Genomic DNA, 55333 nt, shown 5'->3' on the forward strand with positions numbered 1-55333 from the left:
CGCAAGAAGGGTCACCCATGGCGGTCGACCCGCCACCATGGAAGGCCTTTCCCCTATTGCCCCCACTCCATCGCTCCCTAGAATCCCCGGAGGCCGTGGCCTGGAGGCATGCCAGGGCGCGGCCGCAGGCTCTGTTCCCGTCATTTCAGGAAGACACGACATGCCCCACGGTGCGCGCGCCCAGGCGCTGGCCGATTGGCTTCTGACCACCGATCCGCGCCAGCGCATCCGCCTTGCGATGGCCGGATTCGCCGCGCTGCTGATGCTGTGCTGCGCCGCCATCGTGAACCTGATGGCCCTGGCCGGCCTAGCGCGCCAGGACTGGGTGGGCTGGTGGACACTGATCACTCTCTCAGGCCTGGCCCTGCAGCTGGCGGCCATCCGCAGCGGCTGGTCGCTGCGGCTGCGGGACCCGTCACTCACCCAGGTCCAGATCCGCTATGCGTTGGCGTGCAACGCCGCGGGCTACGCCATCCTGGGCGAGGCGCGGGGCATCACGCCCGTGATCCTTTCGCTGGTGCTGATGTTCGGCATCTTCGGCATGTCGCCGCGCCAGCTGGCGGCCAACATGCTCTTCGCGCTGGGGGTGTTCGCCGCCGCCTTCGTCGCCGTGGCCTGGATGGATGAGCCCGGCCGCAAACCCGCGCTGGAGCTGGCCTACGCCGCCATGATCGTGCTGGTGCTCATCGGCAGCACCTTCATCGCGATCCGGCTGCAGCGCATCCGCAGGCGCCTGACGCGGCAGAAACAGGCGCTCACCGGCGCGCTCGCGCAGATCGGCCACCTGGCCACGCACGACGAGCTGACCGGCCTGGTCAACCGCCGCCGCATGACCGAGCTCATGGCCGTCGAGCAGTTGCGCTGCGCGCGCAATGAACGCCCCTTGATCCTGGCGCTGCTCGACCTGGACCATTTCAAGCACATCAATGACAACCACGGACACGCCATGGGCGACCAGGTGCTGCGGGCCTTCGCCGCCACCGTCCAGGCGACCCTGCGCAGCACGGACGTGCTGGCCCGCTGGGGCGGGGAAGAGTTCGTGCTGATGCTCTACGACACCGATCCTGCCTGCGCGGCGCCCTTGCTCGAACGCGTGCGCCTGGCGGTGCAGGCGCTGGAGACACGCGCTACGGAGCGGGTCCTGCGGGCCACGGTCTCCATCGGCCTGGCCATCGGGGAGCCCGGCGAAACGGTGGAACGCATCCTGGAACGCGCGGACGAGGCGCTCTATCTGGCCAAGGCCCACGGCCGCAACCGCGTGGTGGTGCATGGCGCCGCGCTGGAGACCGCCTCCGCGCAGGACGCCGGGCACGGCACCTGGCCGGAAATCTAGGGCGCTCAGCGCAGGCGCGGCGGCGCCTGCAATTGCTCGGGCGTGGTGAACCAGGCGCTGCTCTCCCCCATGCGCGCGCGCGCCTGGGCAAGTTCATGGCGGGCCACGCTGCGCAAGTGCACCTCGTCAGGGCCGTCCATCAGGTGCAGCGCCCGCCCCCACGACCAGAACTGCGCCAGCGGCGTGTCGGGCGACAGGCCCATGGCGCCGAACACCTGCATGGCACGGTCGACCACCCGGGTCTGCAGCCGCGCCGCCACGACCTTGATGGCCGCCACCTGGGCGCGCGTGCGCGCCACGTCCACCGCGTCGCCCTGGTCCAGCAGCCAGGCCGTCTGCAGCACCAGCAGGCGCGCCTGGTCGATCTCGATGCGCGACTCCGCCAGCCAATCCTGCACGTTGGCATGGTCCGCCAGGTAGCGTCCGAAGGTCTGGCGCTCCAGCGCGCGCTCGGCCGCCAGGGCCAGCGCCAGTTCGCACTGCCCGATGGTGCGCATGCAGTGGTGCACGCGCCCTGGCCCCAGGCGGGCCTGCGCCATGGCGAAGCCGTCGCCCCAGCCGCCCAGCAGATGGTGAGCGGGCACGCGCACACCCTGGAGCAGGATCTCGCAGTGGCCCTCGGGCGCATGGTGGTGCAGCACGGCGATGTTGCGCAGCACCTGCACGCCCGGCGCGTCGAGCGGCACCAGCACCATGCTGTGCTGGCGGTGCACGCCGCCGCTTTCTTCCCCGGCGTTGCGGCACATGACGATCAGCAGCCGGCAGCGCGGATGCGCCGCGCCGGTGATGAACCACTTGCGGCCGCTGAGCACGAGCGCGTCGCCCTCGCGCCGCACCGTGGTCTGCAGGTTGGTCGGGTCGGACGAGGCCACGTCGGGCTCGGACATGGCGAAGGCCGAGCGGATGCGGCCGTCGAGCAGCGGCTCCAGCCACTGGCTGCGCTGGGCATCGCTGGCGAAACGGTGCAGCAGCTCGATGTTGCCGGTGTCGGGCGCGCTGCAGTTGAAGACCTCGGCCGCCCAGGGCAGCCGGCCCATGGACTCGGCCAGCGGCGCGTATTCGAGGTTGCTCAGGCGGGTGCCGGGCTCGCCATCACGCAGGCCGGGCAGGAACAGGTTCCACAGGCCTTCTTCGCGCGCCAGGGCCTTCAGGTCCTCCAGGAATGGCGGCGGGTAGACGCCGTCCTGCACCGAGCGGTGCCAAGCGGCGTTGTGGGGCAGCAGGTAGCGCTGCAGGAAGGCATCCAGGCGCTGACGCAACTCCAGGGCCCTGGGGGAATGAGCGAAGTCCATGCCGCATTGTGGAAGAGCGGCAGGACGCCTGTCACAACGCAGGTGACAGCGCGGCTGCGGACCTCGGGCTGGTAGTGGCAAGGCTCAGCACCACGGCCAGCAGCAGTGCCGCCACCACGTTGTGCGCCAGGGCCACGCCCAAGGGCAGGCCGCCCAGCACCAGCCCCGCGCCCAGCGCCACCTGCAGGGCCAGCAGGCCGAGCACGGCGGCAGCGGCGGCTTGGCGCCCGCTGCGCCAGGCTGCGGCGGCTAGCGGCAGCAGCAGCAGCGCCACCAGCAGACCGCCCGCGCGGTGCAGCGCATGCACCCCCGCACCCGCGGGATTGCCGGGCTGGGCCGCGCCGGTCTGGGGTTCGTGCCAGGGGTCGAGCGTCTGCCAGGAGGCGGCGCTGGTATCGCATCCACCCAGCTGCGGGCAACTCAAGCCGGCATACCCGGCGCTGACCATGCCTCCCAGCGCCACATTGAGCACCAGCGCTGCAGCGCCCAGCCAGGCCCAGCGCGCCACGCCAGAGCCCGCATCGCGCCCCCGGCCCTCGGGCGCCCGGCCGGCCGCCAGCGCCATGCACACGCTGAGGGAGAACATCGCAAAACCGCCCAGCAGGTTGCCCAGGGTGACCGCCGGGATGCGCGCATTGGCCGTCCACCGCCCCAGCACCGCAAGGAACAGCGCCAGGAACAAGAGCCCCAGGGCCATGCGCCCCAGGGGCCAGAGCGCGGGGCGCGACCCCAGTGCCGTCATCACCATCACCAGGACCAACAGCAGCGCGCTCGACGCGATCACGCGGTGCGCGAGGCGGGCCGCCGCCGTGGCGGTATCGGCCTCCTGTGCCGCCGCGCCCTGCTGTTGCGCGCGCAGTTCCTGCCCATAGCACTGCGGCCAGGGCTCGCAACCCAGCCCGGCCTTGGACAGCCGGATGAAGGCGCTCAGGCTGGTGATGACCAGCACCATCACGGCGCACAGCCAAGCCATGCGGCGCAGCAGTTCCAGGCGCCGGCGGGAGGAAGGAAGGGTGGGATTAGCCGCTTCATCGGACATGCGCAAGGTTTCCTGTGGATTTTGTTGTCGAAAAAATACAGCTTACAAAACTGACACGCCACCCGATAGACAGACCATCCGCTCTGGCAAAAGATGCATGTCGTGTACTGGAAATCACGTTTCGCAGCACATTCTTACGTCTTGTTTCTGGCGCGGCTAACTATTCATCCGCCATGAACTATTGATTCAAATCATGCTTTTCTTGACGTTTCAGATCAAGAATGTAAGGTACTTTCAGGTTTACCAAGGAGAAGACATGAACCACCATGAAGATGAGAATGAGAAAGTTCCGCTCATGCAACAGCTGTTGGACAACCCGTTCCTGCTGCTGTTCCTGGGTGTGATGATCCCCATGATTGTGTACAACCTGTGGGGCGTCATCGACATCCTGACCATCCCAGCTGCCAAGTAAAGGAGCCTTACCCATGAGCGCAATTCTTCCCCCCTCAGAGCGGCTGTGGTGGAAACACCCGCTAGACCGCCTCGAAGCCGTCTGGATCGGCATCGCCTTCATCTGGTGCATGGTCATGTTCTTCATGATGGTGCTGTGGCATATCTACGGCAAGCAGAACCTCTCGACCGAGACCTACAAGACCACCCCCGACAAGTTCACGGCCGCGACGCAGGCCATGGTGGACAAGCACACCGTCCGCACCGAAACCGACGAGAAGGTGCCGGTCGTGGCGCCCCCGGAAGGCTCCGACATCTACCTGATCGGCCGTCTGTGGAACTGGTGGCCCATCCTTGAACTGGAAAAGGGCAAGACCTACAAGCTGCATCTGACCTCCATGGACTACAACCATGGCTTCTCCCTGCAGCCCACCAACATCAACATCCAAGTGGTGCCGGGCTACGAGCACGTGATCAAGCTCACGCCGAACGAATCGGGCACCTTCTCCATCGTCTGCAACGAGTACTGCGGCATCAACCACCACGCGATGGTGGGCCGCATCTACGTGAAGTGATAGGGCGGAGGAACTGACATGACTACTGCTACGACTTACCGCACCTGCCCGCGCTCGGGCCTGCAATTCGAGGCCCAGGCCGAGAAACTGATGATCGCCAACGCCTTCGTCGCCGTGGTGGCGCTGCTGGTGGGCGGTCTGCTGGCCATCGGCGTGGTGCTCACGCGCTGGCCCGCCGTTCACTGGCTCGCCGCCGACACCTTCTACATGGTGCTCACGGCCCACGGCATCGACATGCTGATCTTCTGGATCATCTTCTTCGAAGTCGCCGTTCTGTACTTCGCCTCGTCCACGCTCTTGCGATGCCGCATCGCGACACCCAAGATCGCCTGGCTGGCCTTCGTGCTGATGGTCGTCGGCGCCGTGATGAACAACGTCTCGGTGTTCCAGGGCGGCTCCAGCGTGATGATGACCTCGTATGTGCCCATGATGGCGCACTGGTCGTTCTACCTGGGCCTGATCCTGTTCGCCGTCGGCGCGCTGATCGCCTGCTTCGTGTTCTTCGGCACGCTGGTCGTCGCCAAGCGCGAGAAGACCTTTGAAGGCTCGGTGCCCCTGGTGACCTTCGGTGCCACCACGGCCGCCATCATCGCCGTGTTCACCATCAGCTCCGGCGCCATCATCCTGATCCCGACCTTCCTGATGGCCATCGGCCTCATCAGCGAAGTCGATCCGCTGGTCTACCGCACCATCTGGTGGGCCTTCGGTCACTCGTCGCAACAGATCAACGTGGCAGCCCACATCTCGATCTGGTACGCCGTGGCCGCCATCGCCTTTGGCGCCAAGCCCATGTCCGAGCGCGTCAGCCGTGGCGCCTTCCTGCTGTACATCCTGTTCCTGCAGCTCGCCAGCGCCCACCACCTGCTTGCCGACCCCGGCATCAGCACCGAGTGGAAAGTGGTGAACACCAGCTACTTCATGTACTTCGCCGTGCTGGCCTCGATGATCCACGCCCTGTCGATTCCTGGCGCCATGGAAGTGGCCCAGCGCGCCCGCGGCTACGACAAGGGCCTGTTCGAGTGGCTGCGCAAGGCACCCTGGAGCAACCCCGTGTTCTCCGGCGTGTTCATCTCCCTGGTGGGCTTCGGCTTCCTGGGCGGCATCACCGGCGTGATGATGGGTACCGAACAGCTGAACCTGCTGATCCACAACACCATTTACGTTCCTGGCCACTTCCACGCCACCGTGGTGGTCGGCACGACGCTGACGTTCATGTCGCTGACGTACTTCCTGATCCCCGTGCTGTTCCGTCGCGAGATGATCAACCCGGGCCTGGCCAGGATTCAGCCCTACCTGTTCGGCTTCTCGATGTACTTCTTCTGCCTCGTGATGATGGGCGCCGGCACGCTGGGCGTTTCCCGCCGTCACTGGGACATGGCCTTCAGCGGCGCGGCCCTGGCCTATGAGTGGCCCGGCGCGGCCTACCTGATGATGGGTCTGGTTGGCATCGGCGGCCTGGTGGCCATCGTCGGCGGCGCGATCTACATCTACATCACCGTCGGCTCCCTCCTGTGGGGCAAGAAGCTCGACACCGGCACCGTGAGCGCCAAGTTCACCCCGCTGATGCGCGCCGCCCCCACCGCTGCTGCACAGACCTACGGTTCCGCAGGTTTCGTGGCCCCTGGCACCTTCGTGCTGGCCATGTTCTTCCTCGTGACCTTCGTGCTCTACTACTTCGTGAACTGGAAGTACCTCGGCCAGCTCTGGAGTCTCAGCTAAGCGGATACTGCGCCATGCACACCACCACGCTCAAGCCCGCCGGGCGCAGTGCAGCGCAGTTGACGCGCGACGTCATCTCGCTGTTCAAGCTGCGCATTGGCGTGCTGATCATGATTACCGCGCTCGTGGGCATGGCGGTCTCGCCCGGCCCCTCGCCCAGCATGGCACAGGTCCTCGTGCTGGCGCTGTCGGTGCTCATCGCGTCGGCGAGCGCGGGTGCGTTCAACCAGTATGTCGAGCATGAAAGCGACCGCCTGATGGCGCGCACGCGCGGTCGCGCGTTCGCCACCGGTGCGCTGCCCCACCACCCTGCCTGGCTGGCCCTCATGGCCGTGCTGCTGGCGGGCGCGGTGGCGGCGGCGTGGCTGGTGCTCAACGGGATGGCCGCGCTGTACGTCTTCCTGGGCGCCTTCTTCTACGGGGTGGTCTACACCCTGTGGCTGAAGCGCCGCAGCACGATGAACATCGTCATTGGCGGCCTGGCGGGCAGCTTCGCCGTGCTCGCGGGTGCGGCCGCCATCGACCCACAGCTCGGCCCCCTGCCCATGCTGCTGGCCCTCGTTCTGTTCCTCTGGACGCCACCCCACTTCTGGAGCCTGGCGATCGCCAACCGTGCCGATTACGCACAGGCGGGCGTTCCCATGCTGCCGGTCGTTGTCGGTCCCGAGCGCGCCGCGCGCACCGTGCTGTTCAGCACGGTGGCGCTGTTCGTGGCCTCGCTGCTGCCCATCGGCTTCGGCGCAGGTCCGGTCTATGCCGTTGGCGCTCTTGCCGGCGGCCTGCATTTCGTTCACAAATCCTGGCTGCTGGCGCGCGATACGAACCGCGCCACCGCCATGGGTTCCTTCTTCGCATCGCTGGTGCAGTTGAGCGTCCTGCTGGTCGCCGCCTGCATCGACGGCTTCATGCGATAACTCCCAGCGGCAGGAATTCCCCATGCACGCCACAGTTCTTCTTCGCGGATACCTCGCGGTGGTGCTGTGCCTTGCCATGGGCCTGCTGCTGCCCCTTTCTTCCCAGGCCGCGTCGTCTCCCGACATGGGCCTGGACCGCGAGCAGGCCCTGCGCCTCAGCCAGGAAGCGATCGGCCGCAAAGTCGGCGACCACACCCTGCTCGACCGCGAGGGCCGGCCCGTGCGCCTGTCCTCCTACCGCGGCAAGCCGCTGCTGGTGAGCTTCATCTACACGGGCTGCTTCCAGGTCTGCCCCACCACCACGCGCTCGCTGCAGGAAACCGTGCAAGGCCTGCAGAAGGTCTTCGGCACCAACCAGTTCAATGTGGTGAGCATCGGCTTCAACCAGCCCGATGATTCGCCCGTGGCCCTCAAGGCATTCGCCGCCCAGTACCAGATCAACCAGCCCAGCTGGGAATTCCTGAGCCCGTCCATGAGCACCATCGGTGCCATCGCGAAGGATTTCGGCTTCGTCTACGCCCCCACCCCGGCAGGCTTCGACCATGTGCTCCAGGTTTCGCTGCTCGATGCCGACGGCCGCATCGTGCGCCAGATCTACGGCGAGAGCATCATGCCCGCCGAGATCGGCGAACCGATCAAGCTGCTGCTCAGCGGCGCCCCGGTGGAGCCCGCCACCATGCTGGACGACGTGATGGACCGCGTGCGCATCCTGTGCACCGTCTACGACCCCAAGACCGGCTCCTACCGCGTGGACTACACTCTGCCCATCCAGATTGCGGGCGGCGTGACCTTCTTCATCCTCATGCTGGTGTTTTTCTTCAACGAATGGCGCTCGAACCGACCTGGCGCCCGCACGAAAGGGGCGCGCCGCGTCTGACGCCCGTCGTTCAATGTCGCCTTCTGGTTCAGGCTTCGTCCGCGAAGACCTTCCCGCTCAGCAGTCCACCTCCCCGGTTCCCCGCATTGCCGATGCCTACCGCGCCATCGAGCATGCCTTCGATGCGCCCTTCGGCGGCGCGCTGAACCCGCTCAAGCACCTGGGCGCACTAGGGTTCCTGCTGTTCTGGCTCCTGGTGACCACCGGGGTCGTGCTCTACGCCATCCTCGACACCTCGGCCGCGGGCGCCTACCCGTCCATCAACGACCTGGCACAGGTCCCCTGGATGCTGGGCACGGCCCTGCGCGGACTGCACCGCTACGCGGCCGACGGCTTCGTCATCGTCATGTTCGCGCACCTCGCGCGCGAATGGGTGCTCGGCCGCTACAAGGGGTTCCGCGCCGTGCCCTGGCTGACCGGCATCCCCCTGATCGCGCTGGCCTTTGTCTGCGGCATTGGCGGCTTCTGGCTCAACTGGGACCAGCTGGGCCAGTTTTCCGCGATCGCCACGGCGGAGTGGCTCGACGCGCTGCCTTTCCTCGCATCGCCCCTGGCGCGCAATTTCCTCGGCGACGCCAACCTGAACCGCCTGTTCACGCTGTTCGTCTTCGTCCATCTGGGCGTACCCCTGCTGATGGTGTTCGGGCTGTGGTTCCACATCCAGCGCATCAGCCGTGCCCGCGTCTTCCCGCCCCGCGCCATGGCGCTGGCCACGACGGCCACCCTGCTGTTGCTGGCGCTCGTGCTTCCCGTGCGCAGCCAGGGGCCCGCCAATCTGGCCACGGTGCCCCAGAACCTGCAACTCGACTGGATACTGCTCTTCATCCATCCGCTGACGGATGCCACATCCCCCATGGCGATGTGGGCCCTGCTCGTGGCGGCATTCGCCGCGCTGCTGGCACTGCCACTGCTGCCCGCGCGCGCGCAGCCCGTGGCCGTGGTCGACCCGGGCAACTGCAGCGGCTGCCGGCGCTGCTTCGACGACTGCCCCTACTCCGCCGTCACCATGGTGCCGCACACCAACGGGCGGCGCGGCGTGGAGCTGGCGGTCGTTGATGCCGACCTGTGCGCGAGCTGCGGCATCTGTGTCGGCGCCTGCCCCTCCTCCACGCCCTTCCGCAGCACGGAAAGGCTGGTCACAGGGATCGACATGCCGCAATCGCCCATACACGACCTGCGCGAGCGCTTGCTGCAAGGCCTGGCTGCCCTGCCCGGCCCGCGCCGCTACGTGGTCTTCGGCTGTGACCACGGCGCGCGCGCCGCATCCACGGCCGCACCCGACGTGCTGCATTTCAGCCTGGTGTGCGCGGGCATGCTGCCGCCCTCCTTCATCGAATACGCGCTGCGCGGCGGCGCCGATGGCGTGCTGGTCAGCGGCTGCCGCGCTGGCGGCTGCGAATTCCGGCTGGGCCAGCGCTGGACAGAGCAGCGCCTGAACGGCACGCGCGAACCCCATCTGCGCGCCTCGGTGCCCCGCGACCGCTGGCATGTCGCCTGGGCCGACCGTGGCGACGAAGCCGCGCTCGCCGCCGCATTGGATCAATTACGCGCCCGCGCTGGCGCCCCCGAATCAAACTTGCCCTTGGAGAGCACCCCATGACCCGAGCCTTCACCTGGACCGGCCAAGCCCTGCTGTACGGCCTTTTCGCACTGGCGATCGGCATCTTTTCGCGCTGGCCCCTGTACCACCCCCTGGAGCCAGACCGCGCGCTGGTCAAGGTGAGCTTCGTCCACCATGGCGTGCGCATCGCGGACTGCCGGCCCTACACCAAGGAAGAGCTGGCCAAGCTGGCCCCCAACATGCGCGCGCCGATGAAGTGCGAGCGCGAGCGCTCGCCGGTGCATATCGAACTCGATATCGACGGCAAGACGGTGTTCCAACGCACCGCCCCCCCCTCGGGCCTGTCCCGCGATGGGGCGTCCACCGTTTACCACAGCGTGGACGTTCCGGCAGGCGAGCACCGCATCACCGTGCGCATGAGGGACAACAAGACCGTCGAGGGTTTCACGCACCAGCATGACTCCACCATCACGCTCAAGCCCGCCCAGGTGCTGGTGATCGACTTCAACGCCGAAGAGGGAGGGATCATCCTGTCATGACCGCCATGCCCACGCACACCTTTGGCCACGGCAGCGGCAGTCCGCCACTGCCCGCCGTGCAATCACAGGCCGAATACGATCTGGCGGTCCCGCAGGACGCCCGCCGCACGCTCGCGCGTGGCTGGCTCTGGCTGGGCCTGCTCGCCTTGATCGGCTCCGGGCTGTTCTCCATCCTGCTGGTTTTCTCGCGGACACCAGGCATCAACAAGCTGCTGCCCGCAGCCGACTTCTTCCATATCTCGCTGGTGCTGCACGTGGACCTGTCGGTGCTGGTGTGGTTCGTCGCCCTGGGCGGACTGCTCTGGAGCATCAACGGATCGCAGCGTGCCACCGGCTGGGGCTGGCTGGCGCTGTGGGTCACGGCCGCCGGGACGGCCGCCATGTCCCTGGCCCCCTTCCTCGATCCCGGTGCGCCGGTCATGGCCAACTACATCCCGGTGCTGTCCTCGCCCTTGTTCCTCGGCGGCCTGGTCGTTTTCGGCGTGGGCGTGGCGGTGCTGGTGCTGCGCAGCCTGCTGTCGGCGCCCCGGCTGGGGTTCGGCTTTGGCGGCCAGGGCGCGTTGTCGTTCGGCCTGAACGCTGCCGCCGTGGCCACGGCCGTGGCCCTGCTCTCGTTTGCCTGGTCCACCGCGGTCGTGCCGCTGAGCCTCGACGGCAAGGCCTACTATGAAATCCTGTTCTGGGGCGGCGGCCACGCGCTGCAGTTCACCTGGACGCTGCTCATGCTGGTGGGATGGCTCTGGCTGGCGCATGCCTGCGGCGCCCACGTGCCGCTGAGTCCGCGCGTGACGCTGGCGATGTTCGGCCTGGCCCTGGCCGGTGTGTTCGTCACCCCCTATGCCTACCTGGCCCATGACGTGGCCTCGGTCGAACACCGCAACCTGCTGACCTGGGCCATGCGCGTGGGCGGCGGCCCCGCCATCGTCCCCGTGGGGCTGGCCGTGGTCTTCGCGCTGGCCCGCCAGCGCCTGGCGAACGACGCCATGCGCCCGCTGCGCGCGGCGCTGCTGTCCTCCGTGCTGCTGTTCGCGGCCGGCGGCGTGATCGGCGTCTTCATCAACGGCAGCAATGTGCGCATTCCCGCGCATTACCACGGCTGCATCGTCGGCGTGACGCTGGCCCTGATGGGCGTGGTCTACAAGGTGCTGCCAGCCCTGGGCTACGCCACGCCCCAGGGACGCCTGGCCACCTGGCAACCCTGGCTTTACGGCGCAGGCCAGCTGATGCACATCATCGGCCTGGTCTGGTCGGGCGGCTACGGCGTGCAACGCAAGGTGGCCGGCGCCGAGCAGGTGCTGCGCAGCACCGCCGAAGTGGCCGGCATGGGCCTCATGGGCCTGGGCGGCCTGATTGCCATCATCGGCGGACTGCTGTTCGTCGTCGTGGTGATCCAGGCCATTCGCAACACGCCCGCATCCGCGGGCCAATCACGGACGACACAACGATGAAACAACTCCAGGCATTGCTGCAGTGGCTGTTCCTGCGTGCCGAGGGACTGTTCAACTCGGCGTTCGGCGACCGCATCAACCCCCTCTACCACCTCGGTGCCATCACCTTCTTCCTGTTCTGGGTGGTCGGCGCGAGCGGCCTCTATATCTACGCCTTCTTCGAGACCGGCGTTTCCGTGGCCTATCCCTCGGTGATGTCGCTGACCCATGACCAGTGGTTCGCGGGCGGCATCATGCGCAGCATCCACCGCTACGCCTCCGACGCCATGGTGCTGACCATGATGCTGCACATGCTGCGCTACTTCGCGTTCAACCTGTACCACGGCTTCCGCTGGTTCTCGTGGGTGACCGGCGTGCTGCTGATCTGGATGGTCTATGCCTCCGGCATCAACGGCTACATGCTGCCGTGGGACCAGCTTGCGCAGTACGTCACCGTGGCCAGCTTCGAGTGGCTCGACTGGCTGCCGAGCTTCGGCGGCACGCTGATGCGCAATTTCGTCTACTCGAACCACGTCGGCGACCGTTTCTTCACGCTGCTGTCGTTCATGCACCTGGGTATCCCGCTGGTGCTGCTGATGGTGATGTGGATCCACGTGCAGCGCGTGCCCAAGGCGCGTACCACGCCGCCCCGCCCCATCGCGGTGGGCCTGCTGGCGTCCATGTTCGTGCTGTCGCTGGTGCTGCCGGTGGACAGCCAGGGCGGCGCGGCCAACCTGGCCGTCGCGGTCACCAACGTGAAGCTCGACTGGTTCTACCTCGCCGTCTTCCCGCTGCTCAACGAATGGTCCATGGGCAAGGTCTGGGCGCTCGTGGTGGGCGGCACCGTGGTCGTCGCCCTGCTGCCCTGGTGGCCGCCGAAGTTCCGCCGGGGCGAGAAGCGCAAGCACCTGGTCGTGGCGCACGGTGCCCAGGGCGCCAGCGCCGAATTCAAGGTGCGCGCAGACGAGACCATCCTCGACGCGGGCCTGCGCGAAGGCCTGGCCCTGCCCTATGAATGCCGCAACGGTGGCTGCGGCCTGTGCCTGTGCAGCGTGGAGCACGGCAGCGTCGATCACCGCCCCTACCAGCGCAGCGCCCTGCCCGACGCCCTCAAGGCGCAGGGCAAGGCCCTGATGTGCTGCGCCGTGCCGCGCGGCGATGTGGTCATCGAGGTGGACGGCTTCGTCCCCAGCGAAACCGCCACCATCGCCACGGTGCACAGCGGCACGGTGGCGGGCCTGGAACGCCTAGCCGAGGACGTGATGCGCGTGCTCATCGACCTGCCCGAGGGCCAGGCGCTCGATTTCGAGGCCGGCCAGTACATCGACATCCTGCTCGACGACGGCCAGCGCCGCGCCTTCTCGTTCGCCAACGCGCCGCACACGCGCGACCAGATCGAGCTGCATGTGCGCCTGATCCCCGGCGGCCGCTTCACCACCCATGTGTTCGAGGGCATGAAGGTCGGCGACACCCTGCGCTTCGAGGGCCCGCGCGGCAGCTTCACGCTGCGCGACAGCATGCACCCCATTCTGTTCGTGGCCGGCGCCACCGGCTTCGCGCCCATCAAGAGCATCGTCGAAGACGCCTTCCAGCGCGGCGTGCAGCGGCCCATGCGCCTGTACTGGGGCGTGCGCCAGCGCAAGGACCTCTACATGCTGGAGCTGTGCGAGCAGTGGCAGCAGAAACACCCGAACTTCACCGTGGTGCCCGTGGTGTCCGAGCCCTCCGAGGGCGACGGCTGGACCGGCCGCACGGGCCTGGTGCACGAGGCCATGCTGAAGGACTTCGCCGACCTCAGTGGCCACGAGGTTTACCTCTGCGGCTCGGTGAAGATGGTGGAGACCGCCGTGCCGGCCTTCCTGGCCCAGGGCCTGGGCGAGGACGCCTGCTTCTCCGACGCCTTCCTGATGGCCGCCCCGGCCCCGGCGCAGCAGTAAACGGGCTCCACGAAAAAGCGCCCGGCACCGTCAAGGTGCCGGGCGCTTTTTTATTTCCTCGTCAGAGGCCGAGGGACTCGTACAGCGCGTCCATGCGCGCCGTCACATCGGCATCCATGGTGATGGTGCGGCCCCATTCGCGCTGCGTCTCGCCGGGCCATTTGTTCGTGGCGTCCAGCCCCATCTTGCTGCCCAGGCCGCTCACGGGCGAGGCAAAGTCGAGGTAGTCGATGGGCGTGTGCTCAATGAACATGGTGTCGCGCTGCGGGTCCATGCGCGTGGTCATGGCCCAGATGACTTCCTTCCAGTCGCGCACGTCCACATCCTCGTCCACCACCACGATGAACTTGGTGTACATGAACTGGCGCAGGTGGCTCCACACGCCCATCATCACGCGCCGCGCGTGGCCGGGGTAGGCCTTCTTGATGCGCACCAGCGCCATGCGGTAGCTGCAGCCCTCGGGCGGCAGGTAGAAATCCACGATTTCCGGGAACTGGCGCTGCAGCAGCGGGATGAACAGCTCGTTCAGCGCCACGCCCAGCACGGCGGGCTCGTCGGGCGGCTTGCCGGTGTAGGTGGAGTGGTAGATGGCGTCCTTGCGCAGCGTGATGCGGTCCACCGTGAACACCGGAAACTCGGCCTGCTCGTTGTAGTAGCCCGTGTGGTCGCCATAGGGCCCTTCGAGCGCGTGCTCCCAGCCGCTGGCGTGCGTGGCGTCGGGCTGGATGTGCCCTTCGAGCACGATCTCGGCGCTGGCCGGCACGCGGAGCTGCACGCCCAGAGCGGGCGCCACCTCGGTGCGCGCGCCGCGCAGCAGGCCGGCGAACTGGTATTCCGACAGGCTGTCGGGCACGGGCGTCACGGCGCCGAGGATGGTTGCGGGGTCGGCCCCGAGCGCCACCGCCACCGGGTAGGGCTGGCCGGGATTGGCGGCGCAGTGGTCGCGGAAATCGAGCGCGCCGCCCCGGTGCGCGAGCCAGCGCATGATGAGCTTGTTGCGCCCCAGCACCTGCTGGCGGTAGATGCCCAGGTTCTGCCGCGCCTTGTGCGGCCCCTGGGTGATGACCAGGCCCCAGGTGACCAGCGGCGCCACGTCGCCCGGCCAGCAGTGCTGGATGGGCAGGCGCCCCAGGTCCACGTCGGCACCTTCCCACACCACCTCCTGGCACGGCGGGCTGCTGCGCTCCTTGGGCGCCATGTTCCACAGCGTCTTGAGCAGGCTGCCCATGCCCACCATCTCCTTGAAACCCTTGGGCGCCTCGGGCTCCTTGAGCGAGGCCAGCAGCTCGCCGAACGGCCGCAGCCCGGCGATGCTTTCCACCCCCATGGCTCGCGCCACGCGCTCGGGCGTGCCGAACAGGTTGCCGAGCACCGGCATGCTGTGGCCCGTGGGGTTCTCGAACAGGATGGCGGGGCCGCCCGCGCGCAGCACCCGGTCGCACAGCGCCGTCATCTCCAGGTGGGGCGAAACGCTCTCGCGCACCCGGCGCAGCTCGCCGCGCTGTTCGAGCTGCTGGAGGAAATCGCGCAGATCGTTGTAATGCATGGAATATAAGAGAAATTGGGCTCTAGCGCCCTATGGTACTGCGCTGTAAGCTATCTATTTGATAGCAAAAACCATTCACCCGCCCGGCGCCAGCCCTTCCCAGCGGGCCGCCAGCGGATGCTTCACCTCCAGCAGGTCGAGCACGCGCGCCACGCCGTGGTCCACGATGTCGGCCACGCTCTGCGGCCGCAGGTAGAAGGCCGGCACGGGCGGGCAGACGATGGCGCCCATCTCGGTGACGCTGACCATGTTGCGCAGGTGCCCCAGGTGCAGCGGCGTTTCGCGCGCCAGCAGCACCAGGCGGCGGCGCTCCTTGAGCACCACGTCGGCCGCGCGCGTGAGCAGGTTGTCCGACAGGCCGTGCGCCACGGCCGCCAGCGTGCGCATGGAGCACGGGGCGATCACCATGCCCGCGCTCTGGAACGAACCGCTGGCGATGGTGGCGCCGATGTTGCGCGCGTCGTGCACGGTGTGCGCCAGCGCCTCGACGGCGGCCGGCTCCATGCCGGTTTCGTGGCGCAGATTGCGCCAGCCGGCGTCGGACACGACCAGGTGCGTTTCGATGCCCGCGCAGCCTTGCAGCACCTGCAGCAGGCGCACGCCGTACACCGCGCCGCTGGCCCCGGAGATGCCAACGACGATGCGGCGCGCTTCAGGCATGGGAGGGGACCGCCAGGGGGTGTTCCTGCAGGTCGGTCTCGATGCGCGCGAGCACCTCGGCGGCCTCCTGGGGATCGAAATCCTGGTGGTTGCGCTTCTTCACCCCGTATTCGTGCAACTGGTAGTGCCGTTCGGGGGTGATGCCATGGCGCGCCAGCGAGCTTTGGACGCACACCAGCGGGCAGCCATCGAGCGCGATGATGGGCCGCCCCGACTGTGCCAGCCGGACCAGCTTGGGCACATCGCCCCCAACGCCGGCGATGCACGACATTTCGGCGACACCCTTGCGGTCCATGCGCACGGCCACGTGGTTGGCCAGCTGCGCTGCGCTGGAGCAGCCCGAGCAGGAATAGACCAGCGGCAGGGGGTCGGCGGGCGCGCTCATGGCTGCGTCCCCGGCGTGGCCCCCATGCCGGGGCGCAGCGCGGACAGGCGGGCCAGTACCTGGCGCGGGGTCCATTGCTGCAGGTCGAGCACGGGCAGTTCCAGCGCGTCGAGCGTGTTCTTCACCACCAGGCCGAGTTCGGTGTCGCCTTCCATGACCAGGCGGCGGTTGAAGAACAGCGTGTCCGGGTCCTGCTGGCGCTGGGCCAGCAGCAGGAAGTCGTGCGCGCTGGCGCTGATGCAGAGGTCGGTTTCGGCATGGCGCGCGCGCGGCGCGAAGGCGCCGCCGGTCCAGGTGAAGTCGAAGGTGACGCGCGCGTCGCGCACATGGATGCGCAGGCGCTTGTTCAGCAGCATCTCGCCCACGTCGCGCGGCAACTGGCGCGCGACGCCCAGGTTGAGCGCCGTGACCAGCAGCAGGGAGCCGGGGAAGGCCGGCAGGCGCGACGTCAGCGCGGCCAGGGGGGAAGGCAGGGTGAAGGGCGCGGGGGGAGTGTGGTTCATGGCGTTCCTGTGGGCATGGTGCTGCCGGCGCGGGGGCCGGCAGGGGCCGTGGTTTCTCGATTGGACAGCGTTGAAGGCCTCCTGGCAAGTCCCACGGCCAGCGTGGGGCCTGCGGGCCCGGATCAGGCCGTGGCCAGGGCCTGCGACTCCACCAGGTCCAGGCCGGGCTGGCCGTGCCAGTAGCCGTTGCAACTTTGCTCGGGCATGAGGGGCTGCAACCGTGCGCGGGCCTCGCGCGGGTCCAGGGAGCCTTTGCGCACGGCATCGAACAAGGCCACGATCTCGCCCGTGTGCTGGGCCTGCGGGCTGATGCGCGCCACGGCCACGCCCATGGCCTGCATGCGCGGCAGCTCGTCGATGAGGTTGTGCACGCGGGCCGACTGCGTCTGGATGCCGTTGAGCACGAGGAATTCCTCGCTCTCGCGCGTCTTGAGCATCAGGCCATCGGGGTGGTCCAGACAACTGAACTGGCAATCGTCCTTGGGCAGGTTGCGCTGGCGCGCGGTGAAGCAGCGCGCCGAAAAAGCCAGCGCCATGCGTCCATAGGCGAACACCTCGGTCTGCAGGTTCTGCGGGCCGTTCTGGATCAGGGCGGTGAGGTCCTGGTGCTTCATCTCCAGCGGCGCCACCCAGCGCGTGGCGCCCAGCGAGGCAAGCCACTGCAGCGCGGGCTGGTTGTAGATGTTCAGGTGCAGGCCGCCCACGAAGGGGCGCTTGGCCGAGGCCATGCGCTGCACGGCGCCCATGTCATTGGCCTCCACAAGGTAGTCCGTATTGTTCGTCACCTTGTGCATGGTGCTCACTTCCACGCCCGATTCGAGCAGCACCTGCGTGGACAGCACGGCCTCCTTGCCGGATGCGCGCATCAGCTCGGCGATGTCGAGCCAGTCCTGCAGGCGCAGCTCCTTGCGGCGCGAGCAGACGGTCTCGCCGAGGTAGACGATGTCCACCGGGGAGGCCGCGATGGCCTGGTAGAAGTCGAAATAGGTCTGGCGCGACCAGTAGTACTGCGGCGCACCCAAAGAGAGCTTGATCATGTTCTTCATTTCCAGGGGCGGTGGTAGGCGCCCAGGGTGTGCTGCTGGCCTTCGGCGACCTGGTCGAGGCTGGCCATCCAGGCGGTCTTGGGGGCGTAGCGCAGCGGGTCGGCCAGGCAGTTGTCGATGGCGTCGCGCCAGACCTTGGTGACCTGGGCCACGTAGGCGGGGCTGCGCTGGCGGCCCTCGATCTTGACGGCGCGCACGCCCATTTTCATGAGTTTTGGCAGCAGTTCGAGCGTGTTGAGGCTGGTGGGCTCCTCGATGGCGTAGTAGTTCTCGTCCTCGCCCACGTCGAAGCGGCCCTTGCACAGCGTGGGGTAGCCGGCGTTCTCTCCGGGGGCGTAACGGTCGATCAGCACGCCACCCAGGCGCGATTCCAGCCCCTTGGGGGTTTCCTGCCAGCGCACCGACTTGGCGGGCGAGCACACGCCGTGGGTGTTGGGCGACTCGCCCGTCACATAGGACGAGAGCGCGCAGCGGCCCTCGACCATCACGCACAGGCTGCCGAAGCCGAACACCTCGATCTCGACCGGCGTGGCGTCGATCACGCGCTGCACCTGCTCGGTGGACAGCACGCGCGGCAGCACCGCGCGCACGATGCCGAACTGCTCGCGGTAGAAGTTGATGGCGTCGGCGCTGGTGGCCGAGCCCTGCACCGACAGGTGCAGGCGCAGCTTCGGGTGGTGCTGCGCGCCGTACTGCATCAGGCCTGGGTCGGCCAGGATGACCGCGTCCATGCCCAGGTCCACGGCCTTGTCCATGGCCGCGCGCCAGGGCGCGGGGTTGGCGGCCTGCGGATAGGTGTTGAGCGCCATGAACACCTTGCAGCCGCGCTCGTGCGCATACTGGATGCCATTGGCGATGGCCGCCTCGTCGAAATTGAGGCCGGCGAAGTTGCGCGCGTTGGTCGCGTCGCGCAGGCCCAGGTAGACGCAGCTGGCGCCGTTGTCCACGGCAGCCTTGAGCGCGGGCAGGCTGCCTGCGGGGCAGACCAGTTCAAAGGGTGCGGCAGCGCTGTCAGGCACCGCCGCATCGGGCGTGGGGGTCAGGGTTTGCATGCGGTGTGGGGGAGTTCTGACGCGGGCGCACAGACGGGCGCCATCGCAAGCGCGCAACGATACGCCTCGCGAAATACCCATGTCCTGACATTTATCAAGATCGCTGGCAATGCCAGACACCCTGAATCGGGCATGGTTTTTCATGCGAAGCCCTGCCCGCCAGGCGCCCAAAACCCCCGACAATGCGTGCACATACCATGAACAAGAACCTGTGGCTGCTCGCCCTGTGCCAAGGGCTTTTCCTGACCAACAACGTGGTCTTCATCGCCATCAACGGGCTCGTCGGCCTGCAGCTGGCGCCGCAAGGGTGGATGGCCACGCTGCCCGTCATGGGCTACGTGGTGGGCGGCGCCCTGTCCACGCCGCTGGTGGCGCGCAGCCAGGCCCGCTGGGGGCGCAAGGCCTCGTTCCAGATCGGCCTGGCCGTGGCCGCGCTCTCGGCCGCGCTGTGCGCGGGGGCCGCGTTCGCGGGCAGCTTCTGGCTGCTGTGCGCCGCCACCGTGGTGGCGGGCTACTACAGCGCCAACGGCCAGCTCTACCGCTTCGCCGCCGCCGAGCTGGCCGCGCCGGCCTTCCGCGAGAAGGCGGTGTCGCTGGTGCTGGCCGGCGGCCTGCTGGGCGCCGTGGCCGGCCCCAACCTGGCCAGCGCCACGCGCACGCTGCTGGCCGTGCCCTTCGCGGGCGCCTACGTGGCGCTGGTGGGCGTGGCCCTGCTGTCCATGGCGCTGATGGCCTTGATCCGCTTCGCGCCAGCCCCCGCCACCAGCCCGGGCGCGGGCACGCCGCCTGCGGGCCGGCCCCTGCGCGCGCTGCTGCGCGAGCCGGCCTTCGCCGTCGCGGCGCTGGGCGCGGCCCTGGGCTATGGCGTGATGAACCTGCTGATGGCGGCCACGCCGCTGGCCATGCAGGTGTGCGGCTACAGCTTCGACGACGCCGCGCTGGTGCTCGAATGGCATGTGATCGGCATGTTCGCGCCCGGCTTCTTCACCGGCCACCTGATCAAGCGCCTGGGCGTACTGCCCGTCATGGGCGCGGGCGTGCTGCTCAACCTGGCCTGCGTGGCCGTGGCGCTGGCGGGCGTGGACCTGCACCACTTCGGCGTGGCGCTGTTCCTGCTCGGCGTGGGCTGGAACTTCCTGTTCACCGGCAGCACCACGCTGGCCCTGCAGGCCTACCGCCCCGAGGAAAAGGACCGCGCGCAGGCAGCCATCAACTTCTGCGTTTTCGCCACCATGGCGCTGACCTCCTTCGCCTCGGGCGCGCTGGTGACCACGCAGGGCTGGGCGCTGCTCAACTGGGGCTCGCTCGCGCCCATCGCCGCCCTGGGCATGGCGCTGGCCTGGCTGGGCCTGCGGCGGCGCGCGGCTGCCGCCGCATAGCGCCATCCCGGATTGGCAGGCGCGGGCAAAACCACCCACAATGCGCCCACCATGCCAACGCTTCCGACCCACGATTTCGAGGCGGCCTGCCGTGCCGTGCTGGCCTTCCTGCACCAGCGGCTCGGCTTCGGCCTGTGGATGGTCACGCGCACCGAGGGCGACGACTGGATCGTGCTGCAGGCCGAGGACCATGGCTACGGCGTGGCGCCCGGCACGGTGCTGCGCTGGGCCGACTCCTTCTGCCTGGAAATGGTCCGGGGCCACGGCCCGCGTGTCGCCCCGGACGCGCAGGCCGTCCCGGCCTACCGGGACGCCCCCATCAACCTGCAGATTCCCATCCAGGCTTACGTGGGCGTGCCGCTCGTCCAGGCCGACGGAAGCCTGTTCGGCACGCTGTGCGGCATCGATCCGGCGCGCCAGCCCGCGGCGCTGGCGCAGGAACAGAGCCTGATCGAGCTGCTGGGCACCCTGCTCAGCAGCGTGCTCCAGGCCGAATTGCGGCTGGCCCAAGAGGCGCGCCGCAGCGAACGCCTGGCGCTGGAGGCCAACACCGACGCCCAGACCCAGCTGGCCAACCGGCGCGCCTGGGACGAGCACCTGGCCCGGGAGGAGGACCGCTGCCGCCGTTACGGCCACCCGGCCGCGGTGCTGGTGATCGACCTCGACGGGCTCAAGCAGGTCAACGACAGCGCCGGCCATGCCGCGGGCGACGCCCTGATCGCGCAGGCCGCCCTGGCGCTGCGCAAGGCGGCGCGGGAGTCCGACATCGTGGCCCGCCTCGGGGGCGACGAGTTCGGCATCCTGGCCGTGGAATGCGACCCCGCGGGAGCCCAGGCACTGCTGGAGCGCACCCGCCAGATCCTGGCGGAGCATCTGGTCCCGGCCAGCGTGGGTCTGGCCAGCCGCACGCCCGGCAGCGGGCTGCCGGGGGCCTGGAAGAGCGCCGACGCGCGGATGTACGCCGCGAAGAGCCCCTGACCGGCCGGACGCTACTGAATCAATAGCTGCCAGCGCTTGTATTCATTGGTCTAGTGGCCAAAAATACCTAAAACCATCAGCGCCGGGCTGGCACATGGTGGTCCAGCCAGCGCTGCAGCACCTCGAACACGGGCGTGGCGTCCTGCTCGTTGAACAGCTCGTGGTACAGGCCCTCGAAGCAGCGCGACTGCACCACGCTGTCGGGCGCCGCTGCGGCGAAGGCGCGGCTGCCGGCCGGGTTGACCAGCCGGTCCTCGCCGGCCCACATCAGCAGCGTGGGCAGGCGCCAGTGCGCGGCGCGCGCCACGGTGGCCGGGCCGCCCTCGGCGATGAAGCGCGCCAGGCGCGCGCTGATGCGGTCATGGCACAGCGGGTCTTTCTGGTAGGCCGCCACCACGGCCGGGTCGTGCGAGAGGTAGCGCGCATCCAGCCCGTTGCCCACGCGCAGGTTGGGCAGCAGGCGCGGCAGGGTGGCCAGCAGGAGCTTCTGCACCGCGCCCAGGCCCGGGTCGAACGCGGGCGACGAGAGCACCAGCGCATCAACCACGCCCAGGTGCATGGCGACGAAGCGCGCCGCCAGCAGCCCGCCCATGCTGTGGCCCAGCAGCACCAGCGGCAGGCCCTTGGGCGTGTGCACGCGGGCGCTCTCCACCATGTCGGCCAGGTCGTCGAGCAGCCGCATGTCGTGGTTGAGCCCGCCGCGCGGACCGGCCGAGCGGCCATGGCCATAGTGGTCGTAGGCACGCACCGCGAAACCCCAGTCGTTGAGGCGCTGCGCCACATGGTGGTAGCGGCCCGCGTATTCACCCAGGCCGTGCACCAGCAGCACGGTGCCGCGCGGAGGGCGGCGCTCGTCCAGCGGCCAGTGGTAGGCGGCGAGGTTCTCGCCATCGCTGGCGGTGAAGGTGGTCAGTGCGAAGTCGGCGGAATGGGACATGGCATCAGGCGGAGGGCAGGCTGGCGATGATGTGCGCCACGGCGGCGGTGAGCTTCTTGGCGTAGGGCACGTGCAGGAATTCGTTGGGGCCGTGGGCGTTGCTCTTGGGGCCGAGCACGCCGCAGACCATCATCTGCGCCTTCGGGAAGCCCTGGCTCAGCATGCCCATCAGTGGAATGGTGCCACCCTGGCCGATGAAGCCACAGGGCGCGCCGAAATGCGCCTGGCTGGCGGCATCGAGCGCCTGGGCGAACCAGGGCGCGGTATCGGGCGCGTTCCAGCCGTTGGCGCCGCTGGCGCTCTCCCAGGTCACCTTGGCCTGGTAGGGGGCGTTGTCTTCGAGCAGCGCCTTCATCTCCTGCACGCAAGCAGCGGCGTCCACCAGCGGCGGCAGGCGCAGGCTGAGCTTGAAGGCGGTGTAGGGGCGCAGCACGTTGCCGGCGTCCTGCAGGGCCGGGAAGCCCTCGGCGCCGGTCACGCTGAGCGTGGGCTCCCAGGTGCGCTTGAGCAGGGCCTGCACCGGGTCGGTGGTGGTGGGCAGGGCGACGATGGTGGAGCCGCCGCAGTCGTGGTGCGCCCAGGGGAAGCGCCGGTAGATTTCCTCGCCCAGGATGGCGGCCGTGGCGCGCGCCTGCGCCAGCCGTTCGGCCGGCACTTCGCAGTGGAAGCTGGCAGGCAGCAGGCGGCCGGTGGCTGAATCCTCCAGCCGGTCGAGCACCTGGCGCATGATGCGGAAGGACGAGGGCACCAGGCCCGAGGCGTCGCCCGAGTGGATGCCCTCGGTGAGGATCTCCACCTTCAGTGTGCCGCTGGCCATGCCGCGCAGGCTGGTGGTGAGCCAGAGCTGGTCGTAATTGCCCGCGCCCGAATCGAGGCACACGACGAGCGCCACCTCGCCCAGACGGGTTTTCAGCGCGTCGATGTAGGGCAGCAGGTCGCGCGAGCCGCTTTCCTCGCTGGTCTCGATCAGGCCGACGATGCGCGGGTGCGGCACGCCCTGGCGCTGCAGCTCCTGTACGGCGGCGATGCTGGCGTACACGGCATAGCCGTCATCGGCGCCGCCCCGGCCGTAGAGCTTGCCGTCCTCCATCTTGGGCGTCCAGGGGCCGAGGTCGGCGCGCCAGCCGGAAAACTCGGGCTGCTTGTCCAGGTGGCCGTACATCAGCACCGTCTGCGGGCTGGCAGGGCGGGTGGCGGCAATCTCGAAGAACAGCACCGGCGTGCGCCCCGGCAGGCGCACCACCTCGGCGGTGAGCCCGGCCACCTGCTGGGCCAGCACCCAGTCAGCGGCGTTGCGCACCACGGTGTCGAGCAGGCCCGCGCCCTCCCAGCCGGGCTCGAACATCGGCGACTTGGCGGGAATGCGGATGTAGTCGGTGAGCTGGGGCACGATGCGCTCGTCCCACACCTGGCTCAGGCGGTCCAGCGCCTGCGCGGGCTGCAGGACATGGGAAGGAATGGGGGCGTTCATCGGCGGGCTCCTCGCGTGGCATCGAAACCCGCATTGCATCACAAGCGCGGAGGCGCCGCCACGGCGCCGCGCGCAAGCGCTTCAGCGATACCAGAGCAAGGTGCCGGAGCGAAGCGGCACAGGGGGTCGTTTCACTTCAGTGTGTGGAAGGGAAGGTCTCGGGGCCCTGCGCGGCCAGGCCCGCGCGCGTCGGGCGCTCCAGCGCGGGCGCCAACTCCACGCGGTTGCGGCCGCCCTGCTTGGCGCGGTAGAGGGCGCTGTCGGCGGCGTGGATGAGCTGGTCCCAGCTGTCGCCCGGCTCCATCCGGCCACCGAACACGCCGATGCTGACGGTGACCGCCAGGCGGTGCGCCCCCCAGTGGCAGGACGCGGCCTGCACCGCTTCGCGCAACTGCTCCGCCAGCCGCCGCGCGCCCTGCGCCGAGGTATCGACCAGCACCACGAGGAACTCCTCGCCGCCGTAGCGGCCCACGATGTCCTGCGCACGGATGCGGCTGCGGATCACATCCGCCACGTTGCGCAGCACCCGGTCGCCCGCCAGGTGGCCGTGCGTGTCGTTGACATGCTTGAAGAAATCGATGTCCACCATCATCACAGCCAGCGGCTCGCGGGTGCGGATGGCACGGCCCACGTCACGGTCCAGCGCGGCGATGATGGACCGGCGGTTGGCCACGCCCGTGAGTTCGTCCAGCGCCGCCAGGCGGCGGTTGACCTCGTCGGCGCGGTCCTTGGACATGAAGACGAAACCGAACGAGGCGACCAGCAGTACCACGAACAGGAGCATGAAGGACAGCCCCGCGATGCCTCCCGGCTGCAGCAGGCCCTGGCCGGTGGGCATGCCCGCCGCGCCCCAGGCGGCACGCGCCAGCAGCACCACGAACCCCAGGCCCAGGCCCGCCATCACCATCAGCGCGCCCCGGCTGCCCGCGGCGCGGCGCCGCTCGAACAGCACCCCGACGACAGCGCCCATCTGCAGCGCCATGACGGCATTGGCCCACAGGATGCGCGCCCCGAAATCCTGCAGGTTCAGCGCGAGCACGCAGGTCAGCACGGCCGGCGGCGCCAGCAGCAGGTGCCAGCGCAAGGGCCGGTGCTGGAAGCGCAGCACGGCGGCATGCAGGCAGGACAGGGTGGCCGATGCCAGCGCATTGCCCAGCAGGATGGACACGGCATCGGGGATCAGGCCGCGCAGCACCAGCAGCACATAGGCCAGGGCGTTGAGGCACAGGCCCACCCCCCACAGGCCCATCCCGTCCCGGTGGCCGCCACCGGCGACCGTGACCATGCTTCCGGCCATCACCACCGACGCGATGGTGATCATCATCAACAGGGTTGGAATGTCGGCAACCATGGCGAAGGCAGGGGCAGTGGATGTGCTCCCAGGATACCCCATGGTCCCGGCAGCGCCGGGCCCATCAGAACCTGTTCAAGATCTTTTCATGGGGCACGTTGCCCCGCAAAGGCCGTGGCCGCGAGGCGCAAATCAGCCCGCCAGGCGGCGCATCAAGCCCTTGGCGGCCGGCGCCGCCACCCGCCCGGCCTCGGGCGCGCCCGGCAGCTCCGGCGCCGCATGGGCCGCCACGCCGTCGCCGCCGAGCTTGAACACCTGCACCGCGCCCACCAGGCGCTGGGCCTGGTCGCGCAGGCTTTGCGCGGCGGCGGCGGACTGCTCCACCAGGGCGGCGTTCTGCTGCGTCATCTGGTCGAGCTGGTTCACGGCCTGGTTCACCTGGCCGATGCCGTCGGACTGCTCGGACGAGGCCGCCGTGATCTCGCCGATGATGTCGCCCACCCGGTGCACCGAGCCGACGATCTCGTCCATGGTGGTGCCGGCGTTCTGCACCAGGCGCGCGCCGGCCTCCACCTTCTCGACCGAGGCACCGATGAGCTGCTTGATCTCGCGCGCCGCCTCGGCGCTGCGCCCGGCCAGGCTGCGCACCTCGCTGGCCACCACGGCGAAGCCCCGGCCCTGCTCGCCCGCGCGCGCCGCTTCCACGGCGGCGTTGAGCGCCAGGATGTTGGTCTGGAAGGCGATGCCGTCGATCACGCCGATGATGTCGGCGATGCGGCGCGAACTCTGGTTGATGTCGCCCATGGTGGTCACCACCTCGCCCACCACCCGGCCGCCGCGCGCCGCCACCTCGGCGGCCGAGCCGGCGAGCTGGTTGGCCTGGCGCGCCGCGTCGGCCGACTGGCGCACCGTGGCGGTGAGCTGCTCCATGCTCTGCGCGGTTTCGGCCAGGCTGCTGGCGGTCTGCTCGGTGCGGCCGGACAGGTCCTGGTTGCCGCTGGCGATCTCGGCGCTGGCGGTGGTGATGCTGTCCACCGCCGTGCGCACCTGTTGCAGCATTTGCAGATAACGCTGGCGCATGGCCTCGACCTCGTGCACCAGCGCGCCGATTTCGTCGCGCTGCGTGGTGTGGAAGGCCTGCGTCAGGTCGCCCTGGGCCACCAGGGTGATGGCGTGGGTGAGGTGGCGCAGCGGCTCGCTCACGCTGCGGCGCAGCATCACGAAGATGCCGGCGGCCAGCAGGGCCACGGCCACGGCCATCATGCCCCACACGGCCAGCATCACCTTGAACTGGCTGGCCAGGGCCTCGCTGTCGGGCACCTCGGCCACCACCCACCAGCCATCGGCCTGGGTCTTGCGCACCAGGGCCCAGGGGTCGGAGCTCGCACCGCCGAGCACGCTGGCGGCATCGCGCACGAAGCCGTCGGGCGCGGCAGCCAGGGCCTCGAAGAAGGCACGCGACTGCGGATAGGCCTCCAGCACCTTCTTGCCGCGCGCCGTGGGATGGGCCACGAACACGGCCTGGTCCAGCCCCCCGTGCGGATCGATCACATAGGCACCGCCGCTTTCGAAGAACTTGGTCTGCGCCACCTGCTTCTCGAACATGCCCTCGAACACGCTGATGTCGCTGCCGATGAACAGCAGGGCCACCACCTTGCCCGAGGCATCCTTGGAAGGCAGGTAGTAGCCCATGTAGGGCTTGCCCGCCACCACCAGGCGGCCCACGTGCGGCTCGCCCTTGCGCGCCTTCTCCAGCGCGGCGCCGGCCTCCAGCAGGGTGCCGAACGGGCGCTTGCCTTCCGCATCCTTGACCGAGGTGGTGACGCGCACGAAATCATTGCCCTTGCGCGCGAACACGGCGGCGATGCCGCCGGTTTCGAGGGCGAACTTGTCGACCGAGCTGGTGTCCTCGTTGACCAGGGCGCCATAGCTGCGCAGCTCGCCCGTACCCTCGTCGAGCTGCATGGTGGCCTCGAAGTAGCGCTGGAAGCCCTTCATGGCGAGCTGCACCAGCTCGCGGTTGGTGGCGTCGGCCGCGTCGAGCGACTGCGCCACGCTCTGCGCCGTGTCGCCCACGCTGCGCGCCACCTGGGAGCGGGTGCTGCTGGCCGTGAGCGCGGAAATCGCCAGGCCCACGAGCACCAGCACCAGGGCCACCAGGGCGATGGCCAGAAGGGTGACACGGCGCGCGACCGATCGGTTGTTGGCAGCGGATGCGGTCATGGGGAATCTCCTGACGTCAAAAAACCATACGGAGGCTTCCGTAACGTCAATCACTCTAAGCCAGTTCCCCTGTTACATCGATTCACGAATTCCCTTACGCAGTCTCGCGTATCAAGTCCCGGCCGCGAGCGCCCGATCGCGCCAGCCCAGGCCGGCCGTGGTGCCCGCCGCGGGCCGGTATTCGCAACCGATCCAGCCGGTGTAGCCCAGCGCGTCAATGACCCCGAAGAGATAGGGGTAATGGAGTTCGCCCCGGTCGGGCTCGTGGCGCTCGGGCACGCCGGCGATCTGCAGGTGCGCCACGCGGCCCGTGGGCAGGTACTGGCGCAGCTTGGCGGCCACGTCGCCCTCGACGATCTGGCAGTGGTACAGGTCCATCTGCACCTTCAGGTGGGGCGAGCCGACGGCGTCGAGCAGCGCGTGCGCCTCGTCCTGGCGGTTGAGCACATAGCCGGGCATGTCGCGCGGGTTGATGGGCTCGATGAGCACCTCGCGCCCGTGGCGTCCGGCCTGCTCGGCGGCCCAGCGCAGGCTGTCCACGTAGCCCGCGCGCAGCGCGGCGCGCTCGGCCCCCTCGAGGACGCAGCCCGCCATGAGGTGGATGCGCGGGCAGTCCAGCGCCTCGGCGTAGCGCAGGGCTTCCAGCACGCCAGCGCGGAACTCGGCCTCGCGCCCGGGCAGCGCGGCCGTGCCGCGCGCGCCCTGCTCCCAGGCGCCCGCCATGGTGGCCCGTTCCAGGCCGCCGGGCGGCGCATTGAACAGCACCTGGCGCAGGCCGTTGCCACGCAGCCGGGCGGCCAGCTCGGCGGGCTCGAAGGCGTAGGGAAACAGGTATTCCACCGCCGTGAAGCCATCGCGCGCGGCGGCGGCGAAGCGCTCCAGGAACGGCAGCTCGGTGTACATCAGGCTCAGATTGGCGGCGAACTGGGGCATGGCGTGGAGCGCGCGCGGCGCGGGCAGGGAAAGCAGAAAATATATCAAAATAGCCTGCAGCGCTTTACCAATAAGCGCCATAAGCTATTATTTCAATAGCAAATCATTCCCGGAAGAAACCGCATGCGCATCGGAGAACTGGCCCACCGCACCGGCACCACCCCCAAGGCCCTGCGCCTGTACGAGGCGCGCGGCCTGCTCGGCGCGGTGGCGCGCGCGGGCAGCTACCGCCAGTACGGCGAGGCCGACGTGGCGCGCGTGCAACTCATCCGCCAGGCGCTGGCGCTGGGCTTCCGGCTCGCCGATCTGGACGGCCTGGACACATTGCACACGGCCGAGGGCTGGGCGCGCATGGCGGCACTGGTGGCCCGGCGCCGCGCCGCCGTGGCCCGCGAGCGCGAGCGCCTGCGGGCGCTGGAGCGCCAGCTCGCCGCGTTGGAGGCCGAGCTGCACGCCTGCGATACCCGGGCCGCGCCAGCCACGCCGCTGTCCTGCGCGGCGGCCTGAAGACCTGTCCACGATCCGCTCATGGGGCGCGTGCCCCTGGGAGCCGGCCCCGGCGGCCTTGAATTTATTCCCCGTGGCCTCCCCATCCGGTCCACAATCCGGCCATGACCGCTGCCCAGCTTGTTCGTGTGGACCCGCACGATGTGCAGGTGGGGCTGCCCACGCGCGTGGACATCTTCGACGAAGAGGGCCAGTTGCTGCTGGGGCGCGGCTCCACCGTGTGCCGCGAAGACAGCGTGGAGCGCCTGCAGGAAGCCGGGTTCAAGCTCGCGGCCACGCCCCAGGGCAGGAGCCCGCGCCGGATCGAGCCGGTCTTCCAGCGCATGGCCGCGCTCGCGGACACCGTGACGCAAATGGAAAGCACGCTGGCGGCAGGCCAGGGGCTGCCGTCGTTCCCCTTCAAGGTCCAGAGGCTGGCCCAGACCGTCATCGGCTGCTGCGACGAAGACTTCAACGCCGCGCTGGCGCAGGCCTACCTGGACCACCACCATCCCTACTCCGTGCTGCACCATGTCCTGGTCGCCATCGTGGTCAGCGTGCTGTCCCGGCTGCGGGGCTGGAGCGATGCCGACCGCGTCTCCCTGTCGGCGGCGGCGTTGTCGCACGACATCGGTGCCCTGGCCCTGCGGCAGGCGCTGGGGCAGGCGGCCTCGCTGGACGAGGAGCAGCGCCAGGTGGTGCGGGAGCACCCGGACCAGGGCGTGCGCATGCTGGGCGCGCTGGGCGTGCGCGACGCGCTGTGGCTGCAGGCGGTGCAGGACCACCATGAACACATCGATGGCAGTGGATACCCGCGCGGCATCTTCCTGGGCCGGCACACCGCGGGCGCCCTGATGGCGGTGGCCGACGGCTTCGCCGCCATGGTGCGCCCCCGCCCCTACCGGGACCGCAAGCTGGGCATGGCCATCCTGGACGACCTGCGCCTGCATGCCGGCACCTGGTACGACCCCTCGCAAGTGGAAGCGGTCGCCACCAGCTTCGGTCCCTGCCACGCCGGCAGCATCGTGCGCCTGGCCAATGGCGACATGGCGGTGGTGACCCGCCACCTGCCCGACCGCCCCGGGCAGCCCGAACTGATGCTGATCGCCGCCAACGGCGACCAGCCTATGGAAAAACCCTGCGCGATCGACAGCACCGACCCCGATTGCGCCATCGCATCCGCGCTGCATCCCGAGATCAGCCTGCGCTTTCGCAGCATGGTCAACAAATCCTGGGGCAGCCAGGGCGCTTGACTCTGCCCCGCGGGGCAAGGTGACGATGGCCTCCATCGCAACCTTCCCGAGGAGTTCACGTGGCGCAACGCATCCTGGTCATCCTGGGCCATCCGTCCGCCGGCAGCCTGTGCGCGGGGCTGGCGCAGTCCTACATCGAAGGCGCGCGCGCCGCCGGGGCCGAGGTGCGGCTGCTCGCGCTCGGGCAGCTCGCGTTCGATCCGCTGCTGCACGCGGGCTACCAGGGCGAGCAGCCGCTGGAACCCGCCCTGCGGGATGCCCAGGCGCAGATCACCTGGGCCGGACACCTGGTCTGGGTCTATCCCACCTGGTGGGGCGCCATGCCGGCGCTGCTCAAGGGCTTCATCGACCGGGTGTTCCTGCCCGGCTTCGCCTTCAAGTACCGCCCGGGCTCGTCCCTCTGGGACAAGCTGCTGGCGGGCCGTTCGGCCGAACTGCTGGTGACCATGGACTCGCCGCCCTGGTACTACCGCTGGGTGCAGCACATGCCGGGCCACCGCCAGATGCGCAAGACCATCCTGGAGTTCAGCGGTATCCGGCCCGTGCGCGTGCACGGCTTCGGGCCGGTGCGCGGCGCCGACAGCGCGCGCCGCGCGCGCTGGCTGGCGCAGGCCCGCGCGCAGGGGCTGCGCCAGGGGAGATGAGCAGTGCCCAGGTCAGCGCATCTGGAACAGCTCCTGGTGGAACTGCTCCGCGGGCAGCCCCAGCGCCAGCAGATCCCGCCGCAACGCCTGACCGAAGGCCGCCGGGCCGCAGAACCAGACGTCCGCCTCGCGCCACCGAGGCACGGCGGCGGCGATGCGCCGGGCATCGAGCAGGCCGTCGCGCGCATCCCACAGCACATGCAGGCGCACCCCGGCGGCCCGGGCGTCGCGCTCCAGCAAAGCGATGGCATGGGCGTCGTAGTCCGCCGTGGCATGGAACAGGTCGATGGTCTTGCCATCGGGCGCTTGCGCCAGCGCCTTCATGCGCGCGACGAACGGCGCGATGCCGATGCCGCCGCCCACCCAGATCTGGCGCTCGCGCGCGCCCTCGAACGTGAACTGCCCATAAGGCCCTTCCACCTGCACCACGCTGCCCACGCGCAGGCGGCGTTCCAGGGTGCGCGTGTAGTCGCCCAGTGCCTTGACGAGGAAGCCGATGCGACCGTCCCCAGCCCAGGGCGTGGCAATGGTGAAGGGGTGCGCCCCCTCTTCGGGGTGGAAGGTGACGAAGGCGAACTGGCCCGCCTGGTGCCCGGCCCAGCGGCCCTTGATGTCGATCGCCAGTTCCAGCGTGTGCACCGCCTCGTGCCGGGTGATGGCCGCCACCTCGCCCACGGCCTTGCGTCCGGCCGCCACGCGGCGCAGCAGCACCCGCACCGCCGCGATGCCGCCGGCCAGCACCAGCAGGGCCAGAGGCAGCCCCAGCACACCGGCCCAGTAATCCACGCGCAGCAGCACCAGCGCATGCCAGGCCAGGGCCAGGAAGGCGGCGGCCAGCAGGCGGTGCACCTTGAAGAAGTAGCGGTACGGGAAGGTGCGCACCAGCGCCAGCAGCATCATCAGCACGGCCAGGTAGAACGCCCACTCGCCCACCACCACCGCCATGCCACGCTGGCCGCGCAGCGCCTGCTGCAGCCATTCGAGCGCGGGCAGATCGGTGCGCAGCAGGCTGGTGGACACCGCCTGGCGCCGGACCCAGCCCAGGCCCACCAACTGCGAAGGCACCACGGCCAGCAGCCAGTGCGCAAGGGACGCCCCGAGCGCCGTGATGCCCAGCCACTTGTGCAGCCGGTACATCTTGTCGAGGCCGCCCAGCCAGGGCTCGAACACCACCGGGCGCACCGCCAGCACCAGGGCCAGCGCCATGACGCCGATGGCCAGCACGCCGGTGTACTGCAGCAGCACGGCGCGCCAGGCGAACACATGGGTCAGCGCCGTGGCATCGGTCGGTTCGCTCAGCCACCAGGCCGCGCTGAGCAGGAGAAGGAAGGACCAGTAGACCTGGCGGATGGTTCGCATGGCGGGGGCACGGGAGCCGATGGAGCGATGGTAGCCCCGCGCCCTCCCCGCCCGGGGAATCAGCCGACCACTTCGGTGGGGATGGCCGGACCGATCTTGAACACGCCGCTCACGCGCGCGCAGGGCACGCCATCGGCGCGCACCAGGCCCTGGGCGAACACCAGCGAGCGCGTCACGCGCAGCGGCTCGGCCTCGCCCTCGACCCAGCAGCCCAGCGGGGCCGGCGCGAGGTAGTCGATCTGCAGGCTGACAGTGGGCAGGAAGCGCTGGCCCACCTCGGTGCTCTTGCGGTGCACCGACAGCGGCAGCAGCATGTCGCAGAAGCTGGCCATCATGCCGCCGTGCAGGTTGTTCATGGGGTTGATGTGGCGCCGCTCGACCCGGAAGCCGAACTTCACCACGCCCCCCTGGTGCAGCAGGTACAGCGGACCGTTGTTCTGCATGTAGGGGCCGCCGGCCTCGATGGGCTCGAAACCCGGGGGAATCAGGGAAGAGGTGTCGGTCATTGCGTCTCGCGCTCCACGTCGTGCTGGAAACTGGCGGACCGGAGGGTGGCCGGGTCCACCATCCAGGCGCCGTAGACCTGCTGGAAATCCGCCACGATGGCGGCCAGTGGCAGGTCGTCGAAGGTGCCCCGCTCGCGCACGTACTCCATGTGGCGGTTGCCGGCACGGTCGAACGGGTGGTAGATCGAATCGGCGCGGCCATCGAAGTCGAGCGGCAGCAGGCCGAAGCGCTCGCACAGTTCGACGTTGAAGGCCGGCGTGGCCTTGACCCAGCGGCCGTCGATCCACAGGTCGGCATAGCCATGCCAGATGAACAGGTCGGTCTGCATGGTCTGGCGCATGCGCTCGGTGCTCAGGTGGTTGCGCACATCGGCGAAGCCCAGGCGGGCCGGAATGCCGGCGGCGCGGCACACCGCCGCCAGCAGCACGGCCTTGGGCACGCACCAGCCGTGGCCGCAGGCCAGCACGGTGCTGGCGCGCATGCCTTCGGGCGTGAGGTCGATGCGGTAGGGGTCGTAACGGAAGCCGTCGCGCACCGCCAGCGTCAGCGCCACGGCGCGCTCGCGCGCATCGCCGCCACGCGCATGCTGGCGCGCGAAGGCAGCGACGTCGGGATGGTCGCTGTCGATCAGTGCCGTGGCGGCAAGCGTGGCGGGACGGGGCTGGTCGGTCATGGGCGTAGTGTGGTGCGGTGGTGCAGCGGAGGCTGTCGCGAGGGCGGCAGCGCACGGGCATGCGGCCTTTTGTACACGATCGGCCAGCCCGCCTGGCCGTGGCGCGCCTCCACGGAAGCCGCATGACGCGCGCGCGGGCAGCGTCCTGCCGGGCGCTTGCGCCTGGCACAACGGCGCCGCCGCCGATCCACCAAAAAGCGGTACATGCCACAGCTTCATGCCGACTTCGCGGCGCCCGCGACGGGTTCATGCTTGGCACAGGGCTTGTGCCATGCAGCGAGCCTCGGCGTTTCCAGCGGTCTTCGCGGCGGCGCCCCCAGCCATGCATCCACCACCTTTCCGGAGCCTGGGGCTCCCATGGGAGAGAGCCATGCGTTACAGCGAATCCGAAATCAACCGCGCCCTGACCCGCCTGTTCCGCTGGGGCTATTCCGCCCTCTCGCGCCGGGAGCGCGACATCGTGGACCAGCTCTCGGTCGTCTGCTGACCCGGCCGGGCGCCCCGCTCACTGGCCCCGGATGAGGCGCACCGCCTCGGGCAGCGAATGCACCTGGGGCAGGAAATGGTCGATGGTGGCGCCCAGCACCACGGCGCACAGCACGGCGCCCAGCAGCGGCTTCCAGGTCAGACGCACGGCGGCGCCGAGCCAGCCCTCGCGCTCCACGCCCATGGCGGCGCGCGCCGTGGCCACCGAGAACGCCAGTTCCACCGCCACGGCCAGCAGCGCGTCCCAGCCGAAGAACAGCAGGGCCAGCGAGCCGGCGCCGAACAGCACGGCCGTGCCGATGAGGAAGATGGCGACGATAGGCACGACGACCACGGCGCCCTCGTCGGACCCGGCCACGGCGTCGATCGCGCCGCCCGCCACGTCACCCGCGACATCGCCCAGCACGCTGCTGCCGCCCGAGGACGCGCTGCTGGCCGCGTTGGACAGGCTGGTCGCCAGCCCGTCGGTGAACTCACCCGAGGCCCCGCCGCCGCCGAAGTCGCCACCCCCCGTGCGCGGCAGCGGGATGCGCGCGCCACCACCGCCGGACGAACCGCCACCGGGCCAGTCGATGTCGGGCAGATCGAAGTCCACCTCGCGCCGGCCCACCAGCCACGCGGCCCAGGCGCGCAGCACCAGCAGGTAGCCGGCGTAGCCCACGGCCAGCGTGACAAGGTAGCGCAGCGTGAGCGACTCCACGCCCAGCCGCATCTGCAGGTGCGAGGCGCCCCACATGAGCAGCAGCGTGACGCTGCCGATGCACAGCCCGTGCAGGCGCAGGCTGTAGCGCTGGCGCAGCGTGCGCTCGATGTCCTGGTGCGGCATGCGCACCGCGCGCCAGGTCGAGGCGCTCTTGCCGCCCGGGCGCCGGGCCGCCATCAGTCGGCCACCACGGGTACGCGCTGGGCCAGCGCGCACATGAGTTCATAGCCCACGGTGCCAGCGGCCTGGGCCACCTCGTCGATGGGCAGCACGGCGCCGTTGCCGGCGCGTCCCCACAGGGTTACCTCGCTGCCGAAGCCCACGTCCATGCCGGCCTGGCGCAGCGGTGTCAGGTCCACCGTGACCATGTCCATGCTCACGCGGCCCACCAGGCGGGTGCGCACGCCGTTCACCAGCACCGGCGTGCCGGTGTCGCAGTGGCGCGGGTAGCCGTCGGCGTAGCCGCAGGCCGCCACGCCGATGCTCATGGGCCCCTCGGCCGTGAAGCGCGAGCCGTAGCCCACGGTGTCGCCGGCCTGCAGTTCCTGCACGGCCAGCAGGCGGGTGGACAGCGTCATGGTGGGCTGCACGTCCCAATGGGCGCCGTCGTGCTCCGGGTAATCGGGCGCGCTGCCGTACAGCACGATGCCCGCGCGCACCCAGTCGGCGCGCACCTGGGCGTCCTGCGCATGGCGCAGCGTGGCGGCACTGTTGCTCACGCTGCGCTCGCCCGGCAGGTCCTCGGTGGCGGCGGCGAACGCGGCCATCTGGTGCGCGATGCCGCGCGGGCCGTCGGCGTCGGAGAAATGCGTCATGAACGAGATCTCGTCCACCTGCGGCAGGGCCGAGAGGCGCGCCCAGGCGCTGCGGTAGCGCTGCGGCGTGAAGCCCAGGCGGTTCATGCCCGAGTTCATCTTGAGGAAGACGCGGTGCGGCACCTGCGTCTTGTGCGCGGCCAGCCAGTCGATCTGCTCGTCGCAGTGCACCGCGTGCCACAGGCCCAGGCGCGAGCACAGTTCCAGGTCGCGCGGCTCGAACACGCCCTCCAGCAGCAGGATGGGGCCGCGCCAGCCCAGGTGGCGCACGCGCTCGGCCTCCTGCAGGTCCAGCAGGGCGAAGCCGTCGGCGCCGCGCAGGCCCTCGAACACACGCTCGATGCCATGGCCATAGGCATTGGCCTTGACCACGGCCCAGGCGCGCGCGTCCGGCGCGGCGCGGCGCACGCGCCCCAGGTTGTGTTGCAGTGCAGCAGTGTGGATGGTGGCTTGGATGGGGCGTGGCATGGGGGTAGATACCGGGGGACGAGGCCCGGATTCTGGCACCGGGCACCTGTAACCGCATGATATAACCGCCCATCTTTAGCCCCGGGCCTCCACATTTCACAGGGCATCAGCACGGCTGATGCCACCCCTGCCATCCGATGAAGCGCGGTTTCTACACCATCATGTCGGCGCAGTTCTTCAGCTCGCTGGCCGACAACGCACTCTTCGTGGCGGCCGTGGAACTGCTGCGCACCGACGGCTCCCCCGAGTGGCAACGCGCCGCGCTGGTGCCCATGTTCGCCCTGTTCTACGTGGTGCTGGCGCCCTTCGTGGGCGCCTTCGCCGACGCGCTGCCCAAGGGCAAGGTGATGTTCGTCAGCAACGCCATCAAGGTGGTGGGCTGCCTGATGATGCTGTTCGGCTCGCACCCGCTGATCGCCTATGCCGTGGTCGGCCTGGGCGCGGCGGCCTACTCGCCCGCCAAGTACGGCATCCTCACCGAGCTGCTGCCGGCCTCGCAGCTGGTCCGGGCCAACGGCTGGATCGAGGGGCTGACGATCGCCTCCATCATCCTGGGCGTGCTGCTGGGCGGCCAGCTCGTGGGCACGAACCTCTCGGGCCTGCTGCTGGCCATCGACCTGCCCGCCATCGACACGGGCGTGGACACCGCCGCCGAGGCGGCCATCGCCGCGCTGATCCTGGTCTACGCCCTGGCCGCCTGGTTCAACACACGCATCCCGCACACCGGCGTGGAGATGCGGCCCATGCCGCGCAACCCGCTGGCGCTGCTGCCCGACTTCTGGTCCTGCAACAGCCGCCTGTGGCGCGACAAGCTGGGCCAGATCTCGCTGTCCACCACCACGCTGTTCTGGGGCGCGGGCGGCAACCTCAAGTTCATCGTGCTGGCCTGGGCCGCCGTGGCGCTGGAATACAACACCACCCAGGCCTCGGCGCTGACCGGCGTGGTCGCCATCGGCACGGCCGTGGGCGCCGTGGTGGCCTCGCTGCGCATGCGCCTGGACATGGCCACCAAGGTCATTCCGCTGGGCATCGGCATGGGGCTGCTGCTGATCCTGATGGTGTTCATCGACAACATCTGGGTCGCCATCCCCTTCCTCATCCTGCTGGGCGGCCTGGGCGGCTTCCTGGTGGTGCCCATGAACGCGCTGCTGCAGCACCGGGGCCACAACCTCATGGGCGCGGGCCGCTCCATCGCCGTGCAGAACTTCAACGAACAGGCCTGCATCCTGGGGCTGGGCGCGTTCTACAGCCTTTCGTTGAAGCTGGGCCTGTCGGTGTTCGGCGCCATCATCGCCTTCGGCCTCGCGGTGGCGGGCATGATGTGGCTGATCCGACGCTGGCACTGCCACAACTGCACCAGCCACGCCGAAGAGCTGGAGCATCTGCTGCACATCGCGCGGCAGGACACGCACCACTAAGAGCCTGTTCAAAGTCTTTTCATGGAGCCCGCAAAGGCTTTGAACAGACTCTATAACTCATTTTTTGATAGCTGCTGGCGCTTGCCCATCAAGCGCTAACGCCTCATTTCATGCATAAACCCCTGCCCGTGCTGGCCCTGCTGTTCAACGCCTTTGTCTGGGGCGTCTCGTGGTGGCCGTTCCGCGTGCTGCACGAGGCCGGCCTGCACCCGCTGTGGGCCACGGCGCTGATGTACGCGCTGGCCCTGTGCCTGCTGCGGGCGCTGCGCCCGGGCATCTGGCGCACGGTGCGCGAGCACCCGGGGCTGTGGCTGCTGGCGCTGGCCTCGGGGCTCACCAACGTGGGCTTCAACTGGGCCGTGACGGTGGGCGACGTGGTGCGCGTGGTGCTGCTGTTCTACCTCATGCCCGCCTGGTCGGTGCTGCTGGCCTGGCGCCTGCTGGGCGAGGTGCCCACGCCGCTGGCGCTGCTGCGCCTGGCGCTGGCCTTCGGCGGCGTGGCGCTCGTGGTGCTGCCACCGGGCATGCCGCTGGCGCGGCTGGCCGAAGGCCTGTCGGGCGCCGACCTGCTGGCCCTGGGCGGCGGCTTCGCGTTCGCGCTGACCAATGTCACGCTGCGGCGCCTGCGCGGCGCGCCCGACGAGGCGCGCATGGCCGCCATGTTCGGCGGTGGCGCCGCCCTGGCGGCGCTGACCGCCGTGCTCGGCATGGCGGCGGGCAGCATCGCGCCACCGCCCACCGCGATCGGCATCTGGATGCTCGTTGCGCTGGGGCTCACGGGCGCCTTCCTGCTCAGCAACCTGGCGCTGCAGTTCGGCGCGGCGCGCCTGGCCGCCGGCACCACGGCGCTGGTGATGCTGACCGAGGTGGTGTTCGCCAGCGTCTCGTCGTGGTGGCTGGACGCCGCGCAGCTTGCTCCGCGCACGCTGGCGGGCGGCGCGCTCATCATGCTGGCGGCGGTGCTGGCCATCCTGCCGCACCGCCAGGGACGCGGCGCGGCGCACTGATCAGCCGCCGAGCACGGCCTCGTAGACCGCGAGGTCGTGGGCGGAAAAACAGCAGAAGATGACCTCGCGCAACGGCGTATCGGCAGCGAGCGCGTCGCGCACCGTGGCCACGGCCACGCGCGCGGCCGGCTCGAAGGGGTAGCCATAGACCCCGGTGCTGATGCAGGGAAAGGCCAGCGTGGCCGCGCCGTGCGCCACGGCCAGCGCGATGCTGCGGCGGTAGCAGGAGGCCAGCAGGGCGGGCTCGCCATGGCCTCCGCCGCGCCACACCGGGCCCACGGTGTGGATGACATGCCGCGCCGGCAGGCCGAAGCCCGGCGTGATCTTGGCGTCGCCGGTGGCGCAGCCGCCCAGCAGGCGGCAGGCCGCGAGCAGTTCCGGCCCGGCGGCGCGGTGGATGGCGCCATCGACCCCGCCGCCGCCCAGCAGCGTGGTGTTGGCGGCGTTGACGATGGTATCGACCGGCAGTTGCGTGATGTCGGCCTGCAGTGCGCGCAAGAGGGGGGTCATGACAGGGGCTCCCGTGCGGTCCATGGCAGCGCGCACGGTAGCACGGCGGAACCGCTACGATGCGGTTTTACCCCGGCGGAGCATTCCATGAGCAGCGTCTACGACTTCGAAGCCCAGCGGATCGATGGCACCCTGGTGCCCCTGCGCCAGTACGAAGGCCAGGTGCTGCTGATCGTCAACACCGCGAGCGCCTGCGGCTTCACGCCGCAGTTCGGCGGCCTGGAGGCGCTGCACCAGCAGTACGGCGGCCAGGGCCTGGTGGTGCTGGGCTTTCCGTGCAACCAGTTCGGCCAGCAGGACCCCGGCAGCAATGGCGAGATCGCCAGCTTCTGCCAGCTCAACTACGGCGTGAGCTTTCCGATGATGGCCAAGATCGACGTCAACGGCCAGGACGCCAGCCCGCTCTACCGCTGGCTCGTGGCCGAGGCGCCCGGCCTGCTGGGCAGCAAGGCCATCAAGTGGAACTTCACCAAGTTCCTCGTCGGCAAGGACGGCCAGGTGATCCGCCGCTACGCGCCACAGGACGAGCCGAAGAAGCTGGCCCGCGACATCGAGGCCGCGCTGGCGGCCTGAGAGGCTGAGCGTCTATGGCCTCCGCCCCCCTTTTCTCCTTCACGCTTTCCCACCGCCCATGATCATCAACTGCGTCGCCTACGACAACGGCCGCAAGCTCGCCGACATTCCCGTGGACGACATCAGCGACTGGCTGCGGCGCCCGGACTGCTTTGTCTGGGTCGCCCTGCGCGACCCCTCGGCCGAGGAGCTGGCGCAGATGCAGCAGGAATTCGGCCTGCACGAACTGGCCGTGGAGGATGCGCGCAAGGGCCACCAGCGGCCCAAGATCGAGGAATACGGCGACACGCTCTTCGTCGTGCTGCACCTGCTCGAACCGGGCGAGGACACGGTGCAGGTGGGCGAAGTGGCGATCTTCGTCGGCCACAACTTCGTGCTGTCGGTGCGCACGCGCAGCAACCAGGGCTTCCTGGGCGTGCGCGAGCGCTGCGAGCGCGAGCCGCTGCTGCTGCGCCATGGCGCGGGCTTCGTGCTCTATGCGCTGATGGACGCCGTGGTGGACCGCTACTTCCCGCTGCTCGACGCGTTCGAGAGCGAGCTGGACGAGATCGAGGGCCAGATCTTCGAGCGCGGCGCGGCGCGCGGCAACATCGAGCGGCTGTACGCGCTCAAGCGCCGTACCTCGTTGCTGCGCCACGCCGCCGGCCCGCTGCTGGAGGTGGCGGGCAAGCTGCACGGCGGGCGCGTGCCCGAGGTCTGCACCGGCGCGCAGGAATACTTCCGCGACGTGCACGACCACCTGGCGCGCATACAGGGCGGCATCGACGCGGTGCGCGACACCATCGGCACGGCCATCCAGGTCAACCTGTCCATGGTGACCATCGAGGAATCGGAAACCACCAAGCGCCTGGCGGCCTGGGCGGCGATCTTCGCCGTTTCCACGGCGCTGGCGGGCATCTGGGGCATGAACTTCGAGCACATGCCCGAGCTGAAATGGGCCTTCGGCTACCCCATGGCGCTGGCGGTGATCTTCAGCGCCGGGGCCGTGCTCTACTGGCGCTTCCGCAAGACGGGCTGGCTGTAGGCCTCAAGCCAAAAACGACTCAATCCTTCTGCCACAAAGCGCCAACAGCTCTCTTTTCAGGAGCAAAAACCCGCGCTCACACGCCAGGCGCGGCCACCGCCCGGCGCTGGCGCGCGCCCGCGAGGGTGCGCGTGACGGTGCGCGGGTCCATGCCGTACATGTCGGCGAACGCCTCCAGGCTCTGGCCGCTGGCCTCGAAGGCGCGCAGCAGGGCCTCGTCGCGCGCGCTGCGCTCGGCCAGCTCGGCGAAGGCCTCGTCGAGCAGCGCATTGGCGGCCTCGTCGCGCGTGCGCACGCGCTCGGCGTATTCCTCGCGCGTGAGGCCGCTGGCCTCGAAGTTGCGCACGATGCGCGCGCGCAGCTTGGCCGCCAGATCGTCCGGGCCACGGCCCTGGCGGCGGCGGTAGGTCTCCAGCAGCGCATGGTGCACATGCTCGGGCGCCATGGGCTCGACGGGCTGGCCCTGCAGGTCGTGGCGCTGCAGCCCGGCGGCCACGCATTGCAGATAGCGCGTGGAGCGGGTGTGGATGCCCAGCGCGGCCTTGAGCGCCTCGCGCTCGAAGGCCTCGGGGTGGGCGGCCAGCAGATCCTGGAAGATGCCGCGCTTGAGCGGCAGGAAGGTGGCGCCAAAGAGCTGGGGGTACAGCTCGGCGAGCTTCTCCAGCGCGGGCGGCACCGGGCGCTGGGCACGGCGCTGCGGTGCCTGCGCGGGCGCGGCGGCATCGGCGCTCTTGCGGGCTCGGCCGCCCCGGCGGGGCCGCCCGGAGCGGGGCTGCGCCACGGGAGCGTCGGCCTGCGGCGCGGCGGGCGCCGGGGTCGTGGAAAGGGGGGTGGCAGCGTCGGCGCCGGGCACGGAATCGGTCATGGAATAGGGAAAGCGATCGGGATCAACCCCGGATCATGCCAGCCTTGGGCGCCACCCCGCCACGGGGGTGGCTTTGGCAGGGCGGCAGGCGCTCAATCGGCCAGCGCCTCGTCGAGCACCTGCACCCAATGGCGCACGGGGGTCTGCGTGCCGCTTTGCAGGTGCGTGATGCAGCCGATATTGGCCGAGGTGATCACCGTGGGCTGCAGCGCGCCGAGGTGCCCGAGCTTGCGGTCGCGCAGCTGGCCCGACAGTTCGGCCTGCAGCACCGAGTAGGTGCCGGCCGAGCCGCAGCACAGGTGGGATTCGTTCGCGGTGAGGCGCACGTCGAAGCCCAGCGCGCGCAGGTGCTGCTCGACACCGCCGCGCAGCTTCTGGCCATGCTGCAGCGTGCAGGGCGGGTGGAAGGCGACCACGCCCTGGGGCACGTTGCGCAGGCGGCCCTGCAGGGCCGGAGCAATGTCGGGCAGCAGTTCGGAGAGGTCGCGCGTGAGGGCGCTGATGCGCGCGGCCTTGCCGGCGTATGCGGGGTCGTGCCGCAGCAGATGGCCGTATTCCTTGACGGTGACGCCGCAGCCCGAGGCGTTCATGACGATGGCCTCGACCTCGCCCTTTTCCACCCAGGGCCACCAGGCGTCGATGTTGGCGCGCATCTGCGCCAGGCCGCCGTCCTGGTCGTTGAGGTGGAACTTGACGGCGCCGCAGCAGCCCGCCTCGCGCGCCACGACGGTCTGGATGCCCGCCGCATCAAGCACGCGCACCGTGGCGCTGTTGATGCCCGGCATCATGGCGGGCTGCACGCAGCCCTCCAGCATCAGCACCTTGCGCGCGTGCTGGCGCGCGGGCAGCGCGCCCGGCGCCTCGGGCGCGGGCACCTTGGCGCGCAGGCCGGCGGGCAGCAGGCCGCGCACCGCCTGGCCCACCTTCATGGCCGGGCCGAACACGGGCGAGGGCAGGCCTTCCTTGAGCGCCCAGCGCAGGGCGCGCTCGCCCACCGGGCGCGGCACCTTCTCGTCCACGATCTTGCGGCCGATGTCCACCAGGTGGCCGTACTGCACGCCGCTGGGGCAGGTGCTCTCGCAATTGCGGCAGGTGAGGCAACGGTCCAGGTGCAGTTGCGTGCTGCGCGTGGGCTGCGCGCCTTCGAGCACCTGCTTGATGAGGTAGATGCGGCCGCGCGGGCCATCGAGCTCGTCGCCCAGCAGCTGGTAGGTGGGGCAGGTGGCGGTGCAGAAGCCGCAGTGCACGCATTTGCGCAGGATGGCTTCGGCCTCGATGCCTTCGGGCGTGCCTTGGAATTCGGGGGCCAGTTGGGTTTGCATGGGAAATCCGGGAGCGGAAGGTCAGGGTGCCGGCGGCGCGTGCCGGGAGGGGTTCGAAGGCGCGCCCTGCGCCGCGCGCCGGCCCTGCGAGCGCAGGCGGGCCCGGTCGATCCACAGCGGGGGCAGCGACAGCGCGAACAGGATCAGCGCCAGCGGCACCACGAAGACAAAGCCGAGGTGCTTGAACCCGGCCGCGCCGGCGATGCCGCCGACCAGGAACATGCCCAGCAGCCCGGCGAACAGGCCCGCGCGCTGGCGGTTGGCCCGCACCTGCTGCCCAGGCGGGCGGCCGCTGCGGTTCCAGTAGAGCATCTTGCCCAGTTCGATGCCCAGGTCGGTGACCACGCCGGTCATGTGCGTGGTGCGGATCTGCGACGAGGACATCTTGCTCACCGTGGCGTTCTGCAGCCCCATGATGAAGGACAACAGCAGCACGGTGGCGGGCACGGCGAACGGCGTGCGCCAGTCGAGCGTGACCGCGCCCACCAGGCCGAACACCAGCATCAGCAGCGCCACGATGAGCAGCGGCAGCGCATAGGTGCTGTGCAGCCGGCGCTGCAGCGCCCAGTTCACCAGGATGGCGGTGAGCGCCGCCCCGCTGATGAAGGCCAGCAGCGCGCCCACGGCGCCGAGCACCAGCACCATGTTGCCCAGCACGAGGTTGTCCGCCAGCATGGAGATGAAACCCGTCATGTGCGAGGTGTAGAGCTTGACCACCAGGAAGCCGCCCGCGTTCACCGCGCCTGCGTTGAAGGCCAGCAGCAGGCCCAGGCGCCGGTTGCTGTCTACCGTGCGGTGCTGGCCGGTGAGGTGGCGGAAGCGGCGCATGTCAGCCGGCCATGCGGCCCGGGTTGAAGATGCCGGCCGGGTCGAAACTCTGGCGCAGGCGGGCGTGGATGGCGCGCAGCGCCGGCGGCATCGCATCCATCTCGGCCGTGGCGCCCGCCGGCTGGTCGCCAGCCGCTCTGAAAAATGAAGCGCTGCCGCCCGCCTGGCGGGCCGCTTCACGCAGCGCCGGGCCCTGGTCCGGCGTGGCCAGCACCCAGCGCAGCGCGCCGTGCCATTCGACCAGCGGGGGCGCCACGCCGGCCGGCAGCGCCAGCGCGGGTGCCGTGGCCGGCACCGACAGGCGCCAGAGGTCCTGTCCGGCCTGCCGGCCGGCGGTGAACCAGGGCAGTGTGTGATCCCGGCAGGCGTCCCAGTCGGCGCCGGCGTCGGGCTGGCGCTCGCCGCCCATGGCGCGGCAGGCGGATTCGACGGCGGCCACGGCGCCGCGCAGGCGCACATAGAGAGTGTCCATGCCGGCGTCGTGCACCCAGCAGCTCGCGTTGAGCGGCAGCGGCTGGCCGCCCCAGGCCTGCAGGCGGCGCAGCGCCTCGGCCTGGCCCAGTTCAAACCGCAGCGTGGCCTCGGCCGGCGCCACGGGCAGCACCTTGAGGCTGACCTCGGTGAGCACGCCGAGCTGGCCCCAGGCACCCGCCATGAGGCGCGAGACGTCGTAGCCCGCCACGTTCTTCATCACCTGGCCGCCGAAAGCCAGGTGCTCGGCCCGGCCGTTGATGAGCTTGAGGCCCAGCACGTAGTCGCGCACCGCGCCCACGCTGGCGCGCGCCGGGCCCGACAGCCCCGCAGCCACCATGCCGCCCACGGTGCCCCCCGGGCCGAAGCGCGGGGGCTCGAAGGGCAGGCACTGGCGCTGCGCCGCCAGCGCCGCCTCCAGCTCGGCCAGCGGCGTGCCCGCGCGCACGGTGACCACGAGTTCGCTGGGCTCGTAGGCCACGATGCCGGCGTGGGCGCGCGTGTCGAGTGGCTCGCCCTGCGCCGCCGCGCCATGAAAATCCTTGCTGCCGCCGCCACGGATGCGCAGCGGGGCCTGGCGCGCCGCTGCGGCGCGCACCTGTTCGATCAGGGAATGAAGGGCGCTTTCCATAGCCTTGCATGGTAAGCCTTGGTGCCCGGCCACGCACCACCGCCCCATGGGCGGGCCGCATGAATTTTCTGCACGGCTGGCGTGAGCTTTTCGGGACGGCAGGCTGTCACGCTCTCAAGCCCCCGGTTTGCTACTAAATCAATAGCTATTGGCGACCTATCCATGGGGTTGGAGCACCGATTTCTTTGAATGCAGACAAAAAAGGCCCGCCAGGGGCGGGCCAAGGTACCAGGGAGTCGCGGGTTTCGGTCGCCGGCCGTGGCGCCACCAGACACCCCGGCCGGCATCGCGGGTCAGCGGGTGTAGGCCGCTTCGCCGTGGGAGGTGATGTCCAGGCCTTCGCGCTCGGCTTCCTCGCTCACGCGCAGGCCCACCAGCACATCGGCAACCTTGTAGGAGAGGAAGGCCACGACGGCGGACCAGACCAGGGTGATGAGCACGCTCTTGGTCTGGATCCAGACCTGTGCGCCCATGGAGAAGGTGTCGGGCGTCAGGCCGCCGGTGCCACCCAGGCCTTGCGAGGCGAACACACCGGTCAGGATGGCGCCGACGATGCCGCCCACGCCGTGCACGCCGAACACGTCGAACGCATCGTCCACGCCCAGCATGCGCTTGAGGCCGCTGACGCCCCAGAGGCACACCACGCCGGCGATCAGGCCCAGAACGATGGAGCCCATGGGGCCGACGAAGCCGGCGGCCGGCGTGACGGCCACCAGGCCGGCCACGGCACCCGAGGCGGCGCCCAGCATGGAAGCCTTGCCTTTGTGCAGCGCCTCGCCGGCGAGCCAGGACAGCGTGGCGGCCGCCGTGGCCAGCACGGTGTTGACGAAGGCCAGGCCGGCCACGCCGTTGGCGGCGCCGGCCGAGCCGGCGTTGAAGCCGAACCAGCCCACCCACAGCAGCGAGGCGCCCACCATGGTCAGCGTCAGGCTGTGGGGCGTGAGCGCCTCCTTGCCGTAACCGATGCGCTTGCCCACCATGTAGGCACCCACCAGCGCGGCGATACCGGCGTTGATGTGCACCACGGTGCCGCCCGCGAAGTCGAGCGCGCCGTCCTTGGCCAGCAGGCCGCCGCCCCACACCATGTGGGCGATCGGGATGTAGCTCAGCGTGAACCACAGCACCGAGAAGATCAGCACGGCGGAGAACTTGATGCGCTCGGCGAACGCGCCCACGATCAGCGCCACGGTGATGGCCGCGAAGGTGGACTGGAAGGCCACGAACACGTATTCAGGAATGGTCGGCAGCAGGCCCGAGAGGGTGTCGGGAGCGATGCCCTTGAGGAACAGCTTGTCGAGCCCGCCGAAGAACTGGCCTTCGCCGCCGAACGTGAGGCTGTAGCCGTAGAGGGCCCAGAGCACGCTGATGAGAGCGAAGATCACGAACACCTGCACCAGCACGGACAGCATGTTCTTGGCGCGCGCCAGGCCGCCGTAGAACAGGGCCAGGCCGGGGATGGTCATGAGGATGACCAGCAGCGTGGAGGTGAGCATCCACGCCGTGTCGCCCGAGTCGAGCTTGGGCGCGGGCGCTGCGGGGGCGGCCTCGGCGGGGGCCGAAGCGGCGGCTGCGGGCGCGGCCGGGGCAGCGGCCGGCTCGGCCGCCGCCGTGGCGGCCACGGGTTCGGACGCGGCGGGTGCCTGGGCCAGGGACAGGGACCCCGCGCCCAGCAGGCTCAGCCCCAGGAGGAAGGAAGCCAGGAGTTTTTTCATGGCGGTCTCGCTTTCGATGGATGGGTGGTGGGGTCTCAGAGGGCGTCCTGGCCGGTTTCGCCGGTCCGGATGCGCACCACCTGTTCGAGGGCGGAGACGAAGATCTTGCCGTCGCCGATCTTGCCGGTGCGCGCGGCGCCTTCGATGGCCTCGATGACGCGGTCCACCAGGTCGTCGGCGATGGCGGCCTCGATCTTCACCTTGGGCAGGAAGTCCACCACGTACTCGGCGCCCCGGTACAGCTCGGTGTGGCCCTTCTGGCGGCCGAAGCCCTTCACCTCGGTCACCGTGATGCCTTGCACGCCGATGTCCGAGAGCGCCTCGCGCACCTCGTCGAGCTTGAACGGTTTGATGATGGCAGTCACCATTTTCATTTTCAGGTCCTCCTCACAGGGTCTTGGTCAGGGTGACGATCAGGCGCGACTTGTTCACCGGCCCGAAGTACGCTTTCTTGCTGGCGCCGACCACGGCGGCACCCAGCGACAGGCCGCCGCCGAAGTCATAGGCCGCGCCCACGCTGTAATCCATGTAGTTGGGCACGCCCGTGTCCTTGATGTCGCTGGCGAAGCGCGTGAAGCCCACCGAGGCCTTGAGCGTGACCGAGGGCATCACTTCCTGCGCGAACGAGAACGCCAGGTAGCCCGTGTTCGTGCCCTTGCGGCCCGAGCCCGCCTTGGCGCCGGCCCAGCCGAAGTAGTCCTTGGAGACGGTGTGCGAGTACTTCGCCGTCAGCGGGCCCCAGGTGGCGGCGCCGTACAGCTCGGTGGTGTTGCCCGAGGTGTTGCCGGGATAGAGGTAGGCGAGCGCGCCCAGGTCCAGATCCACCTCGCCGGCCTTGAACTTGTAGCCGCCGTACACGTCCATTTCGATGGAGTTGCCGGCCAGCCAGTCCACGCTGGAGTTCCAGTTGCCCACGTACCAGCCCGAGTCACCGAAGGCATAGTCCAGGCCGCCCTGCACCGCCGGCTTCACGGCCTTGACCTTGCTGACATCCTGGTCCTGGCCACGGTACTTGTAGTTGGTGGTCAAGCCCAGGTTGCCGGTGAGCTGGGCGCTGGCCGCCAGGGGCATGGCCGCGACGAGGGCGATGCCCAGGGCCTTGAGGGATGCGTGGTTCATGGGTCCTCCAGTGGAAAAAAAGCTGCGATACCCCCTCTAAGCACGGACCGTGCCACACCGTTCCATGCGCCACCGCAAGGGGGGCACGCCGGTTCACGGCTACATTGGCAGGGCTTGGGCCGGGAGGATGCACCCGGCTGGTGCACGGCCGCCCCCCGGCGCCCCTGGCGCCCGCAAACCGCACTTGTCTGGGGAGAAACACGTTCATGAGTCTTGCTTTGGTGCAAAGCCGTGCCCTGCTGGGGCTGCAGGCGCCCCCGGTCACCGTCGAGGTGCACCTGGCCAACGGCCTGCCCAGCTTCACGCTGGTGGGGCTGGCCGAGGTCGAGGTCAAGGAGGCGCGCGAGCGCGTGCGCTCGGCGCTGCAGAACGCGGGGCTGGAGTTTCCGCACAACAAGCGCATCACCGTGAACCTGGCGCCGGCCGACCTGCCCAAGGATTCGGGCCGCTTCGACCTGCCGATCGCGCTGGGCATCCTGGCCGCCAGCGGGCAGATCGACGCGGCGCGCCTGGCGGGCCATGAGTTCGCCGGGGAACTCTCGCTCTCGGGTGAACTGCGCCCGGTGCGCGGCGCGCTGGCCACCAGCCTGGCGCTGCGCTCGCTGCCCGACGCCGCGCGCCTGGTGCTGCCGCCCGGCAGCGCCGAGGAGGCCGCGCTGGTGCCCGGCGCCCAGGTGTGGCGCGCGCGTCACCTGCTCGACGTGGTGCGCCAGTTCCTGCCCCCGGGCGGCGAACCCGCCGCCGAGGACGGTGGCTGGCAGCGCCTGGACACGCTGCCCCGGCCCGTGGCGGCCCGGTACGCCGACCTGGCCGACGTGAAGGGCCAGGCCGCCGCCCGGCGCGCGCTGGAGATCGCCGCCGCCGGCGGACACAGCCTCTTGCTCTCGGGGCCGCCGGGCTCGGGCAAGTCCATGCTGGCGCAACGTTTTGCCGGCCTGCTGCCGGCGATGAGCGTGGACGAAGCGCTGGAAAGCGCCGCCGTGGCCAGCCTGGCGGACCGCTTCTCACTGGAATCCTGGGCACACCGTCCGACTTGCGCACCGCACCATACAGCCAGCGCGGTGGCGCTGGTCGGTGGTGGTTCACCCCCGCGCCCAGGCGAAATTTCCTTGGCCCACCACGGCGTCTTGTTCCTAGATGAGCTCCCGGAGTTTCCCCGCACGGCGCTGGAGGCGCTGCGCGAGCCGCTGGAGACCGGCCACATCACCATCGCGCGCGCCGCGCGCCGCGCCGAGTTCCCGGCGCGCTTCCAGATGATCGCCGCCATGAACCCCTGCCCCTGCGGCTACCGGGGCTCGCCGCAGCGCGCCTGCCGCTGCACGCCCGACCAGGTGGCGCGCTACCAGGCACGCCTGAGCGGCCCGCTGCTCGACCGCATCGACCTGCACGTGGAAGTGCCCGCCCTGCCACCGCAGGACCTGCTGGGCGCACCGCCCGGCGAACCCAGCGCCGCCGTGCGCGAGCGCGTGGTGGCCGCGCGCGAACGCGCCCACGCGCGCCAGGGCCGCGCCAACCAGGCCCTGCAGGGCCAGGAGATCGACACCCATGTGCGGCTCGAACCGGCCGCCGCGCAGTTCCTGCAGAATGCCGCCGCGCGCCTGGGCTGGTCGGCGCGCGCCACGCACCGCGCGCTGAAGGTGGCGCGCACCATCGCCGACCTGGCGGGCGCCCCGCACACCCAGGTGGCGCATGTGGCCGAGGCCATGCAGTACCGGCGTCCGTAGCCGCTTTCCGGAGTGGTTTGCGCTTTGCGGGACAATACGGGGGATAACCCGCATACCATCGGCCCTTGCCGCGGCAGCTGCGACGTTCTGCGGGCACCGGTTTTTCAACATCCTGCCAATACACCATGAGCGCCTTTCTCGAAGAACGCGTACTGAGCGTCCACCACTGGACCGACCGGCTTTTCAGCTTCACCACCACCCGTGATCCGGCCCTGCGGTTCTCCAACGGGCACTTCACCATGATCGGCCTGAAGGTGAACGACAAGCCGCTGCTGCGGGCCTACAGCATCGTCAGCGCCAACTACGAGGAACACCTGGAGTTCCTGAGCATCAAGGTGCCCGACGGCCCGCTGACCTCGCGCCTGCAGCACATCCAGGTGGGCGACACCATCATCGTCGGCAAGAAGCCCACGGGCACGATCCTGATCGACTACCTGCTGCCCGCCAAGCGCCTGTACATGCTCTCCACGGGCACGGGCCTGGCGCCGTTCATGAGCGTGATCCGCGACCCCGAGACCTACGAGAAGTTCGAGGAGGTCATCCTGGTGCACGGCGTGCGCGAGGTGAAGGAGCTGGCCTACCACGACTACATCACCCAGGAGCTGCCCAAGCACGAGTTCCTCGGCGAACTGGTGAGCAAGCAGCTCAAGTACTACCCCACGGTGACACGCGAACCGTTCAAGAACCAGGGCCGCATCAACCACCTGATCGAGAGCGGCAAGCTGTTCACCGACCTGGGCGTCCCCCCGCTGAACCCGCTGGAAGACCGCGTGATGCTGTGCGGCAGCCCCGAGATGCTGGCCTCGCTCAAGCACATCCTGGAGCAGCGCGACTTCGAAGAGGGCAACACCACCCGGCCCGGCGACTTCGTGATCGAACGGGCCTTCGTCGAAAAATAAACCCGTGGGGGGCCGCGATAATCCGCGCATGTCCGCGCCCCCTGCTTCCCGCTCCCCATCCCCTCGGCCCAAGGAGGACCGCCACTTCGTGACGGCCCTGGCGCGCGGACTGGACGTGCTGGCCTGTTTCCGCTCGGGCGACAAGGCCCTGGGCAACCAGGAAATCGCGCAGCGCTGCAAGCTGCCCAAGTCCACCGTCTCGCGCCTGACCTACACGCTCACGCGGCTGGGCTACCTCATCCATGTCGAGGACATCGGCAAGTACCGCCTGGGCACGGCCACGCTGTCGCTGGGCAGCACCATGCTGGTCCGGCTCGACGTGCGCCAGACGGCCCGGCCGCTGATGCAAGAGCTGGCCGACTTCGCCAAGGCCGAGGTCTCGCTGGGCACGCGCGACCGCTTCTCGATGATCTACGTGGAGAACTGCCGCAGCTCGGCCCTGCTCACGCTGAGCCTGGACGTGGGCTCGCGCATCGCGCTGGCCAGCTCGGCCATCGGACGCGCCTGGCTCGCCGCCATTTCCGAGGACGAGCGCCGCGCCGTGCTGGAACAGCTGCGCGCCCACGACGAGCAGGCCTGGCCCGAGGTGCAGGCCGGCATCGACAAGGCGCTGCAGGACTACCGCAGCCTGGGCGTGGCCTGCTCGTTCGGCGAGTGGCAAAGGAACGTGAACGCCATCGCCCGCGCCTTCCAGCCCGGCGGCGGCCTGCCGCCAATGGTCATCAACTGCGGCGGCCCCTCGTTCAACCTGCCGCCGGAATTCCTGCTGAACGAGGTGCGGCCGCGCCTGGTGGAGATGGTGTCGCGCATCGAGTCGGCGCTGTACCGCTGAGCACGCGGCGCCCGCCGCAGCGGGGCGAGGGGTCTTTGCGCTCCCCGCGCCGGAGCCCCACTTATGATCCCCCGCAAGGAGATCCGGCCATGCCCCCCGTCCGACACCTCTTCGCCGCCACGGACCTCTCGCCAGCCTCGCTGGCGGCCGTGGACCGTGGCTTCCAGATCGCCGCCGCCACCGGGGCCCGCTATACCGTCATGCATGCCCTAGGGCTCGACGCCCTGGGCCCGCTCGCCAACCTGTTGGGCGCGAAGGCTCCGGAGGTCGCGCACAAGGCGCTGGCACGCCAGCACGCCGCCTTGCAGGCCGTCGCCACGGACCCCGCGCGCGCCCAGGGCGTCACCGCCGAGGTGCTGGTCACAGAAGGCATGGCCAGCATGGCCGTGCCGGAGCAAGCCGCGCGCGCGGGTGCGGACCTCATCGTGATCGGCCCCAAGGGGCAGAGCACATTGCGCCACCTGGTCATCGGATCGACCGCCTCGCACCTGCTGCGCAAGAGCCGCTGCACCGTCCTGGTGGCCAAGAACCCGGGGCATGCGCCCTACCGGCGCGCGCTGATTCCGGTCGATTTCTCGCCCGGTTCGGAACAATGCATCCGCCTGGCCCGCGCCATCGCGCCCCAGGCGCACATCGTCCTGCTGCACGTCTTCGACGTGCCCTTCGAGGGCATGCTCGAGTACGCCGGCGTGTCGCAGGACGAGATCCACCGCTACCGCGCCGAGGCGCGCGTGCGCGCGCTCGCGCAGCTGCGGGACCTGGCGGCGCGCGCCGGCCTGGCGGACGGCGACTGCATCACCTGCGTCGAGCACGGCGACGCGGTGCAGCACATCCTGGCGCAGGAGGAGCGCACCGCGTGCGATCTCCTCGTCATGGGCAAGCACGGCACCCATGTGACCGAGGAGCTGCTGCTGGGCAGCGTCACCCACCGGGTGCTCGCGGAATCGCGCTCCGACATGCTGGTCGTGGTGGACCCGCAGGGGCCGGCGCCCGCGCTGGCCTGACCCCAGGCCCCGCATGGATCCGCACCCGGTCCTGGTCTTTCTTGGCGGGCTGGCCGTCGTCCTGCTCGGCGCGGAGCTGATGCTGCGCAGCGCCACGCGCATCGCGGCCCTGCTGGGCATCAGCCCCATCGTCATCGGCCTGACCGTGGTGTCCGTGGGCACCAGCGCGCCCGAGCTGGCCGTGGGCATCACGGCCGCCGCCGAGGGACAAGGGGCGCTCGCGGTGGGCAACATCGCGGGCACCAATATCGTGAACATCCTGCTCATCCTGGGCCTGAGCGCCCTGATGCGCCCGCTGCCGATCCGGCTCATGAGCGTCAGGCTCGACGTGCCCGTGATGATCGCCAGCGCGCTGGCCCTCATCGCCATGGCCTCGGACGGTCGGCTGGGCCCGGCCGAGGGCGCGCTGATGCTGCTGAGCGCCGCCCTCTACACCCTCGCCCTGGTGCATCTGGCACGGCGCGAGAACAGCGCCATGCAGCAGGAATTCACCCAGGAGTTCGGCCGCGCCGCCCTGCGAACCGGCGGCTGGCATCCCGGTGCATGGCTGGCCGTGCTGCTGCTGGCCGGCATCGCCATCACGGTGCTGGGCGCCGAGCTGCTGGTGGCCGGTGCCGTGCGCATCGCCAAGGCCCATGGCGTTTCCGACGCCTTCATCGGCCTGACCATCGTGGCCATCGGCACCTCGGCGCCGGAACTGGTGACCACGCTGCTGTCCACCTGGAAGGGCGACCGCGACGTGGCGATCGGCAACCTGATCGGCAGCAGCATCTACAACATCCTGGTCATCCTCGGGCTCACCCTGCTCGCATCCCCGGACGGGGTGGATGTCAGCCGCGATCTTCTGCTCATCGACCTGCCGCTGGCGGCCCTGGTCGCGCTCGCCGGCCTTCCGGTCTTCCGCAGCGGCCACCAGGTCTCGCGCACCGAGGGAGGACTCTTCGTCGCGGCCTACGGTATTTACCTGATCAGCCTGCTGTGGTTGCGCACCTGAGCCAGGAGAGGACAATCACACCATTCCACGCCCTCGCTGTCCGCCATGAAAACCCTGTCCCGTCGCACCGCCCTGCACCTGCTCCTGGCCCTTGGAGGCGCCGCCGCGCTCCCGGCGCATGCCTCCCTGTCGGGCGAGAAGGTGAGCCTGGACACCGCCCGCGCCGAGGCCGAGGCAGGCCGCGCCCTGCTGGTGGACATCCGCGAGCCGCAGGAGCACGCCACGGGCGTGTCGCGCGTGGCCAAGCTGCTGCCCATGCGCGAGATCGGCGCGCGCCTGGCCGAGATCCCCAAGGACGCGGCAAAGCCCGTGCTGCTGATCTGCAACACGCAGAACCGCTCGCGGGCCGTCTGGCAGGCGCTGCGCGAGCGCGGCTACACCAACGTGCGCTACGTCGAGGGCGGCATGTCGGAATGGGCGCGGCGCGGGCTGCCGCTGGTCCCACCGGCGGCGCGCTGAGCGTCTTTTGTTGCTATTAATTTTATAGCTATTGACGCTTTCCAGTAAAGCGCCAGAGCCCGATTTCATTCAAATCCTCTAGAACCACGCGTCCCGCATGGCCAGCGTGCTGTCGTCCAGGCTGCGCAGCAGCGCGTGCTGGGGCGCGGTGCGCGGCAGCTCCCAATGGAAGAACCAGCGGCAGGCCTGCAGCTTGCCCTGATAGAAGTCCGCGTCCTGCGGCGTGGCGGCCCGCGCCAGCGCGCCGTCGGCGACCACGGCCTGGCGCAGCCAGGTCCAGGCCAGCACGGTGTGGCCAAAGGCTTCGAGGAACACGCTGGCGTTGGCCAGGGCGCGGTCGCCCTCGCCGCGCAGCAGCGGCGTGAGCACGGCCAGCGTGGCCTGCACCTCGCCCCAGGCCGCCTGCAGGGCCTCGGCATGGGCGGCCAGCGCGGGCCGGGCGCGGGCCTGCTCCACGGTGGCCTGCAGCTCGCGGCCGAACAGCGCGATGGCTGCGCCCTGCTGCATCACGGCCTTGCGGCCCAGCAGGTCCAGCGCCTGGATGCCGTGCGTGCCTTCGTGGATCATGTTCAGGCGGTTGTCGCGCCAGAACTGCTCCACCGGGTATTCGCGCGTGTAGCCGTAGCCGCCGTGGATCTGAATGGCCAGGCTGTTGGCCTCCAGGCACCACTGCGCGGGCCAGGATTTGACGATGGGCGTGAGCAGGTCCAGCAACAGGCCGGCCTCGGCGCGGGCGGCCTCGCTCTCGCCGGTGCGCTGCTCGTCCACCAGGCGCGCGGCGTACAGGCCCAGCGCGAAGGCGCCCTCCACGTAGGCCTTCTGCGCCAGCAGCATGCGGCGCACGTCGGCGTGCGCCACCAGCGGCACCTGCGGCTGCAGCGGGTCCTTGGCGGCGGGCGGGCGCCCCTGCAGGCGCTCACGCGCGTACCGCAGCGAGGCCAGATAGCCCCGGTAGCCGTACATCACCGCGCCCATGCCGACGCCGATGCGCGCCTCGTTCATCATGTGGAACATGCAGGCCAGGCCCTGGTGCGGCTGGCCCACGAGTTCGCCCTCGCAGTCGTCCTGGTCGCCGAACGACAGCATGGTGGACGTGGTGCCGCGCCAGCCGGCCTTGTGGATCAGGCCCGACAAGGTGACGTCGTTGCGCGCGCCCAGGCTGCCGTCATCATTGACGCGGAACTTGGGCACGGTGAACAGCGAGATGCCCTTGACCCCGGGCGGCGCGCCGGGGATGCGCGCCAGCACCAGGTGCACGATGTTCTCGCGCAGCTCATGGTCGCCCGCCGAAATGAAGATCTTGCTGCCCTTGATGCGGTACGTGCCGTCGGGCTGCGGCGTGGCGCTGGTGGTCAGGTCCGACAGGCTGGAGCCGGCCTGCGGCTCGGTCAACGCCATGGTGCCGAAGAAGCGGCCCGAGAGCAGCGCGCCGAGGTACTTGCGCTTCTGCGCCTCGGTGCCGAAACGCTCGATCACGTTGGCATTGCCCAGCGTCAGGCCCACATACGAGGTGGTGGCGCCGTTGGCGCTCTTGAACAGCGCCGAGCAGGCCTGCGCCACCACCACGGGCAACTGCATGCCGCCCTGCTCGTAGTCCTTGGTGGGCGCCAGCAGGCCGGCGGCGCAGAAGGCGTCGAGCGCCTCGCGCACCTCGGGGATCATGCGCACGCGGCCGTTTTCGAAGCGGGGCTCGTTCTCGTCCGAGGCGCGGTTGTGCGGCGCGAATTTCTCTTCGGCAATGGCGTGCGCCGTGTCGAGCGCGGCGGCGAAGGTTTCGCGGCTGTGGTCGGCGTGGCGCGGGCGCTGCGCCAGGGCCTCGGCCTGGAGCACCTCGAAGAGCTGGAAGTCGAGGTCGCGGCGGTTGATGAGCAGGGATTCGGGCATGGGGCCTCCGTTATTCTGCATTGCAGAATTTCATGGCAACGCCCCGCCGTGGCGGGGCAGGCGAAAAGAGGAGCCATCGTATGCGTGGCACGCAGCGCCCACAACGGCGGCGAGTTTCGCAGGTGACAGACAGCGCACCGGGCCACCGATAGCATGGAATGGATCAATTTCTGCCATGCAGAACAACCCGTCCCTCCCCTTCCCTCCACCCCCCCATGAGCACCACTTCCTCCCCCACCACCTGCGCAGTGCACGGCCCCGTGGCCGTGGTCACGCTGAACAACCCGCCCGTCAACGGCCTCGGCCACGCCCTGCGCAGTGGCATCGTCGCCGCGCTGGACCAGGCGCTGGCTGACCCGCAGGTGCAGGCCATCGTGCTGACCGGCAGCGCGCGCGCCTTCTCCGGCGGTGCGGATGTGCGCGAGTTCGGCACGCCCAAGGCCGGCCAGGAACCCACGCTGCCCAACGTGATCCGCGCGCTCGACGCCGCCAGCAAGCCCGTGGTGGCGGCCATCGCCGGCGTGTGCCTGGGCGGCGGTCTGGAACTGGCCCTGGGCTGCCACTACCGCGTGGCCCAACCCGACGCCTCGCTCGGCCTGCCCGAGGTGAAGCTGGGCCTGCTGCCCGGCGCGGGCGGCACGCAGCGCCTGCCGCGC

Annotated in this window: 52 protein-coding genes (1 of these 52 running past the window's edge); 25 read left to right on the forward strand and 27 right to left on the reverse strand. The window is 69.8% G+C overall.

From position 1 onward, the window contains the following. Positions 1 to 160: 160 nt before the first annotated feature. Complete coding sequence (locus D8S75_RS00260; protein WP_232828803.1) at positions 161 to 1333, forward strand: GGDEF domain-containing protein; 1173 nt, start codon at positions 161 to 163, stop codon at positions 1331 to 1333. Between the two features lie 5 nt (positions 1334 to 1338). On the opposite strand, the gene D8S75_RS00265 is transcribed toward D8S75_RS00260, so the two are convergent. Both D8S75_RS00265 and D8S75_RS00270 read right to left on the reverse strand, forming a co-directional pair. Further along, positions 1339 to 2625 carry an acyl-CoA dehydrogenase family protein gene (locus D8S75_RS00265; protein WP_119963934.1) on the reverse strand — a complete coding sequence of 429 codons (1287 nt, stop codon included), beginning with the start codon at positions 2623 to 2625 and terminating at the stop codon, positions 1339 to 1341. A gap of 31 nt (positions 2626 to 2656) precedes the next feature. Then, a complete protein-coding gene (locus tag D8S75_RS00270) occupies positions 2657 to 3664 on the reverse strand; it encodes a COX15/CtaA family protein (protein ID WP_232828804.1) in 1008 nt (335 codons plus the stop codon). Between the two features lie 425 nt (positions 3665 to 4089). Here D8S75_RS00270 and D8S75_RS00280 point away from each other — a divergent pair, with 425 nt between their 5' ends. From D8S75_RS00280 to D8S75_RS00315, 8 genes are read left to right on the forward strand one after another with little or no spacing between them, the layout of a single operon-like run. After that, on the forward strand, positions 4090 to 4629 hold the full coding sequence (locus D8S75_RS00280) for a cupredoxin domain-containing protein (RefSeq protein ID WP_119963936.1): 540 nt from the start codon (positions 4090 to 4092) through the stop codon (positions 4627 to 4629). Between the two features lie 18 nt (positions 4630 to 4647). Continuing rightward, complete coding sequence (locus D8S75_RS00285) at positions 4648 to 6348, forward strand: cbb3-type cytochrome c oxidase subunit I (RefSeq protein ID WP_119963937.1); 1701 nt, start codon at positions 4648 to 4650, stop codon at positions 6346 to 6348. A gap of 14 nt (positions 6349 to 6362) precedes the next feature. Then, positions 6363 to 7262 (forward strand): heme o synthase, encoded by a 900-nt coding sequence (gene cyoE, locus D8S75_RS00290; RefSeq protein WP_119963938.1) that lies wholly within the window; start codon positions 6363 to 6365, stop codon positions 7260 to 7262. A 22-nt stretch (positions 7263 to 7284) separates the two neighbouring features. Continuing rightward, positions 7285 to 8139 carry an SCO family protein gene (locus tag D8S75_RS00295; protein ID WP_119963939.1) on the forward strand — a complete coding sequence of 285 codons (855 nt, stop codon included), beginning with the start codon at positions 7285 to 7287 and terminating at the stop codon, positions 8137 to 8139. 13 nt (positions 8140 to 8152) lie between these two features. Continuing rightward, positions 8153 to 9739 (forward strand): hydrogenase iron-sulfur subunit, encoded by a 1587-nt coding sequence (locus tag D8S75_RS00300; protein WP_119963940.1) that lies wholly within the window; start codon positions 8153 to 8155, stop codon positions 9737 to 9739. Continuing rightward, the gene (locus D8S75_RS00305) at positions 9736 to 10239 is read left to right on the forward strand and encodes a hypothetical protein (RefSeq protein ID WP_119963941.1); all 504 of its coding nucleotides are present in this window, start codon (positions 9736 to 9738) and stop codon (positions 10237 to 10239) included. Before D8S75_RS00300 ends, D8S75_RS00305 begins: the two co-directional genes overlap by 4 nt. A gap of 5 nt (positions 10240 to 10244) precedes the next feature. Further along, the gene (locus D8S75_RS00310; protein WP_232828805.1) at positions 10245 to 11687 is read left to right on the forward strand and encodes a cbb3-type cytochrome c oxidase subunit I; all 1443 of its coding nucleotides are present in this window, start codon (positions 10245 to 10247) and stop codon (positions 11685 to 11687) included. Further along, the gene (locus D8S75_RS00315; protein WP_119963943.1) at positions 11684 to 13603 is read left to right on the forward strand and encodes a 2Fe-2S iron-sulfur cluster-binding protein; all 1920 of its coding nucleotides are present in this window, start codon (positions 11684 to 11686) and stop codon (positions 13601 to 13603) included. The genes D8S75_RS00310 and D8S75_RS00315 overlap by 4 nt, the downstream gene beginning before the upstream one ends. A 61-nt stretch (positions 13604 to 13664) precedes the next feature. Here the strand turns inward: D8S75_RS00315 and ubiD are convergent, their stop codons facing one another. The 6 genes from ubiD to ubiU form a co-directional block, all read right to left on the reverse strand. Continuing rightward, on the reverse strand, positions 13665 to 15149 hold the full coding sequence (ubiD, locus tag D8S75_RS00320; protein ID WP_119963944.1) for a 4-hydroxy-3-polyprenylbenzoate decarboxylase: 1485 nt from the start codon (positions 15147 to 15149) through the stop codon (positions 13665 to 13667). Positions 15150 to 15224: 75 nt separating this feature from the next. Then, entirely contained in the window at positions 15225 to 15809 is a 585-nt protein-coding gene (locus tag D8S75_RS00325) for a UbiX family flavin prenyltransferase (protein ID WP_119963945.1), read from the reverse strand. Beyond that, entirely contained in the window at positions 15802 to 16194 is a 393-nt protein-coding gene (locus D8S75_RS00330) for a putative zinc-binding protein (protein WP_119963946.1), read from the reverse strand. The genes D8S75_RS00325 and D8S75_RS00330 overlap by 8 nt, the downstream gene beginning before the upstream one ends. Continuing rightward, positions 16191 to 16697 (reverse strand): ubiquinone anaerobic biosynthesis accessory factor UbiT, encoded by a 507-nt coding sequence (ubiT, locus tag D8S75_RS00335; protein WP_119963947.1) that lies wholly within the window; start codon positions 16695 to 16697, stop codon positions 16191 to 16193. The genes D8S75_RS00330 and ubiT overlap by 4 nt, the downstream gene beginning before the upstream one ends. 122 nt (positions 16698 to 16819) lie before the next feature. Beyond that, the gene (locus D8S75_RS00340; RefSeq protein ID WP_119964360.1) at positions 16820 to 17731 is read right to left on the reverse strand and encodes a U32 family peptidase; all 912 of its coding nucleotides are present in this window, start codon (positions 17729 to 17731) and stop codon (positions 16820 to 16822) included. Between the two features lie 8 nt (positions 17732 to 17739). After that, positions 17740 to 18795 carry a ubiquinone anaerobic biosynthesis protein UbiU gene (gene ubiU / locus D8S75_RS00345; protein ID WP_119963948.1) on the reverse strand — a complete coding sequence of 352 codons (1056 nt, stop codon included), beginning with the start codon at positions 18793 to 18795 and terminating at the stop codon, positions 17740 to 17742. Between the two features lie 197 nt (positions 18796 to 18992). Between ubiU and D8S75_RS00350 the strand changes: the two genes are divergently transcribed. Together D8S75_RS00350 and D8S75_RS17830 are read left to right on the forward strand one after the other, a co-directional pair. Further along, positions 18993 to 20174, forward strand: coding sequence for an MFS transporter (locus D8S75_RS00350; protein WP_119963949.1), 1182 nt, complete (start codon positions 18993 to 18995; stop codon positions 20172 to 20174). A gap of 51 nt (positions 20175 to 20225) precedes the next feature. Next, positions 20226 to 21152 carry a sensor domain-containing diguanylate cyclase gene (locus D8S75_RS17830; protein ID WP_119964361.1) on the forward strand — a complete coding sequence of 309 codons (927 nt, stop codon included), beginning with the start codon at positions 20226 to 20228 and terminating at the stop codon, positions 21150 to 21152. A gap of 76 nt (positions 21153 to 21228) precedes the next feature. On the opposite strand, the gene D8S75_RS00360 is transcribed toward D8S75_RS17830, so the two are convergent. The 5 genes from D8S75_RS00360 to otnI form a co-directional block, all read right to left on the reverse strand. Continuing rightward, the gene (locus D8S75_RS00360) at positions 21229 to 22089 is read right to left on the reverse strand and encodes an alpha/beta hydrolase (RefSeq protein ID WP_119963950.1); all 861 of its coding nucleotides are present in this window, start codon (positions 22087 to 22089) and stop codon (positions 21229 to 21231) included. A 4-nt stretch (positions 22090 to 22093) separates the two neighbouring features. After that, positions 22094 to 23560 carry a M20 family metallopeptidase gene (locus D8S75_RS00365; protein WP_119963951.1) on the reverse strand — a complete coding sequence of 489 codons (1467 nt, stop codon included), beginning with the start codon at positions 23558 to 23560 and terminating at the stop codon, positions 22094 to 22096. 136 nt (positions 23561 to 23696) lie between these two features. Next, positions 23697 to 24911, reverse strand: a complete 1215-nt coding sequence (locus tag D8S75_RS00370) for a GGDEF domain-containing protein (protein ID WP_119963952.1) — start codon at positions 24909 to 24911, stop codon at positions 23697 to 23699. 132 nt (positions 24912 to 25043) lie between these two features. Further along, positions 25044 to 27074 carry a methyl-accepting chemotaxis protein gene (locus D8S75_RS00375; protein WP_119963953.1) on the reverse strand — a complete coding sequence of 677 codons (2031 nt, stop codon included), beginning with the start codon at positions 27072 to 27074 and terminating at the stop codon, positions 25044 to 25046. A gap of 111 nt (positions 27075 to 27185) precedes the next feature. Further along, complete coding sequence (otnI, locus tag D8S75_RS00380) at positions 27186 to 28007, reverse strand: 2-oxo-tetronate isomerase (protein ID WP_119964362.1); 822 nt, start codon at positions 28005 to 28007, stop codon at positions 27186 to 27188. A gap of 123 nt (positions 28008 to 28130) precedes the next feature. Between otnI and D8S75_RS00385 the strand changes: the two genes are divergently transcribed. The 3 genes from D8S75_RS00385 (at position 28131) to D8S75_RS00395 (ending at position 30390) form a co-directional block, all read left to right on the forward strand. After that, positions 28131 to 28514, forward strand: coding sequence for a MerR family transcriptional regulator (locus tag D8S75_RS00385; RefSeq protein ID WP_119963954.1), 384 nt, complete (start codon positions 28131 to 28133; stop codon positions 28512 to 28514). Positions 28515 to 28618: 104 nt separating this feature from the next. Continuing rightward, positions 28619 to 29746, forward strand: coding sequence for an HD-GYP domain-containing protein (locus tag D8S75_RS00390; protein ID WP_119963955.1), 1128 nt, complete (start codon positions 28619 to 28621; stop codon positions 29744 to 29746). 59 nt (positions 29747 to 29805) lie between these two features. After that, positions 29806 to 30390 carry an NAD(P)H-dependent oxidoreductase gene (locus tag D8S75_RS00395; protein ID WP_119963956.1) on the forward strand — a complete coding sequence of 195 codons (585 nt, stop codon included), beginning with the start codon at positions 29806 to 29808 and terminating at the stop codon, positions 30388 to 30390. Positions 30391 to 30402: 12 nt separating this feature from the next. Here the strand turns inward: D8S75_RS00395 and D8S75_RS00400 are convergent, their stop codons facing one another. The 5 genes from D8S75_RS00400 to alr all read right to left on the reverse strand — a co-directional run bounded on the left by D8S75_RS00400 (position 30403) and on the right by alr (position 35401). Next, positions 30403 to 31749: a ferredoxin reductase family protein gene (locus tag D8S75_RS00400; protein ID WP_119963957.1), complete on the reverse strand. Its 1347-nt coding sequence runs from the start codon at positions 31747 to 31749 to the stop codon at positions 30403 to 30405. 59 nt (positions 31750 to 31808) lie between these two features. Further along, positions 31809 to 32255 carry a PaaI family thioesterase gene (locus D8S75_RS00405; protein WP_119963958.1) on the reverse strand — a complete coding sequence of 149 codons (447 nt, stop codon included), beginning with the start codon at positions 32253 to 32255 and terminating at the stop codon, positions 31809 to 31811. Beyond that, positions 32252 to 32929, reverse strand: a complete 678-nt coding sequence (locus D8S75_RS00410; RefSeq protein ID WP_119963959.1) for a transglutaminase-like domain-containing protein — start codon at positions 32927 to 32929, stop codon at positions 32252 to 32254. Before D8S75_RS00410 ends, D8S75_RS00405 begins: the two co-directional genes overlap by 4 nt. A 505-nt stretch (positions 32930 to 33434) precedes the next feature. Further along, positions 33435 to 34295, reverse strand: coding sequence for a hypothetical protein (locus D8S75_RS00415; protein ID WP_119963960.1), 861 nt, complete (start codon positions 34293 to 34295; stop codon positions 33435 to 33437). Beyond that, positions 34295 to 35401 carry an alanine racemase gene (gene alr / locus D8S75_RS00420; protein ID WP_119963961.1) on the reverse strand — a complete coding sequence of 369 codons (1107 nt, stop codon included), beginning with the start codon at positions 35399 to 35401 and terminating at the stop codon, positions 34295 to 34297. Before alr ends, D8S75_RS00415 begins: the two co-directional genes overlap by 1 nt. 137 nt (positions 35402 to 35538) lie before the next feature. On the opposite strand from alr, the gene lplT reads away from it, so the two are divergent. Beyond that, positions 35539 to 36819 carry a lysophospholipid transporter LplT gene (gene lplT, locus D8S75_RS00425; protein ID WP_119963962.1) on the forward strand — a complete coding sequence of 427 codons (1281 nt, stop codon included), beginning with the start codon at positions 35539 to 35541 and terminating at the stop codon, positions 36817 to 36819. Positions 36820 to 36929: 110 nt separating this feature from the next. Then, entirely contained in the window at positions 36930 to 37826 is an 897-nt protein-coding gene (locus tag D8S75_RS00430; RefSeq protein WP_119963963.1) for a DMT family transporter, read from the forward strand. Here D8S75_RS00430 and D8S75_RS00435 read toward each other — a convergent pair whose 3' ends face one another. Beyond that, the gene (locus tag D8S75_RS00435) at positions 37827 to 38336 is read right to left on the reverse strand and encodes an O-acetyl-ADP-ribose deacetylase (protein WP_119963964.1); all 510 of its coding nucleotides are present in this window, start codon (positions 38334 to 38336) and stop codon (positions 37827 to 37829) included. 87 nt (positions 38337 to 38423) lie between these two features. Between D8S75_RS00435 and D8S75_RS00440 the strand changes: the two genes are divergently transcribed. Together D8S75_RS00440 and D8S75_RS00445 are read left to right on the forward strand one after the other, a co-directional pair. Beyond that, complete coding sequence (locus D8S75_RS00440) at positions 38424 to 38909, forward strand: glutathione peroxidase (RefSeq protein ID WP_119963965.1); 486 nt, start codon at positions 38424 to 38426, stop codon at positions 38907 to 38909. A gap of 58 nt (positions 38910 to 38967) precedes the next feature. Beyond that, positions 38968 to 39933 carry a magnesium and cobalt transport protein CorA gene (locus D8S75_RS00445; RefSeq protein WP_119963966.1) on the forward strand — a complete coding sequence of 322 codons (966 nt, stop codon included), beginning with the start codon at positions 38968 to 38970 and terminating at the stop codon, positions 39931 to 39933. Between the two features lie 76 nt (positions 39934 to 40009). Here the strand turns inward: D8S75_RS00445 and D8S75_RS00450 are convergent, their stop codons facing one another. The 7 genes from D8S75_RS00450 to D8S75_RS00480 form a co-directional block, all read right to left on the reverse strand. Next, positions 40010 to 40798: a ProQ/FINO family protein gene (locus tag D8S75_RS00450; protein ID WP_119963967.1), complete on the reverse strand. Its 789-nt coding sequence runs from the start codon at positions 40796 to 40798 to the stop codon at positions 40010 to 40012. A 92-nt stretch (positions 40799 to 40890) separates the two neighbouring features. Beyond that, complete coding sequence (gene glcF, locus D8S75_RS00455) at positions 40891 to 42120, reverse strand: glycolate oxidase subunit GlcF (protein WP_119963968.1); 1230 nt, start codon at positions 42118 to 42120, stop codon at positions 40891 to 40893. A gap of 21 nt (positions 42121 to 42141) precedes the next feature. Continuing rightward, positions 42142 to 42948: a YoaK family protein gene (locus D8S75_RS00460; RefSeq protein WP_119963969.1), complete on the reverse strand. Its 807-nt coding sequence runs from the start codon at positions 42946 to 42948 to the stop codon at positions 42142 to 42144. A gap of 1 nt (position 42949) precedes the next feature. After that, positions 42950 to 44050: a glycolate oxidase subunit GlcE gene (gene glcE / locus D8S75_RS00465; RefSeq protein WP_119963970.1), complete on the reverse strand. Its 1101-nt coding sequence runs from the start codon at positions 44048 to 44050 to the stop codon at positions 42950 to 42952. Between the two features lie 293 nt (positions 44051 to 44343). Beyond that, positions 44344 to 45762, reverse strand: a complete 1419-nt coding sequence (gene amt, locus D8S75_RS00470) for an ammonium transporter (protein WP_119963971.1) — start codon at positions 45760 to 45762, stop codon at positions 44344 to 44346. 35 nt (positions 45763 to 45797) lie between these two features. Continuing rightward, positions 45798 to 46136, reverse strand: coding sequence for a P-II family nitrogen regulator (gene glnK, locus D8S75_RS00475; protein WP_119963972.1), 339 nt, complete (start codon positions 46134 to 46136; stop codon positions 45798 to 45800). A gap of 13 nt (positions 46137 to 46149) precedes the next feature. After that, on the reverse strand, positions 46150 to 46881 hold the full coding sequence (locus D8S75_RS00480) for a TorF family putative porin (protein ID WP_119963973.1): 732 nt from the start codon (positions 46879 to 46881) through the stop codon (positions 46150 to 46152). Positions 46882 to 47087: 206 nt separating this feature from the next. On the opposite strand from D8S75_RS00480, the gene D8S75_RS00485 reads away from it, so the two are divergent. From D8S75_RS00485 to D8S75_RS00510, 6 genes are all read left to right on the forward strand, one after another. Beyond that, positions 47088 to 48605 (forward strand): YifB family Mg chelatase-like AAA ATPase, encoded by a 1518-nt coding sequence (locus tag D8S75_RS00485; RefSeq protein ID WP_119963974.1) that lies wholly within the window; start codon positions 47088 to 47090, stop codon positions 48603 to 48605. 125 nt (positions 48606 to 48730) lie between these two features. Then, positions 48731 to 49504, forward strand: coding sequence for a ferredoxin--NADP reductase (locus tag D8S75_RS00490; protein WP_119963975.1), 774 nt, complete (start codon positions 48731 to 48733; stop codon positions 49502 to 49504). A 28-nt stretch (positions 49505 to 49532) separates the two neighbouring features. Continuing rightward, positions 49533 to 50336: an IclR family transcriptional regulator gene (locus tag D8S75_RS00495; RefSeq protein ID WP_119963976.1), complete on the forward strand. Its 804-nt coding sequence runs from the start codon at positions 49533 to 49535 to the stop codon at positions 50334 to 50336. A gap of 89 nt (positions 50337 to 50425) precedes the next feature. Further along, the gene (locus tag D8S75_RS00500; RefSeq protein WP_119963977.1) at positions 50426 to 51340 is read left to right on the forward strand and encodes a universal stress protein; all 915 of its coding nucleotides are present in this window, start codon (positions 50426 to 50428) and stop codon (positions 51338 to 51340) included. 13 nt (positions 51341 to 51353) lie between these two features. Then, complete coding sequence (locus D8S75_RS00505; protein WP_119963978.1) at positions 51354 to 52334, forward strand: calcium/sodium antiporter; 981 nt, start codon at positions 51354 to 51356, stop codon at positions 52332 to 52334. Between the two features lie 45 nt (positions 52335 to 52379). Further along, positions 52380 to 52793: a rhodanese-like domain-containing protein gene (locus D8S75_RS00510; RefSeq protein ID WP_119963979.1), complete on the forward strand. Its 414-nt coding sequence runs from the start codon at positions 52380 to 52382 to the stop codon at positions 52791 to 52793. Positions 52794 to 52871: 78 nt separating this feature from the next. On the opposite strand, the gene D8S75_RS00515 is transcribed toward D8S75_RS00510, so the two are convergent. Further along, a complete protein-coding gene (locus D8S75_RS00515) occupies positions 52872 to 54677 on the reverse strand; it encodes an acyl-CoA dehydrogenase (protein WP_119963980.1) in 1806 nt (601 codons plus the stop codon). Positions 54678 to 54892: 215 nt separating this feature from the next. Between D8S75_RS00515 and D8S75_RS00520 the strand changes: the two genes are divergently transcribed. Then, positions 54893 to 55333: the 5' portion of a 3-hydroxyacyl-CoA dehydrogenase NAD-binding domain-containing protein gene (locus D8S75_RS00520; RefSeq protein ID WP_119963981.1), read on the forward strand. It continues 1656 nt past the right edge of the window; 441 of the gene's 2097 nt are visible here — the first part of the coding sequence; it begins with the start codon at positions 54893 to 54895; its stop codon lies beyond the right edge, outside the window.

Source organism: Simplicispira lacusdiani, assembly GCF_003604195.1.
GTDB lineage: Bacteria > Pseudomonadota > Gammaproteobacteria > Burkholderiales > Burkholderiaceae_C > Simplicispira > Simplicispira lacusdiani.

What these genes read in the sequence shown, in the direction of transcription:
- D8S75_RS00260 (WP_232828803.1), top strand. Translation starts at nt 161, where the DNA reads ATGCCCCACGGTGCGCGCGCCCAGGCGCTGGCCGATTGGCTTCTGACC.
- D8S75_RS00265 (WP_119963934.1), bottom strand. Translation starts at nt 2,625, where the DNA reads ATGGACTTCGCTCATTCCCCCAGGGCCCTGGAGTTGCGTCAGCGCCTG.
- D8S75_RS00270 (WP_232828804.1), bottom strand. Translation starts at nt 3,664, where the DNA reads ATGTCCGATGAAGCGGCTAATCCCACCCTTCCTTCCTCCCGCCGGCGC.
- D8S75_RS00280 (WP_119963936.1), top strand. Translation starts at nt 4,090, where the DNA reads ATGAGCGCAATTCTTCCCCCCTCAGAGCGGCTGTGGTGGAAACACCCG.
- D8S75_RS00285 (WP_119963937.1), top strand. Translation starts at nt 4,648, where the DNA reads ATGACTACTGCTACGACTTACCGCACCTGCCCGCGCTCGGGCCTGCAA.
- cyoE (WP_119963938.1), top strand. Translation starts at nt 6,363, where the DNA reads ATGCACACCACCACGCTCAAGCCCGCCGGGCGCAGTGCAGCGCAGTTG.
- D8S75_RS00295 (WP_119963939.1), top strand. Translation starts at nt 7,285, where the DNA reads ATGCACGCCACAGTTCTTCTTCGCGGATACCTCGCGGTGGTGCTGTGC.
- D8S75_RS00300 (WP_119963940.1), top strand. Translation starts at nt 8,153, where the DNA reads ATGTCGCCTTCTGGTTCAGGCTTCGTCCGCGAAGACCTTCCCGCTCAG.
- D8S75_RS00305 (WP_119963941.1), top strand. Translation starts at nt 9,736, where the DNA reads ATGACCCGAGCCTTCACCTGGACCGGCCAAGCCCTGCTGTACGGCCTT.
- D8S75_RS00310 (WP_232828805.1), top strand. Translation starts at nt 10,245, where the DNA reads ATGCCCACGCACACCTTTGGCCACGGCAGCGGCAGTCCGCCACTGCCC.
- D8S75_RS00315 (WP_119963943.1), top strand. Translation starts at nt 11,684, where the DNA reads ATGAAACAACTCCAGGCATTGCTGCAGTGGCTGTTCCTGCGTGCCGAG.
- ubiD (WP_119963944.1), bottom strand. Translation starts at nt 15,149, where the DNA reads ATGCATTACAACGATCTGCGCGATTTCCTCCAGCAGCTCGAACAGCGC.
- D8S75_RS00325 (WP_119963945.1), bottom strand. Translation starts at nt 15,809, where the DNA reads ATGCCTGAAGCGCGCCGCATCGTCGTTGGCATCTCCGGGGCCAGCGGC.
- D8S75_RS00330 (WP_119963946.1), bottom strand. Translation starts at nt 16,194, where the DNA reads ATGAGCGCGCCCGCCGACCCCCTGCCGCTGGTCTATTCCTGCTCGGGC.
- ubiT (WP_119963947.1), bottom strand. Translation starts at nt 16,697, where the DNA reads ATGAACCACACTCCCCCCGCGCCCTTCACCCTGCCTTCCCCCCTGGCC.
- ubiU (WP_119963948.1), bottom strand. Translation starts at nt 18,795, where the DNA reads ATGCAAACCCTGACCCCCACGCCCGATGCGGCGGTGCCTGACAGCGCT.
- D8S75_RS00350 (WP_119963949.1), top strand. Translation starts at nt 18,993, where the DNA reads ATGAACAAGAACCTGTGGCTGCTCGCCCTGTGCCAAGGGCTTTTCCTG.
- D8S75_RS17830 (WP_119964361.1), top strand. Translation starts at nt 20,226, where the DNA reads ATGCCAACGCTTCCGACCCACGATTTCGAGGCGGCCTGCCGTGCCGTG.
- D8S75_RS00360 (WP_119963950.1), bottom strand. Translation starts at nt 22,089, where the DNA reads ATGTCCCATTCCGCCGACTTCGCACTGACCACCTTCACCGCCAGCGAT.
- D8S75_RS00365 (WP_119963951.1), bottom strand. Translation starts at nt 23,560, where the DNA reads ATGAACGCCCCCATTCCTTCCCATGTCCTGCAGCCCGCGCAGGCGCTG.
- D8S75_RS00370 (WP_119963952.1), bottom strand. Translation starts at nt 24,911, where the DNA reads ATGGTTGCCGACATTCCAACCCTGTTGATGATGATCACCATCGCGTCG.
- D8S75_RS00375 (WP_119963953.1), bottom strand. Translation starts at nt 27,074, where the DNA reads ATGACCGCATCCGCTGCCAACAACCGATCGGTCGCGCGCCGTGTCACC.
- otnI (WP_119964362.1), bottom strand. Translation starts at nt 28,007, where the DNA reads ATGCCCCAGTTCGCCGCCAATCTGAGCCTGATGTACACCGAGCTGCCG.
- D8S75_RS00385 (WP_119963954.1), top strand. Translation starts at nt 28,131, where the DNA reads ATGCGCATCGGAGAACTGGCCCACCGCACCGGCACCACCCCCAAGGCC.
- D8S75_RS00390 (WP_119963955.1), top strand. Translation starts at nt 28,619, where the DNA reads ATGACCGCTGCCCAGCTTGTTCGTGTGGACCCGCACGATGTGCAGGTG.
- D8S75_RS00400 (WP_119963957.1), bottom strand. Translation starts at nt 31,749, where the DNA reads ATGCGAACCATCCGCCAGGTCTACTGGTCCTTCCTTCTCCTGCTCAGC.
- D8S75_RS00405 (WP_119963958.1), bottom strand. Translation starts at nt 32,255, where the DNA reads ATGACCGACACCTCTTCCCTGATTCCCCCGGGTTTCGAGCCCATCGAG.
- D8S75_RS00410 (WP_119963959.1), bottom strand. Translation starts at nt 32,929, where the DNA reads ATGACCGACCAGCCCCGTCCCGCCACGCTTGCCGCCACGGCACTGATC.
- D8S75_RS00415 (WP_119963960.1), bottom strand. Translation starts at nt 34,295, where the DNA reads ATGGCGGCCCGGCGCCCGGGCGGCAAGAGCGCCTCGACCTGGCGCGCG.
- alr (WP_119963961.1), bottom strand. Translation starts at nt 35,401, where the DNA reads ATGCCACGCCCCATCCAAGCCACCATCCACACTGCTGCACTGCAACAC.
- lplT (WP_119963962.1), top strand. Translation starts at nt 35,539, where the DNA reads ATGAAGCGCGGTTTCTACACCATCATGTCGGCGCAGTTCTTCAGCTCG.
- D8S75_RS00430 (WP_119963963.1), top strand. Translation starts at nt 36,930, where the DNA reads ATGCATAAACCCCTGCCCGTGCTGGCCCTGCTGTTCAACGCCTTTGTC.
- D8S75_RS00435 (WP_119963964.1), bottom strand. Translation starts at nt 38,336, where the DNA reads ATGACCCCCCTCTTGCGCGCACTGCAGGCCGACATCACGCAACTGCCG.
- D8S75_RS00440 (WP_119963965.1), top strand. Translation starts at nt 38,424, where the DNA reads ATGAGCAGCGTCTACGACTTCGAAGCCCAGCGGATCGATGGCACCCTG.
- D8S75_RS00445 (WP_119963966.1), top strand. Translation starts at nt 38,968, where the DNA reads ATGATCATCAACTGCGTCGCCTACGACAACGGCCGCAAGCTCGCCGAC.
- D8S75_RS00450 (WP_119963967.1), bottom strand. Translation starts at nt 40,798, where the DNA reads ATGACCGATTCCGTGCCCGGCGCCGACGCTGCCACCCCCCTTTCCACG.
- glcF (WP_119963968.1), bottom strand. Translation starts at nt 42,120, where the DNA reads ATGCAAACCCAACTGGCCCCCGAATTCCAAGGCACGCCCGAAGGCATC.
- D8S75_RS00460 (WP_119963969.1), bottom strand. Translation starts at nt 42,948, where the DNA reads ATGCGCCGCTTCCGCCACCTCACCGGCCAGCACCGCACGGTAGACAGC.
- glcE (WP_119963970.1), bottom strand. Translation starts at nt 44,050, where the DNA reads ATGGAAAGCGCCCTTCATTCCCTGATCGAACAGGTGCGCGCCGCAGCG.
- amt (WP_119963971.1), bottom strand. Translation starts at nt 45,762, where the DNA reads ATGAAAAAACTCCTGGCTTCCTTCCTCCTGGGGCTGAGCCTGCTGGGC.
- glnK (WP_119963972.1), bottom strand. Translation starts at nt 46,136, where the DNA reads ATGAAAATGGTGACTGCCATCATCAAACCGTTCAAGCTCGACGAGGTG.
- D8S75_RS00480 (WP_119963973.1), bottom strand. Translation starts at nt 46,881, where the DNA reads ATGAACCACGCATCCCTCAAGGCCCTGGGCATCGCCCTCGTCGCGGCC.
- D8S75_RS00485 (WP_119963974.1), top strand. Translation starts at nt 47,088, where the DNA reads ATGAGTCTTGCTTTGGTGCAAAGCCGTGCCCTGCTGGGGCTGCAGGCG.
- D8S75_RS00490 (WP_119963975.1), top strand. Translation starts at nt 48,731, where the DNA reads ATGAGCGCCTTTCTCGAAGAACGCGTACTGAGCGTCCACCACTGGACC.
- D8S75_RS00495 (WP_119963976.1), top strand. Translation starts at nt 49,533, where the DNA reads ATGTCCGCGCCCCCTGCTTCCCGCTCCCCATCCCCTCGGCCCAAGGAG.
- D8S75_RS00500 (WP_119963977.1), top strand. Translation starts at nt 50,426, where the DNA reads ATGCCCCCCGTCCGACACCTCTTCGCCGCCACGGACCTCTCGCCAGCC.
- D8S75_RS00505 (WP_119963978.1), top strand. Translation starts at nt 51,354, where the DNA reads ATGGATCCGCACCCGGTCCTGGTCTTTCTTGGCGGGCTGGCCGTCGTC.
- D8S75_RS00510 (WP_119963979.1), top strand. Translation starts at nt 52,380, where the DNA reads ATGAAAACCCTGTCCCGTCGCACCGCCCTGCACCTGCTCCTGGCCCTT.
- D8S75_RS00515 (WP_119963980.1), bottom strand. Translation starts at nt 54,677, where the DNA reads ATGCCCGAATCCCTGCTCATCAACCGCCGCGACCTCGACTTCCAGCTC.